Annotated in this window: 46 protein-coding genes; 31 read left to right on the top strand and 15 right to left on the bottom strand. The window is 69.5% G+C overall.

Going from position 1 to position 57,671, the window contains the following annotated elements:
• Positions 1-49: 49 nt before the first annotated feature.
• Entirely contained in the window at positions 50-826 is a 777-nt protein-coding gene (locus AB0M01_RS37345) for an amino acid ABC transporter ATP-binding protein (RefSeq protein ID WP_363677333.1), read from the bottom strand.
• Positions 827-938: 112 nt separating this feature from the next.
• Positions 939-2,462 carry an amidohydrolase family protein gene (locus AB0M01_RS37340; RefSeq protein WP_363677331.1) on the bottom strand — a complete coding sequence of 508 codons (1,524 nt, stop codon included), beginning with the start codon at positions 2,460-2,462 and terminating at the stop codon, positions 939-941.
• A gap of 100 nt (positions 2,463-2,562) precedes the next feature.
• Between AB0M01_RS37340 and miaB the strand changes: the two genes are divergently transcribed.
• Positions 2,563-4,041, top strand: a complete 1,479-nt coding sequence (gene miaB / locus AB0M01_RS37335) for a tRNA (N6-isopentenyl adenosine(37)-C2)-methylthiotransferase MiaB (protein WP_363677329.1) — start codon at positions 2,563-2,565, stop codon at positions 4,039-4,041.
• The gene (locus AB0M01_RS37330) at positions 4,041-4,700 is read left to right on the top strand and encodes an aminoglycoside phosphotransferase family protein (RefSeq protein WP_363677328.1); all 660 of its coding nucleotides are present in this window, start codon (positions 4,041-4,043) and stop codon (positions 4,698-4,700) included. Before miaB ends, AB0M01_RS37330 begins: the two co-directional genes overlap by 1 nt.
• Before the next feature lie 44 nt (positions 4,701-4,744).
• Here AB0M01_RS37330 and AB0M01_RS37325 read toward each other — a convergent pair whose 3' ends face one another.
• The 4 genes from AB0M01_RS37325 to AB0M01_RS37310 all read right to left on the bottom strand — a co-directional run bounded on the left by AB0M01_RS37325 (position 4,745) and on the right by AB0M01_RS37310 (position 7,800).
• Positions 4,745-6,553, bottom strand: a complete 1,809-nt coding sequence (locus tag AB0M01_RS37325) for a LamG-like jellyroll fold domain-containing protein (RefSeq protein ID WP_363677326.1) — start codon at positions 6,551-6,553, stop codon at positions 4,745-4,747.
• A gap of 65 nt (positions 6,554-6,618) precedes the next feature.
• Positions 6,619-7,074 carry an NUDIX domain-containing protein gene (locus AB0M01_RS37320; protein ID WP_363677324.1) on the bottom strand — a complete coding sequence of 152 codons (456 nt, stop codon included), beginning with the start codon at positions 7,072-7,074 and terminating at the stop codon, positions 6,619-6,621.
• 197 nt (positions 7,075-7,271) lie between these two features.
• Positions 7,272-7,514 carry an antitoxin gene (locus AB0M01_RS37315; protein ID WP_363677322.1) on the bottom strand — a complete coding sequence of 81 codons (243 nt, stop codon included), beginning with the start codon at positions 7,512-7,514 and terminating at the stop codon, positions 7,272-7,274.
• 88 nt (positions 7,515-7,602) lie between these two features.
• Positions 7,603-7,800, bottom strand: a complete 198-nt coding sequence (locus tag AB0M01_RS37310) for a hypothetical protein (RefSeq protein ID WP_363677321.1) — start codon at positions 7,798-7,800, stop codon at positions 7,603-7,605.
• Positions 7,801-7,940: 140 nt separating this feature from the next.
• Between AB0M01_RS37310 and miaA the strand changes: the two genes are divergently transcribed.
• The 4 genes from miaA to ggt all read left to right on the top strand — a co-directional run bounded on the left by miaA (position 7,941) and on the right by ggt (position 12,053).
• Entirely contained in the window at positions 7,941-8,915 is a 975-nt protein-coding gene (miaA, locus tag AB0M01_RS37305) for a tRNA (adenosine(37)-N6)-dimethylallyltransferase MiaA (RefSeq protein WP_363677319.1), read from the top strand.
• Positions 8,902-9,423: a SigE family RNA polymerase sigma factor gene (locus AB0M01_RS37300; protein ID WP_363677318.1), complete on the top strand. Its 522-nt coding sequence runs from the start codon at positions 8,902-8,904 to the stop codon at positions 9,421-9,423. Before miaA ends, AB0M01_RS37300 begins: the two co-directional genes overlap by 14 nt.
• 1 nt (position 9,424) lies before the next feature.
• Positions 9,425-10,123: a hypothetical protein gene (locus AB0M01_RS37295; protein WP_363677317.1), complete on the top strand. Its 699-nt coding sequence runs from the start codon at positions 9,425-9,427 to the stop codon at positions 10,121-10,123.
• A 79-nt stretch (positions 10,124-10,202) separates the two neighbouring features.
• Positions 10,203-12,053 carry a gamma-glutamyltransferase gene (gene ggt / locus AB0M01_RS37290; RefSeq protein WP_363677316.1) on the top strand — a complete coding sequence of 617 codons (1,851 nt, stop codon included), beginning with the start codon at positions 10,203-10,205 and terminating at the stop codon, positions 12,051-12,053.
• Here the strand turns inward: ggt and AB0M01_RS37285 are convergent.
• Positions 12,050-12,301, bottom strand: coding sequence for a hypothetical protein (locus AB0M01_RS37285; RefSeq protein WP_363677315.1), 252 nt, complete (start codon positions 12,299-12,301; stop codon positions 12,050-12,052). The two genes, ggt and AB0M01_RS37285, sit on opposite strands and share 4 nt — an antisense overlap.
• Before the next feature lie 22 nt (positions 12,302-12,323).
• On the opposite strand from AB0M01_RS37285, the gene dapF reads away from it, so the two are divergent.
• Both dapF and hflX read left to right on the top strand, forming a co-directional pair.
• The gene (gene dapF, locus AB0M01_RS37280) at positions 12,324-13,163 is read left to right on the top strand and encodes a diaminopimelate epimerase (RefSeq protein WP_363677314.1); all 840 of its coding nucleotides are present in this window, start codon (positions 12,324-12,326) and stop codon (positions 13,161-13,163) included.
• A gap of 83 nt (positions 13,164-13,246) precedes the next feature.
• The gene (gene hflX, locus AB0M01_RS37275; protein ID WP_363677313.1) at positions 13,247-14,737 is read left to right on the top strand and encodes a GTPase HflX; all 1,491 of its coding nucleotides are present in this window, start codon (positions 13,247-13,249) and stop codon (positions 14,735-14,737) included.
• Between the two features lie 59 nt (positions 14,738-14,796).
• Here the strand turns inward: hflX and AB0M01_RS37270 are convergent, their stop codons facing one another.
• Positions 14,797-17,172 carry an immune inhibitor A domain-containing protein gene (locus AB0M01_RS37270; RefSeq protein ID WP_363677312.1) on the bottom strand — a complete coding sequence of 792 codons (2,376 nt, stop codon included), beginning with the start codon at positions 17,170-17,172 and terminating at the stop codon, positions 14,797-14,799.
• Positions 17,173-17,420: 248 nt separating this feature from the next.
• On the opposite strand from AB0M01_RS37270, the gene AB0M01_RS37265 reads away from it, so the two are divergent.
• Together AB0M01_RS37265 and AB0M01_RS37260 are read left to right on the top strand one after the other, a co-directional pair.
• Positions 17,421-18,533, top strand: a complete 1,113-nt coding sequence (locus AB0M01_RS37265) for a DUF5931 domain-containing protein (RefSeq protein WP_363677311.1) — start codon at positions 17,421-17,423, stop codon at positions 18,531-18,533.
• Positions 18,530-19,165, top strand: coding sequence for a response regulator transcription factor (locus AB0M01_RS37260; RefSeq protein WP_363677309.1), 636 nt, complete (start codon positions 18,530-18,532; stop codon positions 19,163-19,165). The genes AB0M01_RS37265 and AB0M01_RS37260 overlap by 4 nt, the downstream gene beginning before the upstream one ends.
• 58 nt (positions 19,166-19,223) lie before the next feature.
• Here AB0M01_RS37260 and AB0M01_RS37255 read toward each other — a convergent pair whose 3' ends face one another.
• Positions 19,224-20,405, bottom strand: coding sequence for a S8 family peptidase (locus AB0M01_RS37255; RefSeq protein WP_363677308.1), 1,182 nt, complete (start codon positions 20,403-20,405; stop codon positions 19,224-19,226).
• A gap of 308 nt (positions 20,406-20,713) precedes the next feature.
• Between AB0M01_RS37255 and secD the strand changes: the two genes are divergently transcribed.
• From secD to ligD, 3 genes are all read left to right on the top strand, one after another.
• Complete coding sequence (gene secD / locus AB0M01_RS37250) at positions 20,714-23,017, top strand: protein translocase subunit SecD (RefSeq protein ID WP_363677306.1); 2,304 nt, start codon at positions 20,714-20,716, stop codon at positions 23,015-23,017.
• A gap of 550 nt (positions 23,018-23,567) precedes the next feature.
• Positions 23,568-25,481, top strand: a complete 1,914-nt coding sequence (locus tag AB0M01_RS37245) for an ATP-dependent DNA helicase (protein ID WP_363677421.1) — start codon at positions 23,568-23,570, stop codon at positions 25,479-25,481.
• Between the two features lie 1,549 nt (positions 25,482-27,030).
• Positions 27,031-28,002 (top strand): non-homologous end-joining DNA ligase, encoded by a 972-nt coding sequence (gene ligD, locus AB0M01_RS37240; protein WP_363677304.1) that lies wholly within the window; start codon positions 27,031-27,033, stop codon positions 28,000-28,002.
• A 555-nt stretch (positions 28,003-28,557) separates the two neighbouring features.
• Here ligD and AB0M01_RS37235 read toward each other — a convergent pair.
• Both AB0M01_RS37235 and lexA read right to left on the bottom strand, forming a co-directional pair.
• Positions 28,558-29,073, bottom strand: coding sequence for a glutathione peroxidase (locus tag AB0M01_RS37235; RefSeq protein WP_363677302.1), 516 nt, complete (start codon positions 29,071-29,073; stop codon positions 28,558-28,560).
• 48 nt (positions 29,074-29,121) lie between these two features.
• Complete coding sequence (lexA, locus tag AB0M01_RS37230) at positions 29,122-29,910, bottom strand: transcriptional repressor LexA (protein ID WP_363677300.1); 789 nt, start codon at positions 29,908-29,910, stop codon at positions 29,122-29,124.
• 358 nt (positions 29,911-30,268) lie between these two features.
• Here lexA and AB0M01_RS37225 point away from each other — a divergent pair, with 358 nt between their 5' ends.
• Positions 30,269-30,850 carry a LysM domain-containing protein gene (locus AB0M01_RS37225; RefSeq protein WP_363677299.1) on the top strand — a complete coding sequence of 194 codons (582 nt, stop codon included), beginning with the start codon at positions 30,269-30,271 and terminating at the stop codon, positions 30,848-30,850.
• A gap of 725 nt (positions 30,851-31,575) precedes the next feature.
• On the opposite strand, the gene AB0M01_RS37220 is transcribed toward AB0M01_RS37225, so the two are convergent.
• Positions 31,576-32,526, bottom strand: coding sequence for a nucleoside hydrolase (locus tag AB0M01_RS37220; protein ID WP_363677298.1), 951 nt, complete (start codon positions 32,524-32,526; stop codon positions 31,576-31,578).
• 98 nt (positions 32,527-32,624) lie between these two features.
• Between AB0M01_RS37220 and AB0M01_RS37215 the strand changes: the two genes are divergently transcribed.
• On the top strand, positions 32,625-34,451 hold the full coding sequence (locus AB0M01_RS37215) for a glycerophosphodiester phosphodiesterase family protein (protein ID WP_363677297.1): 1,827 nt from the start codon (positions 32,625-32,627) through the stop codon (positions 34,449-34,451).
• A 13-nt stretch (positions 34,452-34,464) separates the two neighbouring features.
• Here AB0M01_RS37215 and AB0M01_RS37210 read toward each other — a convergent pair whose 3' ends face one another.
• Complete coding sequence (locus AB0M01_RS37210; RefSeq protein WP_363677296.1) at positions 34,465-35,148, bottom strand: GntR family transcriptional regulator; 684 nt, start codon at positions 35,146-35,148, stop codon at positions 34,465-34,467.
• A gap of 207 nt (positions 35,149-35,355) precedes the next feature.
• Here AB0M01_RS37210 and AB0M01_RS37205 point away from each other — a divergent pair, with 207 nt between their 5' ends.
• The 10 genes from AB0M01_RS37205 to uvrA all read left to right on the top strand — a co-directional run bounded on the left by AB0M01_RS37205 (position 35,356) and on the right by uvrA (position 50,664).
• The gene (locus tag AB0M01_RS37205) at positions 35,356-36,636 is read left to right on the top strand and encodes an ABC transporter substrate-binding protein (protein ID WP_363677294.1); all 1,281 of its coding nucleotides are present in this window, start codon (positions 35,356-35,358) and stop codon (positions 36,634-36,636) included.
• Complete coding sequence (locus AB0M01_RS37200; protein ID WP_363677293.1) at positions 36,633-37,562, top strand: sugar ABC transporter permease; 930 nt, start codon at positions 36,633-36,635, stop codon at positions 37,560-37,562. The genes AB0M01_RS37205 and AB0M01_RS37200 overlap by 4 nt, the downstream gene beginning before the upstream one ends.
• A complete protein-coding gene (locus tag AB0M01_RS37195; protein ID WP_363677291.1) occupies positions 37,555-38,373 on the top strand; it encodes a carbohydrate ABC transporter permease in 819 nt (272 codons plus the stop codon). The genes AB0M01_RS37200 and AB0M01_RS37195 overlap by 8 nt, the downstream gene beginning before the upstream one ends.
• A gap of 1 nt (position 38,374) precedes the next feature.
• A complete protein-coding gene (locus AB0M01_RS37190) occupies positions 38,375-40,108 on the top strand; it encodes a glycoside hydrolase (RefSeq protein ID WP_363677289.1) in 1,734 nt (577 codons plus the stop codon).
• A gap of 2 nt (positions 40,109-40,110) precedes the next feature.
• Complete coding sequence (locus tag AB0M01_RS37185) at positions 40,111-41,547, top strand: NAD-dependent succinate-semialdehyde dehydrogenase (RefSeq protein ID WP_363677287.1); 1,437 nt, start codon at positions 40,111-40,113, stop codon at positions 41,545-41,547.
• On the top strand, positions 41,544-42,452 hold the full coding sequence (locus tag AB0M01_RS37180) for a dihydrodipicolinate synthase family protein (protein ID WP_363677286.1): 909 nt from the start codon (positions 41,544-41,546) through the stop codon (positions 42,450-42,452). The genes AB0M01_RS37185 and AB0M01_RS37180 overlap by 4 nt, the downstream gene beginning before the upstream one ends.
• Positions 42,449-44,146 (top strand): dihydroxy-acid dehydratase, encoded by a 1,698-nt coding sequence (locus tag AB0M01_RS37175; RefSeq protein WP_363677284.1) that lies wholly within the window; start codon positions 42,449-42,451, stop codon positions 44,144-44,146. Before AB0M01_RS37180 ends, AB0M01_RS37175 begins: the two co-directional genes overlap by 4 nt.
• A gap of 298 nt (positions 44,147-44,444) precedes the next feature.
• A complete protein-coding gene (nrdR, locus tag AB0M01_RS37170; RefSeq protein WP_363677283.1) occupies positions 44,445-44,939 on the top strand; it encodes a transcriptional regulator NrdR in 495 nt (164 codons plus the stop codon).
• Between the two features lie 104 nt (positions 44,940-45,043).
• Positions 45,044-47,938, top strand: coding sequence for a vitamin B12-dependent ribonucleotide reductase (locus tag AB0M01_RS37165; protein WP_363677282.1), 2,895 nt, complete (start codon positions 45,044-45,046; stop codon positions 47,936-47,938).
• Positions 47,939-48,180: 242 nt separating this feature from the next.
• A complete protein-coding gene (gene uvrA, locus AB0M01_RS37160) occupies positions 48,181-50,664 on the top strand; it encodes an excinuclease ABC subunit UvrA (RefSeq protein ID WP_363677281.1) in 2,484 nt (827 codons plus the stop codon).
• Between the two features lie 534 nt (positions 50,665-51,198).
• On the opposite strand, the gene AB0M01_RS37155 is transcribed toward uvrA, so the two are convergent.
• Entirely contained in the window at positions 51,199-52,023 is an 825-nt protein-coding gene (locus AB0M01_RS37155; RefSeq protein WP_363677280.1) for an aldo/keto reductase, read from the bottom strand.
• A gap of 130 nt (positions 52,024-52,153) precedes the next feature.
• Here AB0M01_RS37155 and AB0M01_RS37150 point away from each other — a divergent pair, with 130 nt between their 5' ends.
• Both AB0M01_RS37150 and AB0M01_RS37145 read left to right on the top strand, forming a co-directional pair.
• The gene (locus tag AB0M01_RS37150; RefSeq protein WP_363677279.1) at positions 52,154-52,783 is read left to right on the top strand and encodes a hypothetical protein; all 630 of its coding nucleotides are present in this window, start codon (positions 52,154-52,156) and stop codon (positions 52,781-52,783) included.
• A gap of 232 nt (positions 52,784-53,015) precedes the next feature.
• Positions 53,016-53,945, top strand: coding sequence for a hypothetical protein (locus tag AB0M01_RS37145; RefSeq protein WP_363677278.1), 930 nt, complete (start codon positions 53,016-53,018; stop codon positions 53,943-53,945).
• Positions 53,946-54,139: 194 nt separating this feature from the next.
• Here the strand turns inward: AB0M01_RS37145 and AB0M01_RS37140 are convergent, their stop codons facing one another.
• Positions 54,140-54,406 (bottom strand): hypothetical protein, encoded by a 267-nt coding sequence (locus tag AB0M01_RS37140; protein ID WP_363677277.1) that lies wholly within the window; start codon positions 54,404-54,406, stop codon positions 54,140-54,142.
• 139 nt (positions 54,407-54,545) lie between these two features.
• Here AB0M01_RS37140 and AB0M01_RS37135 point away from each other — a divergent pair, with 139 nt between their 5' ends.
• The 4 genes from AB0M01_RS37135 to AB0M01_RS37120 all read left to right on the top strand — a co-directional run bounded on the left by AB0M01_RS37135 (position 54,546) and on the right by AB0M01_RS37120 (position 56,968).
• Complete coding sequence (locus AB0M01_RS37135) at positions 54,546-54,902, top strand: helix-turn-helix transcriptional regulator (RefSeq protein WP_363677275.1); 357 nt, start codon at positions 54,546-54,548, stop codon at positions 54,900-54,902.
• A gap of 24 nt (positions 54,903-54,926) precedes the next feature.
• Positions 54,927-55,130 carry a KTSC domain-containing protein gene (locus AB0M01_RS37130; protein WP_363677273.1) on the top strand — a complete coding sequence of 68 codons (204 nt, stop codon included), beginning with the start codon at positions 54,927-54,929 and terminating at the stop codon, positions 55,128-55,130.
• 100 nt (positions 55,131-55,230) lie between these two features.
• Positions 55,231-55,458, top strand: coding sequence for a hypothetical protein (locus tag AB0M01_RS37125; protein WP_363677271.1), 228 nt, complete (start codon positions 55,231-55,233; stop codon positions 55,456-55,458).
• Between the two features lie 184 nt (positions 55,459-55,642).
• On the top strand, positions 55,643-56,968 hold the full coding sequence (locus AB0M01_RS37120; protein WP_363677269.1) for a serine hydrolase domain-containing protein: 1,326 nt from the start codon (positions 55,643-55,645) through the stop codon (positions 56,966-56,968).
• The last annotated feature ends 703 nt before the right edge of the window (positions 56,969-57,671 follow it).

The raw sequence follows: 57,671 nt of genomic DNA, 5'->3' as shown, positions 1-57,671 counted from the left end.
CCCTTCGTGTTGTGGAGCGGTTGCGACCGGCCGCTGGGCCGGCGGGCGTCTAGTGCTTGAGGATCTTCCCGAGGAAGTCCTGGGCGCGTCGCGACGTCGGGCTGGTGAAGAACGTCTCCGGGTCGGCCTCCTCGACGATCTCGCCGTCGGCCATGAACACCACCCGGTTGGCCGCCGAGCGGGCGAAGCCCATCTCGTGGGTCACCACGACCATCGTCATGTCCTGCCGGGCCAGGTCGACCATCACCTCGAGGACCTCCTGGATCATCTCCGGGTCCAGCGCCGAGGTCGGCTCGTCGAACAGGATCACCTTCGGGTCCATCGCCAGCGCGCGGGCGATCGCCACCCGCTGCTGCTGGCCGCCGGACAGCTGGGCCGGGTACTTCTGGGCCTGGTTGGCCACGCCGACCCGCTCCAGCAGCTCCATCGCGCGCTGCTCGGCGACCTTCTGGTCGAGCTTGCGGACCTTGCACGGACCGAGGGTGACGTTCTGCAGGATCGTCTTGTGGGCGAACAGGTTGAACGACTGGAACACCATGCCGACGTCGGCGCGCAGCCTGGCCAGCGCCTTGCCCTCGCTGGGCAGCGGCTGCCCGTCCAGCGTGATGGTGCCGGTGTCGATCGGCTCCAGCCGGTTGATCGCGCGGCACAGCGTCGACTTGCCGGACCCCGACGGCCCGATCACCACGACGACCTCGCCCTTGCTGATGGACAGGTTGATGTCCTTCAGCACGTGCAGGTCGCCGAAGTGTTTGTTGACGCCCGACAGGGCGACCAGGCCGGTGCTGACCGGAACGGTGTTCGTCGAGGTGACGGAATCGCTCATGGCGTGAACCTAGCCGAGGCGGGGGTTGCCTCGCACGGCCACGGGATTCCGCGGAGGTAACGATCTGCGACGGCTGCTACCAGAAGTGAGAGCGGAACTACCAATTGTAGTTTCAGGCACCGCAACAGCCGCCGGCCGCCAGGGCCGGGCCCGCGGGCGGTCGCGCGACGGCGGCCTCGACATCGGCGAGCATTCGCCGCCGGGCCTGCGGTGAGATCACCCGGCCGCGCGTGACGACCGTGTGGATCCGCCGCGTGTTGCGGATGTCGAGCAGCGGATCGGCGTCCAGTACGACGAGATCGGCGATCTTGCGCGGGGCGACCGAGCCGAGGTCGTCGCTCATCCCGAGGAACCGGGCCGGCTCGACGGTCGCGGCGTGCAGCGCCTGGCGCGGGGTGGCTCCGGCGCCGACCAGCAGCTCCAGCTCGTGGTGCAGCGCGAAGCCGGGCACCATCCACGGCGTACCGGTGTCGGTCCCGGCCAGGATCGGTACGTCGCGGTCGAGCAGCTCGCGCACGAAGCGTTGGCGGTAGGCCCACATCCGGCGCTGCCGGGCGACCTCCTCGGGCGGGCGGTTCGCGGAGTACAGGTTGGCCAGGACGTACTCGTAGGTGCCGATCGAGTCGGCGCTCAGGTATTTGCTGGTCGCGGGGTCGAGGCCGGTGTAGTCGGGCATGTCGAGCACGTTGTGCATCGTCAGGGTCGGCGTGACGCGGGTCCTGTTGCGGCGCAGCAGCCCGAACACGTCGTCGGCGCGGGAACTGCTGAACGAGTTGGCGGCGATCCACTCGATCGGGTGCACCTGGCGGAACCAGCTGTTGTAGTCGCCGGTCTCGATCGTGATCGCGCGCTGCATCCGGCGTACTTCGGTCTCCCGGCTCGACACCGACAGCGCGAGCGCGTGGATGTGCTCGATGCTGCGCTGGCCGCGGGTGCTGACCTCCTGCACCGAGACCTGGTCGGGACCGTGCCCGTGCACGGTCAGGCCCTGCCGGCGCGCCTCGTCGAGGATCGCCCGGTACGCCGTGGGCCCGAGCCGCGAGTACACCTTCACGAAGTCGGCGCCCTCGGCCTTGACCTGCCGTACGGCGGCCCGCGCGGACGCCTCGTCGTTCACCACCAGGACGTGCAGCAGGTTCGGGTCCCACAGCGTCGGGTCGCCGTCGATGATCTGGCTGGCCACGACCATCCGCGGGCCGAGCAGCGTCCCGGCGTCGATCCGGTCGCGCCAGTCGTACAGCATCGGGTCGGGCGCGGCCATCTCGCGGATCGTGGTCAGGCCGTTGGCCAGGTAGAGCGGCGGCGAGACGTGCTCGTCGCCGAGGCTGTGCACGTGCATGTCGGCCAGGCCGGGGATGACGAACTTCCCGGTCAGGTCGAGCTCGGTGGCGCCGCGCGGGACCGGCAGGTCGCGGCCGACGGCGATGATCCGGTCGCCGCTGATCAGCACGGTCTGGCGCTTGGCGCGGTGGCCGGTGGCGACGTCGATCACCGTGACGCCGGTGAGCGCGGTGATCCGGTTGGTCCCGACCGTCGCCAGCGCGGCGACGGGGGAGGAGGCGAAGGTGCCGCCCGCGACGACGGCGGCACCGGCGACGGCGGAACGGGCGAGGAACTGACGGCGAGAACTGTTCATGGCTTCAACTGTGGCGTCGCGGCCGGTTCCGGTCAGGGGTGCGAAGGGCCCGACCCAGGTAGGGAAAACTCCACCTCGCGACGTACTCTTGGTGGCTGTTATGCGTACTTACGAGGTCCGCACCTACGGGTGTCAAATGAACGTCCACGACTCCGAGCGCCTGCGCGGGCTGCTGGAGGACGCGGGCTACGTCCGTGCGCCCGAGGGCGACCAGGCCGACGTCGTCGTCTTCAACACCTGCGCGGTCCGCGAGAACGCCGACAACAAGCTGTACGGCAACCTCGGCCACCTGGCGCCGGTGAAGGCCAAGAAGCCCGGCATGCAGATCGCGGTCGGTGGCTGCCTGGCGCAGAAGGACAAGGCGACCATCACCAAGAAGGCGCCCTGGGTCGACGTCGTGTTCGGTACCCACAACATCGGCTCGCTGCCGGTGCTGCTGGAGCGGGCCCGGATCGCCGAGGAGTCCCAGGTCGAGATCCTGGAGTCGCTCGACGTCTTCCCGTCGACGCTGCCGACGCGGCGCGAGTCGCCGTACTCGGCCTGGGTGTCGGTGAGCGTCGGCTGCAACAACACCTGCACGTTCTGCATCGTGCCGGCGCTGCGCGGCCGCGAGAAGGACCGCCGTCCCGGTGACGTGCTGGCCGAGGTCGAGGCGCTGGTCGCCGAGGGCGTGCTCGAGGTGACGCTGCTCGGCCAGAACGTGAATTCGTACGGCGTGGAGTTCGGCGACCGGTACGCGTTCTCCAAGCTGCTCCGCGCCTGCGGCGCGATCGACGGGCTGGAGCGGGTCCGCTTCACCTCGCCGCACCCGCGGGACTTCACCGCGGACGTGATCGAGGCGATGGCCGAGACGCCGAACGTGATGCACTCGCTGCACATGCCGCTGCAGTCGGGGTCGGACCAGATCCTGAAGACGATGCGGCGCTCGTACCGGCGCGACCGGTACCTCAAGATCATCGAGGACGTCCGCGCGGCGATGCCGGACGCGGCGATCACCACCGACATCATCGTCGGCTTCCCCGGTGAGACCGAGGAGGACTTCCAGGGCACCCTCGACGTAGTCCGGCAGGCGCGCTTCGCCGGCGCGTTCACCTTCCAGTACTCCAAGCGTCCCGGGACGCCGGCGGAGTCGATGGAGGACCAGGTCCCGCGCGAGGTCGTCCAGGAGCGCTACGAGCGCCTGGTCGCGCTGCAGGACGAGATGGCCTGGTCGGAGAACAAGGCGCTGGTCGGCAAGTCGCTCGAGGTCCTGGTCGCGGAGGGCGAGGGCCGCAAGGACGCCACCACGCACCGCTTGTCCGGGCGCGCCCGCGACAACCGGCTCGTCCACTTCGCGCTCCCGGAAGGCGTCGAGGCGCCGCGACCGGGTGACATGGCAACGGTCGAGGTCACCTACGGCGCGCCGCACCACCTGGTCGCCGACGTCTTCGGCTCCGTACGCCGTACGCGGGCTGGTGACGCCTGGGAGAAGTTGCAGGACGCCCCGCCGACCGCAAGCCCGGGCGTGATGCTCGGCCTGCCCACCATCGGCAAGCCGGCCCCGCTGGAGCCGGTGGTCGGCGGCTGCCAGGTCAACTGATGCTCGACCCGGAGGCGGAACCGTTCGCTTCCGGGCGGGACGCCGACGTCTACTTCCTGGACGACCAGTGGGTCCTGCGCAGGTACCGCGACGGGCACCCGGTGCGGGACGAGGCCGACTTCATGCGGTGGGTGGGCAAGCACGGCTACCCGGTCCCCGCGGTCGCGCGGGTCGACGGGGCCGACATGGTGATCGAGCGGCTGGACGGTCCGACGCTGGCTGACGCCGCGCGGGCCGGGCAGCTGGGCCCGGTCGAGTTGGGGGAGCTGCACGCCGAACTGCACCGGCGGCTGCAGGCGATCCCCGCGCCGAGCGGGACCGCCGGGAACGTGGTGATGCACGGCGACCTGCATCCGGAGAACGTGATGCTGACCGCCGACGGACCGGTGGTGATCGACTGGCGTAACGCCACCGAAGGGCCGGCCGAGTTCGACGTGGCGATGACGGCGATCATCTTCGCCCAGGTCGCGCTCGACCCGGCGTACGCCGAGCTCTCGCCGTTGCTGCGGGAGGCGCTGGGCAGCTACCTGGCGAGCTCGATCGACCCGCGGCCGCAGCTGCCGGCCGCGCTCGCGTCGCGAGGGCGGAACGTGACGCTGACCGGGGACGAGCTGGCCCTGCTGCCTGACCAGGACCAGCTCATCCGCTCGATGCTCTGAGCAACTACCTGCTCAGCCGCTCAGTGCCTCGAGCAACCACCCGCTCAGGTGTTCAGGAAGTTCTCCGGCTGCAGCGGGCGGTCGACGATGCGGAGCTCGCCGAGGTGCCCGGCGAAGGCCTGCTCGATCGTGTTGGCGTAGTGGTTGGCGCCGACCAGCCACGGGCGGTTCGCGGTGGCGAGACCGTTCGAGCGGGTCGACGGGTTGCGCAGCAGCTCCGACGAGTCGACGTACAGGGTGGTGTGGCGGCCGTCGTTGACCACCGCGAGGTGGAACCACTCGCCGGCGCGCTGCTCGTGGCCCCAGTTGGTGAAGGTGTCGTTCCGGTCGAGCGGGTAGACCGCCCACTGGGCCTGGCGGCCGCCGGAGAACGCGAGGTTGACGACCGGCTCGGACGGGTCACTGCCGGTCTTGCCCGCGTCCGCGCCGGTGCCCATCCGGCTGAGCAGGCCCATCCAGGAGTGGTCGGCGCCGTCGTCGGTGAGCTTCACGAACGCCTCGATCGTGTAGCCGTCGCGGAAGGTGAGCTTGTTCAGCGGTGCGTCGGCCGCGGTCGTCAGGTACCCGCCGCGGGCCGGCTTCTTGCCGCCGGCAAACACCCAGCTGGCGTGCCCGGGCTGCTCGGGGTGGAACTCGGTCGAGGCGGTCAGCCCGCCACCGCCTTGCAGGTACGCCGTGGTCAGGTGGTTCCCGCGGCCCGAGTGGTCGACGACCCGCGACGCGACCGGCCCGTCGAAGCGCCAGTACGCGACCGTCCCCGGGATCACCAGCTTCGCCGCCGGCCGCGCCGGCCGCACCGGCACCGGCGCGAACCCGCTGAACCGCTCGGCGAAGTCGATCGGCACGCTGAACCGGTTGGTGTCGTCGGTGAGCTCGATCTCGCCCTCGGCGAGCAGGCTCCGCCGGGCCGGGTTCTGGCCGAGGATCCACGGCGAGATCGTCTCGACGTCGATCACGTTCCGGGCCAGGTCGAAGTGGTACAGCCGGATCATGCCGCTGCCGCCGTAGTACCGGTCCTGATAGTTGGTGATGTGCAGGTGCACGTCGTGGCCGGCGGCGTTCTGCTTCACCACCCGGCCGGACGGCCAGTAGTGGCCGTTCAGGGTGAGGAAGATCTGGTCGTTGCCGTCGACAAGCTGTTCCCAGACCCGCTGGCCGTGGTCGGACAGGTGCGCGACCGGGTCGCCCGCGTCGGCGTACACGAGGTCGTGGGTGGTCAGGATGACGGGCAGCCGCGGGTGTGCCGCGATCACTTGCCGGGCCCAGGCGAAGCCGGCGTCGGACGGGCGCCAGTCCATCGCGAGCAGCAGCCACTGCCGACCGGCCGCGCGGAAGACGTGGTACGAGTTGTAGCCGTCGGGCGTCGAGCCGCCGTACGTGCTCATCCGGCGGAAGCGCTGCGGCCCGAAGACGTGCAGGTACGCCGAGTCGCCGCGCTGGTCGTCCTTGGAGGCGTCGATGTCGTGGTTGCCCGCGAGCACGCTGTACGGCACGCGGGCGCGGTCGAGGATCCCGAAGACCGGGTCGGCCTGGGCGAACTCCGAGGCCTGCGCGTTCTCGACCACGTCGCCGAGGTGCGCGGTGAAGGCCAGGTTCTCGGCGCCCCGGTTGTCGATCAGGTACTCGAAGCTCGCGGCCAGCGGTGCGCCGTCGCCCCGGTCGAGATCGAACAGGTACTGCGTGTCCGGTACGACGGCCAGCGTGAACCGCAGGTCCTCGGTGTCGGGCTTGCCGCCGCTGGTGCTCGCGGCCGCGGGAGCAGCCGAAGCCACCCCGGGAATCACCGCGGCGCCGGCGCCGAGCGCCCCCGCCTGCAGCAGCCGCCGCCGGGTCGTGCCGTCCTGCTGTTCCATCGAAGCCTCCACGAACGTCGCTGACAACGCAGGAACTGTAGAGGTGGATCGGTGAACAGCAGGCGTCAGTCGGTGAAGCCCTGGGCGATCACCGGGGGGAGATTGCCCTTGCGGACGCCTTCCAGCACCCGCGCCTCGTGCGGCACGACCGGGTCGGGCAGTTGGTCGAGCGGGTACCACGCGAGCCCGTCGGCCTTGCCCGGCTCCATCGAGCGCGGTTCGCCGGTCCAGCGCGTGGTGGTGAAGAAGAAGTCGACCCGCTCGTCGATCCACTCGCCGTTGCCGCCGGTGCGGTGCATCGCGGTCAGCGGGACGAGGTCCTCGGGCGCGATCTCGACCCCGACCTCCTCCAGTACTTCGCGCCGCGCCGCCGCGAGCACCGATTCGCCCTGCTCGACATGCCCGGCGGGGACTGCCCAGAACCCGTCCATGTAGCCGGTGTTGGCCCGCAGCAACATCAGCACCTCGTCGCCCCGCCGCAGGACCACGTACGCCGCCGGAACCACCCTGAATCGCTCCACGCCCGAAACCCTAGACGCCGCTGGGGACATCGCTCCTGGTGGGAGGAGGAGAGGACAGGTGGGAGAGGAGGAGACGAGGTGGGAGGGGAGGAGAAGAGGTGGGAGGGCAAGAGGGGGTGGGGAGGAGGAGAGGTGGGGACAGGCAAACGAAAGGGCCGCGGGGGAGACCCCGCGGCCCTTCGTCGTACGCCGGAGAATCAGGCCGGGTTCGGCTTGTTCTCGATGTCGTCGTCCTGCCCGTCCAGACCGTCGAGACGGTCCTTGGCGACGTCGACGCCCTGGTCGATCTTGTCGCCGTACTTGCCACCGGTCTTCTCGTCAACGAAGTCGCCGGCCTTGTCGAGTCCGTCGCCGACCTTGTCGCCGTGCTGGTCGACCAGGTCGGTGGCCTTGTCCTTGAGGTCCTCGGCCTTGCCCTTGAACTTGTCGAAGATGCCCATCTTGGGGTTCCCGTTCTTGCGTAGTGAACTGCTTACAGACAGCTAGCGGGATCTTCCCACCTGAACGGCCCAGGATGTGGGAGGTTGTTCAGTTTCCCCCGCCGCTTTCGACGTCGCCACCACTCTCGACGTCCCCACCGCTCTCCACGTCCCCGCCGGACTCGCCCTTCCCGCCGCGCTCGACGTCACCGCCGCTCTTCAGCTCCACGTCGCCCCCGCTCAGCTGCGGGCCCTTCTCGACGGCGTCCTTGGCGGCAGCGGTCTCTTCCTCGAACTGACTGGTCACTGCGGGTTCCTCCCCGGGTCGTGGTGATTGCTCTCCGTTCCTACCTCCAGGCGCGGTTCTCCACAACCCCCACCCGTCGCTCTTGTCCCAACGTTCACGCCTTCCGTCACGGAGGTGGCTCGGACTGTCACACTGGACCGATGCCCGCACCACTCGTCGTCGCCGTCGTCGGTCCCACCGCGGCCGGCAAGTCCGACCTGTCCGTTGCTCTGTGCAAGCACCTGGGCGGTGAGGTGGTGAACGCCGACGCCTACCAGGTCTACCGCGGGATGGACATCGGTACGGCGAAGGTCACCGCGGCCGAGCGGGCCGGCGTACCGCACCACCTGCTCGACATCCTCGACATCACCCAGACCGCGACGGTGGCGGAGTTCCAGCAGCTCGCGCGAGCGGCGATCGACGACTGTCTGCGCCGTCAGGTGCTGCCGGTGCTGGCCGGCGGTTCGGCGCTGTACGTCCGGGCGATCCTCGACGTGTTCGAGTTCCCCGGGACGGATCCGGAGGTGCGCGACCGGCTGGAGCACGAGCTCGCCGAGCACGGCTCCGGCGTACTGCACCAGCGGTTGGCCGAGCTCGACCCGGCGGCGGCCGGGCAGATCCTGCCCAGCAACGGCCGCCGGATCGTGCGCGCCCTGGAGGTCATCCACATCACCGGCAAGCCGTACGCCGCGACGCTGCCCGAGCACACCTCCATCTACCCGGGCTCCGTGCAGCTCGGGCTCGACGTACCGCGCCCGGTCCTCGACGAGCGGATCGGCCGCCGCGTGGACCGGATGTTCGAGCAGGGCTTCGTCGACGAGGTCCGCGGGCTGCTCGACCAAGGACTGCTCGACGGCCGGACGGCGAACCGCGCGCTCGGCTACCCGCAGGTCGTTGCCCTGCTCCGCGGCGAGATCTCCGAGGCCGAGGCCCGCGAGCAGACCGCGCAGCAGACCCGGCGCTTCGCGCGCCGCCAGGACTCCTGGTTCCGCAAGGACCCCCGGATCACCTGGTTGCCGTACGACGCACCCGACCTGGTCGATCGGGCGATTCAGGTCCTCGAAGGCAACCAAAAGGGCAGCGGGAACGTAGGGACAGTGGAAGAAAGCCTGGGGGCTGTCGATGCGAGGGGGTGACCGTGAGGCCGAGTTCCGCGAGTACGTGCTCGCGGACCGCACCAGACTGCTGAGAACGGCGATGCTGCTCACCGCGGGGGACGTGCACACCGCCGAGGACCTGGTCCAGACCGCCTGCACGCGGGTCTACGTGCACTGGCACCGGATCCGGCACGAAGGTGCCGGGCCGTACGCGCACCGGATCCTGGTGAACGCCTTCCTCGACGAGCGGCGCCGCGCCGGCCGGCACCCCGAGCTGGTGACGGCGGACCCGCTGGAACCGCGGGAGCCCGACGTCACCGACCATGCCGACCTGATGGCGGTCCGGAGCGCCCTGCTGGACCTGGCACCGCGGCAGCGCGCGGTCCTGGTGCTGCGCTACTTCCAGGATCTCGACGTGGCGACCTGCGCGAAGATCCTGGACTGCACCGAGGGCACCGTGAAGAGCCAGACCGCGAAAGCACTGAAAAGACTGAAGGACCTGATGGCCGACGACCAGGCCTCGGGCCCTGCGACCGGGAGTAGTTGACGTGGACGACGTGAAGAGGCTGCTGGAGGAGTTCGCCGACCGAGCGGTCGACGGCCTGCCACCGGCGGACGTGGACGCGGACGTACGCCGCGGGCGCCGGGCGCTGTTCCGGATCCGGGCGCGCCGCCGGGTGACCGGTGTCCTCTGCGTGGCGGCGGCGACCACCGCCGTCCTGGCCGTCGGCAACCAGGTGAAGTGGTGGGGCGGTGGCGAGGCGGAGGTCGCCACCGACGCGACGGCCCCGGCGCAGACCCAGCCGCAGCAGCCGGCGACCGCCGGTTCGGCGACGCCCTCGGCCGCGGACAGCGACGAGACGATGTCGACGTACTCCGCGGCCGTCGTCGAGCTGGTCGGCAACGCCAAGCCCTGGAACGCGATCGGCTGCACGCTGACCCCGGCGGGCTGGACGGCCGCACCGCAGGCCGCGGCCAAGCGCGTCGTACTGACCCCGCCGAGCGCGCGGACCGCCGACACCGCGATGCAGCTGGAGCTGTTCGCGGCGGCCGAGCCGCAGCCGCTGAGCGGGATCCGCGCGGTCGAGACCGGCGGCAAGGTCTTCCACGTCGGCAGCACCGGCGGCCGCGAGGTCGGTCAGGTCCGGCTCGGAGAGAGCTGGCTGGTCGCCAAGCTGCCGATCGAGCACCAGGACTGGAACGACGACCTGGTCCGCCGATTCCTGGACTCCTGCACGGTTTCCTGACGCGCCAGAACTGGCGCAGCACTCTGCGTTCGGGTAGGCAGGGCCTGTCCCTGTACGCCGAACCCTGCGGAGGACCCCGGTGACACCGAAGAAACTGGCCGCGTCGCTGACCGCGGGAGCGCTCGTCCTGACCGGCCTCACCGCCGGCGGCGTCCCCGCCCAGGCGAGCCCCACCGCCCAGAACCAGCACCACGCGCCGAAACCGCCTGTGAAGAACGCGACCGCGATCGGCTTCGGCGGCGCCGTCGCCTCGGTCGACCCCGAGGCCACCAACGTCGGCATCGGCGTCCTGCGCCGTGGCGGCAACGCCGTCGACGCGGCCGTCGCGACCGCCGCCGCGCTCGGCGTCACCGAGCCGTACTCGGCCGGGATCGGCGGTGGCGGCTACTTCGTCTACTACAGCGCCAAGCAGCGCAAGGTGTTCACGATCGACGGCCGCGAGACCGCGCCGGCAGCGATGCCCGGGGACGCGTTCGTGGACAAGGCCACCGGCCAGCCGTACCCGTTCGCGCAGCTCGTCACGTCCGGCGTCTCGGTCGGCGTACCGGGAACGCTGGCGACCTGGGACTCGGCGCTGAAGTCGTGGGGCTCGCTGCCGCTGCGGAAGGCGATCAAGCCCGCCGCCGACCTGGCCGACCGTGGCTTCGTGGTCGACGAGACCTTCCGCAGCCAGACGCTGGACAACAAGGCCCGCTTCGCGCAGGTCGTCCCGACGGCGAAGCTGTTCCTGCCCAACGGTGACGCGCCGCAGGTCGGATCGGTGTTCCGCAACCGGGAGCTGGCCAGGACGTACGACCTGATCGGCCGGGAGGGCCCGTCCGCGTTCTACCGCGGCCCGCTCGCGGCCGAGATCTCGAAGGTGGTGAAGACGCCGCCGAAAGCCGCCGGGGCGACGCTGCCGATGTTCCCCGGCCACCTGACCACGGCCGACCTCGCGAAGTACAAGGTGCTCAAGCAGGACCCGACGAGGGTCAGCTACGACGGCCTCGACGTGTACGGCATGGCGCCGTCCTCGTCCGGCGGTACGACGGTCGGCGAGGCGCTGAACATCCTGGCCCCGAAGAAGCTGTCCAAGCTGTCGACACCGGATGCCCTGCACAACTACCTCGAGGCGTCGGCGCTGGCGTTCGCCGACCGCGGCGCGTACGTCGGCGACCCGAAGTTCGTCGACGTCCCGACCAAGCAGCTGCTCTCGAAGGGCTTCGGCGCCGAGCGCTCCTGCCAGATCGACCCGGCGAAGGCGGCCGTGAAGCCGGTCAAGCCGGGATCGCCCGACGGCTCGTACGCCGCCTGCGCGCCCGGTGTCAGCAAGGCCGAGCGCCCCGACACCGAGGGCCTGTCGACCACGCACCTGGTCGCCTCCGACAAGTGGGGCAACGTCGTGTCGTACACGCTGACCATCGAGCAGACCGGTGGCTCCGGCATCACCGTCCCCGGCCGCGGCTTCCTGCTCAACAACGAGCTGACCGACTTCAGCGCCCTCCCGGACCCGGCCGACCCGAACCGGATCGAGGCCAACAAGCGGCCGCGCTCGTCGATGTCGCCGACCATCGTGCTCAAGCACGGCAAGCCGTTCCTGGCGCTCGGTTCGCCGGGTGGTTCGACGATCATCACCACGGTTCTGCAGACGCTGACCAACCGGCTCGACCGCGGCATGACGCTGCCGGAAGCGGTCGCCGCACCGCGGGCCTCGCAGCGCAATACCGCGACCGTGACCGCGGAGCCCGCGTTCATCGACGCCTACGAGGACCAGCTCACGCCGTACGGGCACAAGCTGGTGCTCGCCGGTGACGCGCTCACCTCGGCCGCCGAGATCGGCGCGGTCGCGGCACTGGAGTTCCTCCCCGGCGGCGGCTACCTGGCCGCAGCCGAACCGAAACGCCGCGGCGGCGGATCAGCGGCGACGGTCCACCAGCTCTGGCCCCGCTAACCCTTCTTCAACCGCTTCGGTGCCGTAGGCAACGGCGGTGGCTCCGGAGCCGGCTGCTCGTCGGCCGGCTCCAGCCACCCGTCGTACGCCTCGACGACGGCGAGGTCCGCGGGACCCGGCAGGAGCACCAGCCAGGGGTGGTCCTCGTCGTCGTCCTCGCCGTGGAAGCGCCCGCGCCGCAGCTCCCCACCCAGCTGCGAGGCGACCGCCGCGGCGTCCTCGCGCTCCCAGAAGTACGCGATCTCCATGGGACAACCGTACGATCTGCGTATGAGCACTTTTCCCTGGCTGAAGGGTCACGGCACCGAGAACGACTTCGTGCTGCTGCCGGACCCGGACGGCTCGGTGCACGGGGACCTGGAGCCGGAGCTGGTCCGGTTCCTCTGCGACCGGTACGCCGGGATCGGCGCCGACGGCGTGCTGCGGGTGATCGAGGGCTCCAAGCAGTCGTACGTCGAGGACGGCGGCGAGTGGTTCATGGACTACCGCAACGCTGACGGCTCGACCGCGGAGATGTGCGGCAACGGGATCCGGGTCTTCGTCCGGTATCTGGTCGACGAGGGCCTGACGGCGGGCAAACCGGTCCGGATCGGTACCCGCGCGGGAGTCAAGGAGGTCGTCGTCCACGACGACGGCACGATCACTGCCGACCTGGGTGAGCCGGTCGTCGGACCGGCCGGCGTCGTCGTCGAGGCGAACGGGCACCAGTGGCCGGCCGTCGCCGTCGACATGGGCAACCCGCACGCGGTCGCGTTCGTCGACGACCTGCGCGAGCCGGGGCACCTGGTCGACCAGCCCGCCTGGTCGCCGGAAGAGGCTTTCCCGGCCGGCGTGAACGTCGAGTTCGTGGTCCGCCGGGGCCCGTACGACGTCCAGATGCGTGTCCACGAGCGCGGCGCGGGGGAGACCCGCTCCTGCGGGACCGGGACCTGCGCGGTCACCGTGGCCGCCACGCTGGCGGCAAGGCAGCAGCGGCCGGTCACGTACCGGGTCGGCGTACCGGGTGGTGAGGTGGCGGTGACGTGGCGTGCCGACAACCACCTGGAGCTGCGGGGACCGGCCGTCGTGCACGCCCGCGGTGAGTTCGACCGGGGCTGGCTTCCTGCCTGAACGGGAATTCACCGGGTGACGGGGTCGTTGAGAGTAGTAATCGGGTCGCCCGTACGGGTGAGCCGTGCCACGATGGAAGGTATATGACGACCCATTCGAACGCATACGAAGAGATCAACGACGTCGACCTCGACCTGAGCCAGGACGACGTGCTCGACGACGAGGAGACTTCGTCGACGGGTTACGACGACGAGGGCCCGGGCCTGGACGGCCTGGAGCTCGAGGAACGCCACTCGCTGCGGCGCGTGGTCGGGATGTCGACCGAGCTGACCGACATCAGCGAGGTCGAGTACCGCAAGCTGCTGCTGGAGCGCGTGCTGCTGGTCGGCGTGTGGACCGAGGGCAGCGCCGAGGACGCCGACAACTCGCTGGCCGAGCTGAAGCTGCTCGCCGAGACCGCCGGCTCCGAGGTGCTCGACGGCGTGATCCAGCGCCGCAAGAAGCCCGACCCGGCGACGTTCATCGGCTCCGGCAAGGTGGCCGACCTGCGCAACCTGGTCGCCGCGCTCGGCGCCGACACGGTGATCGCCGACGGTGAGCTGGCTCCCGCGCAGCTGCGCAACCTGGAGGACCGGCTCAAGGTCAAGGTGGTCGACCGGACCGCGCTGATCCTGGACATCTTCGCGCAGCACGCGAAGAGCAAGGAAGGCAAGGCCCAGGTCGAGCTGGCCCAGCTGCAGTACATGAAGCAGCGCCTGCGTGGTTGGGGTGGCAACCTGTCCCGCCAGGCCGGTGGCCGGGTCGGTGCGGCCGGTGGCGGTATTGGTGGTCGTGGTCCGGGTGAGACCAAGATCGAGACCGACCGGCGCCGGATCAACACCAAGATCTCCAAGCTCCGCCGCGAGCTGAAGGAGATGAAGGGCACCCGCTCGACGATGCGTCAGGAGCGCCGCCGGCACTCGGTGCCGTCGGTGGCGATCGCCGGCTACACCAACGCCGGCAAGTCCTCGCTGCTGAACGCGATCACCGGCGCCGGTGTCCTGGTCGAGAACGCGCTGTTCGCGACCCTGGACCCGACCACGCGCCGTACGACGACCTCCGACGGCCGGGTCTACACGTTCACCGACACCGTCGGGTTCGTCCGGCACCTGCCGCACGACATCGTCGAGGCGTTCCGCTCGACGCTGGAGGAGGTCGCCGACGCCGACCTGCTGCTGCACGTGGTCGACGGGTCGCACCCCGACCCGGTGGCCCAGATCCAGGCCGTCCGCGAGGTGCTCGCGGAGATCGGGGCGGTCGACGTCCCGGAGATCATCGTGATCAACAAGGGCGACCTGGCCGACCCGCTGGCGCTGGCCCCGATCCTGCACCGGGAGACCGGTGCGCTCGTGGTCTCGGCCCGGACCGGCGAGGGCATCGACAAGCTGAAGGCGCTGGTCGAGGCGTCGCTGCCGCAGCCGCACATCACCGTCGACGCGCTGCTCCCGTACGACCGGGGCGACCTGGTCTCCCGGGTGCACTCCGAGGGAGCTGTCGACACCCTCGAGCACACCGGCGACGGGACCAGGCTGACCGCGCGGGTGCACCCGCAGCTCGCGGGCGAGCTGGCGCCGTACCAGGTCGCGTCGATCTAAGCAGGGACAAACGGAAGGGCCCCCGGGTTTCCCCGGGGGCCCTTCGTGGTTTCAGCGCATCAGTTGCGCGCCGACACCTTGACCTTCATCGTCGTCCCGGTCCGCGACACCACGGTGATGTTCACCTTGTTGTTCGGCACCTTGACACTGTTCTGCGGCTGCGCCGCGTCCCAGTAGGACTTGCTGTCGTTGAACGTCTTCACGCCGTCCTGGCCGCGGATGTAGCTCGGCGAGCCGTTCACGTGCAGCGTGAACGAGTCCGCCTTCTCCAGCCCGAACGGCGCGTCGTAGCCGCCGATCCGCGGACGCCAGATCTGACCGTCGAGACGGTTGATCGGGGCCGGGTGCGAGTCGATCGGCAGGATCAGGCCCTCGCCCGGGTGCTGGTTGGTGTTGTTGTCGCCCTGCGAGGCGTCCCAGTACGAGATCAGCAGGCCGTCCTGGTACGGGAAGTGCTCCACCTTGTCGGGCAGCGCGGCACCGAACCCGAAGTTGTACGGGCCGGTCTTGAGGTGCGCGTCGTACGACACGTAGTTCAGGTGCGACGCCAGGTAGTAGTTGTCGTACAGCGTCGTGATGGTCGAACCGACCGAGCTGAAGCCGTTCAGCGTCCAGCCCTCCGGCGAGGCCTCGGCACCCGAGTCGAGCACCGTGGTGGCGCCGTTGGTCACCTTGATCTCGTCGGCGAAGAAGCCGTAGCCACCGGTGTTGGCGTCGGTGGTGTAGCGGAACTGCAGGCCGACCGTCTTACCGGCGTAGGCCGACAGGTCGAAGGTGGCCGGAACCCAGCCGCCGCTCTCGCCGTCGATGCCGTTGCCCTCGGCCGCCTTGGTGATGTTGCCGGCGATCGGCTTGTAGCCGGTGCCGTCGTTGACCTCGACGTAGGCGTAGTCGCACGCCGTGGTGTCGCAGTCCTCGATCTGCCAGTTCGCCTTGAAGGTCAGCGAGGTGCTGCCGGCCGGGATCGCGATCTGGCGGTTCATGGTGTGGGTGAACTCGTCGCCCTCACCGCTCCACCACGACTTGCTGCCCGCCGTCGGCGGCTGCAGCGGCGTGGTGACCGACTTCTTCGGCAGCGTGACGACCAGCCCCTGGGCCTTGGCCGAGTTGTACTCGTGCGGGCCGAGGTCGACGGTCTTGTTCTGGCCGGCCTTCACGATCTCGTAGTCCAGCCAGCCCAGCTGCAGCTTCTCCCAGGCGCCGAAGTCGGCCGCCTGCTCGCCGATGCCGCCGTCGCTCGGCTTGCCGACCCGGCTCTGGGCCATGATCGACCACCAGTTGACGCCGTTCTCGACCGCCGCACCGGAGGTGTCGTACAGGTCCGGCAGACCGAGGTCGTGACCGTACTCGTGGGCGAAGACGCTGATCCCGCCGTTCTCCGGCTGGATCGTGTAGTCGCCGACCCACAGGCCGGTGTCGCCGACCTGCGCGCCGCCGGCCGGGTTGTTGGCCGGGCCGCCGTTGACGCCGACGTACCAGCGGTGCGACCAGATCGCGTCCTCACCCTGGTGCGGGTCACCGTCGGCCTGGTCGCCGCCGGAGTGGACGATCTGGAAGTGGTCGATGTAGCCGTCGGGCTCGTTGAAGTTGCCGTCACCGTCGAAGTCGTAACGGTCCCACTGGTCGAACGTCGCCAGGTCGGCCTTGATCTGGGCCGTGGTCCGGCCGGCCGCCTTCTGGTCGACGACCCACTGGTTGACGGCGTCCTGGACCAGCGCCCAGGTGTTGTTGCAGACGTTGCCGGTGCACGGGTAGCCGTTCGAGCGGCCGTAGCGCGCCTCGTTGTACTTGACCTTGACCCAGTCGGTGACCGTGCCGGACACCGAGTAGCGGCCCGAGGACTGCTTCTCGTAGTACTTCTTCACCGAGTTGCCGGAGCCGAAGTACATGTCCTGGAAGTGCTTGCGGTTGTAGTCGGGCTGCCAGACGGTCGAGTTGTCGACCGCGCGGTCCGGCTCCGGGATCGCGTTGTGCAGCGGGCCCTCGAACGTCGTCGGACCGGGCACGTTCGCAGCGGTGTCCTGGTCGGGGTAGTTCGGGTGCCGCTCGTTGCCGAACTCGGCGAGCACGACGAAGATCCGGTCGGTCTTCTCCCGGCTCAGCTCGACGTACTGGTCGACCTTGGCCTTGGAGCCCTTGGCCCGCTGACCCTCGATGCCCTTCGCGGCGGCGGTCTTCTTGCCCAGCTTGACGACGGTGCTGGCACCGCGCTTCTCGATCTTGGCAGAGCCGTTCAGCACCTTGGTCAGTGCTTCCTGGCGCAGCTCGCGGCGCTTGTCCTCGAGCGGGCTGGGCAGTTCGTCGGACGTCGCCTGCTCGTTGGCGGTGACGGCCGGGCCCTCCTGGGGCGATGCGGCGGTCCCGGACTGAGCGAAGCTCAGCCCGATCGTCGCCGCCAGGGCCAGGCTGAACAGCCCGGCAGATACTTTGCGCACGATTCCCCTCCTGCGTGTGAAAGGTCCGCTACGCGTGGTTTGTGACATGACGCAGCGTGACCACGTGCTCCCCCGAGCGTGGAACTTCTGCGCGACAGTACGGGGAAAACGGGCGATGCTGAAGTGGTTCTGATCAAATTTCCGGATTCGTGCGGGGAATCCTGCACCTGGGCACCGGGTAATACCACTCAGATCACTGGAGTACGACGACGCAGCGTCGCGGCCCGGTGCCTTGGCAGACTGTGCCGGTGAACTCCGACCGCGCCGATCTGCTGCAGCCGTTGTGGCGGGCTCTGGTCGTGTTCCGGGTGATCACCTTCGGCTTCGCCTGCTTCGGCGTCTGGGTGCGCTGGACGGGCATCGTGCGACCGTCCGGCGCGCTGCTGCAGCTGGCGGTGATGGGTTTGTGGACGGCGGTCGTCTGCGTGGGCTACAGCCGGTTCCGGACCACCCGGCTCGCGGTCGTCGATCTGGTGGTCACGATCGGGTGCATGTACGCGACGTTGCTCGCGCAACCATTGCTCGACATCCGCGCGGGAGCGTCGGTGCTGACCTCGGTCTGGGCGGCCGGCCCGGTGCTCGCGCTGGCGATCGCGCGCGGTCGCGACGGGGGACTGGTCGGCGCGGTCACGGTGAGTCTCGCTCTGCTTTCGTTGCGTGGCGTGGACAACGTGTCGAAGATCCTCGCCAACGTGCAGCTGCTGCTGGTCGCCGGCCTGGTCGTCGGGTACGCCGCGACGACGATGCGCCGCGCGAACGCACGGTTGCGCGAGGCAATCGCCGCCGAGAGCGCGACCGCGGAGCGGCTGCGGCTCAGCCGGTCGATCCACGACGGCGTCCTGCAGGTGCTCGCCCAGGTCCAGCGGCGCGGTACGGCGATCGGCGGCGAGGCCGTCGAGCTGGCGGCGCTGGCGGCCGAGCAGGAGGTCGCGCTGCGCTCGCTGATGGCGTCCCGGCCGGCGCCGTCCGGGACCGGCCAGATCGACCTGTGCGGGGCGTTGTTGCCGCTGGCCACGACGCGCGTCGACGTCGTCGTACCGGCCGGGCCGGTGGTGCTGCCGGTCGAGGTGGTCGGCGAACTGGTTGCCGCGGTCAAGGAGGCGCTGAGCAACGTCGTGAAGCATGCTGGTCCTGACGCGCGGTCGTGGGTCGTGGTCGAGGACCTGGGCGGCGAGGTGATGGTGTCGGTGCGCGACGACGGCGCCGGGACCACGCCGGACCGGCTGGAGGCGGCGCACGGTGACGGGCGCCTCGGGGTCAGCCAGTCGATCCGCGGCCGGATCACCGATCTGGGCGGCAGCGTCTTCGTGCGGACAGCGCCTGGTGAAGGAACCGAGTGGGAGATGACGGTGTCGAGATGACCCGAGTGATGATCGTGGACGACCACCCGATGTGGCGCGAAGGTGTTGCCCGTGACCTGGGGACCCGGGGGTACGACGTGTGCGCGACCGCGTCCGACGTCGCGTCGGCGGTGAAGATCGCGCTGGCGACCCGGCCCGACGTGGTGGTGATGGACCTGCAGCTCGGCGACGGGTCGGGTGTGGACGCGACCCGGGAGATCACGCAGGCGCTGCCGGACACGCGGGTGCTGGTGCTGTCGGCGAGCGCGGAGCAGAGCGACGTACTGGCTGCTGTGAAGAACGGCGCGTCGGGGTACCTGGTGAAGTCGGCGTCCCTGGAGGAGTTCGACGACGCCGTACGGCGTACTGCTGAGGGGGACGCGGTCTTCTCGGCCGGGCTGGCCGGGCTGCTGCTGGGGGAGTACCGGCGGCTCGGTGCCGGGCCGGAGGTGCCGCAGCTGACCGAGCGGGAGACCGAGGTGCTGCGGCTGGTCGCGCGGGGGCTCACCGCGAAGCAGATCGCGTTGCGGCTGGTCCTGTCGCACCGGACGGTGGAGAACCACGTGCAGAACACGCTGCGCAAGCTGCAGTTGCACAACCGGGCCGAGCTGGTTCGCTACGCGATCGAGAACGGTCTGGACGCTCCCGAGTAACAGCTGCGCCGCCGTACCGGCTGTGGTGGCAGCACGGTACGACGGCTGACTCAGACGACTAGAGCCCGTTGCTGAACAGCAGGCGGTTGACCGTGCCGCCGGTGGCGCCACCGCTGACCACGTTCGGGGTCGCGTTGGCCTCGATGTAGGACTTGACCGTCGCCGGCGTGGCCGACGGGCTGGTCTGCAGGTAGAGCGCCGCGACGCCCGCGACGTGCGGGGTGGCCATCGAGGTGCCGTTGTAGGAGCCGGTGGTGTTGCCCGGCAGCGTGGAGACGATCGCCGAGCCCGGTGCGTACACGTCGACGCAGGACCCCGTGCTCGAGTACGACGCCCGCGCGTCGGTGCTGGTGCTGGCCGCGGTGACCAGCGCGGTCTCGATCTTGCGCGGCAGCAGGTTGCAGGAGTTGGCGCCGGTGTTGCCGGCCGAGGTGGCCAGGAAGACGCCGGAGCTGATCATCCGGCGCAGCGAGTTCTCCAGGGTGGTGTTCGCGCTGAAGTTCCAGGAGGTGTTCGCGACGGCGGGCTTCACCGCGTTGCGGGTCACCCAGTCGACGGCGGCGATCGCGGCCGACGCCGTACCGCCGCCGCTGCAGTTCAGCCACTTCACACCGTGCAGCCGGACGTTCTTGGCGACGCCGTACGACGTGGAGCCGATCGTGCCGGCGACGTGGGTGCCGTGGCCGTTGCAGTCGGTGTTGTTGCTGTCCAGGCCGTTGAAGTCGAAGCTGGCCCGGCCGCCGAAGTTCGGGTGGCTCGGGTCGACGCCGGAGTCGATGATGTAGGCGTGCACGCCGGTGCCGGTCCGGGTGTAGGTGTAGGAGCGCGACAGCGGCAGGTTGCGCTGGTCGATCCGGTCGATGCCCCACGACGGCGGGTTGTTCTGGGTGGTGTCGAGGGCGTTCGCGACGTACACGTCCTCGGAGATGGCGACCACCTCGGGGCTCTTCTGCAGTGTCGCCAGCTGGGTCGGCGTGAGCTTGGCGGTGAAGCCGTTGACCGCGCTGCTGTACGTGCGCTGCGGCGCGATCCCGAGCGAGCTCTTCAGCTTCACACCCTGCTTCAGCTCGACGATGTAGGTGTCCTTGACGGCGCTGGTGCCGGGTTCGGCGGGCGCCTTCTGGACCAGGATGATCCGGCCACCCGGCTCGGGGGCGGGAGCGGCACCGGCGGTGCCGGCGGTGGTCAGGGCGATCGCCGGTACGACGACGGCGGCGAGGGCAAGGCGGATACGACGCACGGTTCCTCCTCGGGGAACTCGGTCACCCACCGGGGCGGAGGGGTGATCACACTCGGTCCTGGAGCGGTTACGGAGCGAGCGATGTGACGAGAAGTTAGGGCGTGCTCACCTGACGCGTCAATCAGTTCTGCTGCCCGCTGATGCCATGGCACGGGTGGGCCGTTTCCCTGCTCTGCAACGTTGAATCGGCCGCGAATGCTTTCTGGCCGGTGACTTGGTCGGCTCCGTACACTGTGCGTTCCACGCACCGTGGTCTGCTCTGCGTCACGACACCCGTACCCAGGGTGCCCATCTCCCGGAGGCTCGTAGTGAACCGGTCGTCCCTGGTCCGCGCGTTGTTCGCGTTCCTTGTCCTCGCGGCGTCGACGTACACCGTCCTGACCGCGAAGCCGGAGCTCGGCCTGGACCTGCGGGGTGGCACCCAGATCGTCCTGGAGACCAGCGACTCCCCGACGGCCAAGGCGAACGCCGAGAACACCGACAAGGCGCTCGAGGTGCTGCGCCGCCGGATCGACGCGCTCGGCGTCGCCGAGCCGAGCGTCACCCGGCAGGGCGACAAGCGGATCATCGTCGAGCTGCCCGGTGTCCAGGACCCGCGCGAGGCCGCGGAGGTGATCGGCAAGACCGCGCAGCTGAGCTTCCACGAGGTGCTGGACCAGGTCGCTTCCAAGCCGCCGAACGCGGCCGCCGGTGACCTCTACCTGCCGAACGAGGGCGGTGGCGGCGGCGTACTGAAGCTGGCCAAGCCGGCGATGACCGGTGACAAGGTCGGTGGCGCCGAGGCCGTGCTCGACCCGCAGCAGGTCGCCGCGGGCTGGATCGTGCAGCTGAACTTCAAGGACGACGGTGGCAAGGTCTGGTCCCAGATCACCGGCAAGGCCGCCTGCCAGCCGGCCGGTACGCCGGGCCGCCTGATCGCCATCGTGCTCGACAACGAGGTGCTCACCGCGCCGCAGGTCGACCCCAACGGCGGCACCACCCTGTGCAACGTCGGCCTGCCCGGCAACGGCTCGACCATCACCGGCAACTTCGCCGAGGCCGAGGCGAAGGACCTGTCCGCGCTGATCTCCGGCGGCGCGCTGCCGCTGCCAGTCGAGGTCATCGACCAGCGCGTGGTCGGCCCGTCGCTCGGCAAGGACGCCATCCAGGCCAGCGCGCTGGCCGGCATCATCGGCGTCGCGCTGACCGCGATCTTCATCGTGATGGTCTACCGCCTGGTCGGCCTGATGGCCGTGATCGGCCTGATCACCTACGCCGGGATGTCGTACGCCGCGCTGACCGCGATCGGGGCGACCCTCACCTTGCCCGGCCTGGCGGGCTTCGTGCTCGCGATCGGCATGGCGGTGGACGCGAACGTCTTGGTCTTCGAGCGAGCCCGGGAAGACTTCATCGGCGGGCGGACCGACGGCTTGCGCCGCTCGCTGCGCAGCGGTTTCCAGAACGCGCTGTCCGCGATCGCCGACTCCAACGTGACGACGCTGCTCGCGGCCGGGTTGCTGTTCTTCCTGGCCGCCGGGCCGGTACGAGGTTTCGGAGTCACGCTGTCGATCGGTGTGATCGCGTCGATGCTGTCGGCGCTGGTCGTCACCCGGGTGTTCGCCGAGTTCGCCGTCTCGCGCAAGTTCGTGCTGAACCGCCCGGGCCTGAGCGGCATCGCCGGCCACGGCCGCGTCCGCACCTGGCTGGAGGCGAAGAGCCCGGCCCTGATGAAGCACAGCCGCCGCTGGCTGGTGATCACGATGATCGCGATCGTGGTCAGCGTCGCCGGCGTCGCGATCCGCGGCCTCAATCTCGGCATCGAGTTCACCGGCGGCCGCCTGCTCGAGGTCAGCACCGCGCAGCCGATCACCCCCGACCAGGCGCGCGCCGCGGTGTCCGAAGCGGGCTACCCGAACGCCGTCGTCCAGTCCTCCGGCACCGACGACATCACCGTCCGCACCACCACGATCAGCAACGACGAGGCGGAGAAGATCCGCGAGTCGATCTCCCGCATCGGCGGCGGCACCGAACTCATCCGCAACGAGAGCATCGGCCCGTCGCTCGGCAACGAGCTCCGCAACAAGGCCCTGATCGCCCTCGGGGTGGCCCTGCTGGCTCAGCTCATCTACCTGGCCATCCGCTTCCGCTGGACCTTCGGCGCCGGCGCCGTCCTGGCCCTGCTCCAGAACGTGGCAGTGGTCGTCGGCGTCTTCGCCTGGACCGGCAAACCGATCGACGGCATCTTCCTGGCCGCCATGCTCACCATCATCGGCTACACGGTCAACGACTCGGTCGTCGTCTTCGACCGAATCCGCGAAACCCGCAACGCCCGCTCCACGGAGGCGCTGGGCCCGGTCATCGACACCGCCATCGTCAACGTCCTCCCGAGAACCATCAACACCGGCATCTCCACCCTCTTCATTCTCACCGCCCTGTTGTTCCTAGGCGGCGACTCCCTGGGCGACTTCGCCCTAGCCCTCCTCCTGGGAATCCTGGTCGGCACCTACTCCTCCAACCTCACAGCAGCCCCTCTCCTCGTTGAACTCGAAAAGCGCTACCCCGCGCCGCCTCCCCGCCCCAAACGAGTCCAACGAGACCGAGACAGCGAACCCGACCGAGGCGCCGTCGTCTGACCCCCGCCCCCGGCGCACTGCGCCGGGGGCGTTTCCATGCGCGGCGTTGGGGGCGTTCCCATGCGACTTCCCGCACGGCCCATGCCACCCCCCAGACCCATGCCACCCACACGGGGCTGAAACAACTGCAAATCTCTTCCGGCCGCGGCGGCCCCCCGCAGACCTCCCCGGCCGCATCCCCGCCATCCTCAGCATCTGGGGCGTTCCCGCGTCACCTTCAGAACCGGCTGAGAACTGTACGTATTTCTCCTGCCGCCGCGAGCTCAGCCCCCGCCGACCTCCCCGGCCGCATCCCCGCCGTCCTCAGGTGGCTCCCCTCACCTGCCAAACGACCAGAGCAACTCGGGCTCGTCTCCGACCGCCTCGACCTGAGCCCCTGCCGCATCCCCACCATCCCCAGCAGGCACCGACCTTCTCCACACCCCCACCACAACTGGCAAAACTTGTCCGCCCGCCCAGCTAGGGTGTTGCGGTGGGTGTTGATGTGCACGAGTTGCTCGAAGCCGCGGTCTCCGGGGTCAACGGACAGACCCGACCAGGCCAGGTCGCGATGGTCGAGGCGGTGGACGCCGCCATGCACGACGGCTCGCACCTCCTCATCCAAGCCGGGACAGGTACCGGTAAGTCCCTCGGCTACCTGGTCCCCGCCCTCGTCCACGCGGCAGAGAACCGCCGCGTCGTCGTCTCGACGGCTACCCTCGCGCTCCAGTCGCAGCTCGTCGACCGCGACGTCCCCGCGCTCCTCGACGCGACCGAGAAGCTGCTCCCGCGCCGCCCGGCGTACGCGATCCAGAAGGGCCGCAACAACTACGCCTGCCTGCACCGCATCCGCGAAGGCGCGCCGGACGACGAGGGCATGCTCGTGGACGTCCCGCCCGCGGGCTCGATCGGTCAGCAGGTCGTCGAGTTGCGCGACTGGGCCGAGCAGCAGCTGCTCGACGGCGAGGCCGGCGACCGCGACCACGCGCCCTCCCACCAGTACCAGGCCTGGCAGCAGGTGGCGATCGCCGCGCGCGAGTGCCTCGGCGCGCAGAAGTGCCCGTACGGCGAGGAGTGCTTCGCCGAGAAGGCCAAGGAGCAGGCCCGCAAGGCCGACATCGTGATCACCAACCATGCCCTGCTCTCCATCGACGCCTTCGAGAACCGCACCGTCCTCCCCGAGCACGATGTCGTGATCGTCGACGAGGCCCATGAGCTCCCCGCCCGCGTGACCGGCGCCGCCGGCGACGAGCTCTCCCCGCAAATGGTCGAGCGCGCCGCGAAGCGCGCCCGCCGGTTCGTCGACGACGACCACGCCGACGACCTGATCGACGCCTCGGACGCCCTGCGCGCCGCCCTCGACCAGACCCGCGAGGGCCGCATCGAGGCCGCGAACGGCGCCGTACTGGAAGCCGCCGCGATGGTCCGCGACACCGCCCGCGCGGTGTACTCCGACCTGAACAAGAAGTCCGACGACAAGGACGACGACCCGGACGGCGCGAAGCGGCAGTCGAAGGGCGCGGTGAAGGAGATCTTCGACGTCGCCGAACGCGTCGCCGCGCTGAACGACCTGGACGTCGTCTGGCTGATCGACCGCGACCGTTTCGGCAAGGAGCTGCGGATCGCGCCGCTGACCGTCGCGGGCCTGCTTCGCGAGCTCGTCCTCAAGGACCGTACGGCGGTGCTGACGTCGGCGACGCTGACCCTCGGCGGCGACTTCGACGCGATCGCGCGCCAGGTCGGGCTGCGCCCGGCCGACAAGCTGGCCGACGACGACGAGATGCCCGAGCTGGACGACGCCGCGGAGACCGGCCCGCTGCCGTGGCGCAGCCTCGACGTCGGTTCGCCGTTCGAGTACGAGAAGCAGGCGATCCTGTACGTCGCCAAGCACCTCCCGCCGCCGCACCGCGATGGCCTCGGCTCGAAGCAGTTCGAGGAGATCGTCGACCTGGTCACCGCGGCGGGCGGCCGTACCCTCGGCCTGTTCTCCTCCCGCCGAGCCGCCGAGGCTGCGACGGCTGCGGTTCGCGACGCCACCGACCTGAAGATCCTCTGCCAAGGCGACGCCCACCTGAACGAACTCTCCAAGGAGTTCATCGAGGACCCCGAAACCTCGCTCTTCGGCACCCTGTCCCTCTGGCAGGGCCTCGACGTCCCCGGCTCCACCTGCAACCTGGTCATCATCGACCGCATCCCGTTCCCGCGCCCCGACGAGCCTTTGATGGCCGCCCGCCAACGCGCCGTCGACGAGGCCGGCGGCAACGGCTTCATGTCCGTAGCCGCCACCCACGCCGCCCTCCTCCTAGCCCAAGGCACCGGCCGCCTCATCCGCCGAACCACCGACCGCGGCGTCGTAGCAGTCCTAGACCCCCGCATCGTGACGGCCCGCTACGGCTCCTTCCTGCGCGCCTCCTTGCCCCCCATGTGGCCCACCGCCGATCGTGAGAAAGTCCTCGGCGCCCTGAAACGACTCCAAGAGGAGTAACCGTGCCCCTCCCGGCAACCCCCCTCGCCCCGCCCGGCGCCCCCACCGCCCCGCGCCCCGGCGAGCCCGAGCTGCCGAGGAGCACCACCCTCACGCCGCCCCAACTTGAGACCAGCCCACCAGGCTGTTCCGACCCCTGCCTCTCAGCTCCCTACGAGCCCACTGGGCCTGGCGCTCTCACCCGCAGCACGCTGCCCCAGAGCGAGATCAACCCACCAGGCCGCGCCGCCCCCTGCCTCCTAGCTCCCCATGAGTTCACCTCACCCGGCGCCCTCACCCGCCGCACGCCGCCTCAAAGCGAGATCAGCCCACCAGGCTGCGCCGACCCCTGCCTCCCAAGTCCCCACGAGCCCGCCCCGCCCGGTGCTCCCACCCGCAGCACACCGGCGGCCGTGCGGCGGGGAAGCCCCGCATTCCTGGCCCCGGCCCCAGGCCGCACAGAGCCAGGGGAGCGCGTTACCTCCAGCTCCCCGCTTCCGTCCACGGCTGCGCCACTGAGGAGCACCACCACTCCCAGCACACCGCCCGAAGTCGAGACCACCTCGCCAGACAGCGCCGACCCCTGCCTCCTGGCTCCCCACGAGCCCGCACCGCCCCGCGCCCGCACCGCACCACACCACCGCGAGACCAGCTCGCTAGGCAACACCGATCGATGCCTCGCAGCGCCCCACGGACTCGCTCCGGCCGCCGCCCCCACCCGTCCCACGCCTGCGCCCGCGCCGCGGGAGAGCACCGGTTCCCGGATCCCCACCCCAGACCGAGCCGAGCCACGCGAGCGCACTGGCTGCAGGACCCCGCGTGCGTGCTCAACGCTGCGGTGCTCCGGCCCAAGCAGGGCGGAGCTGTTGCGGGGCGTTGCCAGCTGCGTTCCACGGCAGCGCGCAGAGCTGGTGGCGAGAGCTGCCGACCGCACCCCGGGGCCGCGCCCGGCCGGCCTCGGCCGTTGCCAGCCGCAACAGCGTGCGCTGGGAGTGCCTCTCTGGGAAGCGGGCCTGGCATCACGCGGGCCCAGGTCGTGTGGGTGTGCCGCCCGCCGGATCCCGCTCCGGCGTGAGGCGGAGCTGCTGGGGAGTACGCCCAGTGGGGGCACGGCTCAGTGCGAGATGGCGCTGCTGCGGGGCGTCGCCTGCTGCGTTCCGCGGCTGCGGACAGGGCTGGTGGCGAGATCTGCCGACGGCACCCCGGGGTTGCGTCCGGCCGGCCCTGGCCGTTGCGAGCCGCAACAGTCTGCGCTGGCCGGGCTGCGCTGGAGTGCGGGCCGCTGGGGCCTGGCGTCACGTGGGGCCAGGGCGTGGGGGAGTACTGCCCGCCGAATACCGCTCTGGCGTGAGGTGGAGCTGCTGGGGAGTAGGTCTGGCGGTGGTACGGCTGGGCGTGGGGCGAGGCTGCTGGGGAGTAGGTCCGGCGGTGGTACGGCTGGGCGTGAGGCGAGGCTGCTGGGGAGTAGGTCCGGCGGTGGTACGGCTGGGCGTGGGGCGGAGCTGCTGGGGAGTAGGCCCAGCGGGGGTACGGCTCGGTGCGAGGCGGAGTTGATGGGGAGCGTCGGCCGGTGAGCCCCTCTGGCGGGCCGCCTGTGCTGCCCATGATGGCGGCGTTGGGGACGATGCCGTCCGGGGGCGAGTGGGCGTACGAGTTGAAGTGGGACGGGATCCGGGTGATCGCGGAGGTCGACTCGGGGGTTTGCCGGCTGTGGTCGCGGAACAGTCGGGATGTGTCTGCGGGGTATCCGGAGCTGCTTGGGCTGGCTGAGGATCCTGGGCTGCAGCTGCCCGCCGTGCTGGACGGTGAGATTGTCACGCTCGACGAGAACGGTGCGCCGTCGTTCGGGTTGTTGCAGCGGCGGATGCATGTGCGGGACCCGCGGCAGCTCAAGCAGCTGATTCTGCAGGTGCCGGTGTCGGTGCGGGTCTTCGACATCCTGCGGTTCGACGGGAAGTCGTTGCTTGAGGCAACGTACGACGATCGCCGGGCGCTGCTGGAGTCGCTGGAGCTGCAGGATCCGTTCTGGGAGGTGCCTGACGCGTTCACCGACGGCGAGGAAGCTCTCGACCTGTCGGCGTCGACCGGGCTCGAAGGCGTGGTCGCGAAGCGCCGCCGTTCCCGCTATCTCCCGGGCAGGCGCAGCTCCGACTGGATCAAGGTGAAGCCGGTCCAGACCCGCGACGTGATCCTCTGCGGCTGGCACCCGGGGGAGGGGAACCGCGAGGGCCGGATCGGTTCCCTGTACTGCGGTGCGTACGACGACGGCGGCACCCTCGTCCTGATCGGCAAGGTCGGCTCGGGGCTCGACTTCGCGATGCTCGACCTGCTCGGCGCTGAGCTCGCCGGTCTGGAGATCGACAGCCCGCCGTTCGACGCGTCCACCATCCCGGCCACCGACCGCCGGGCCGCGCACTGGCTCGACCCGCTGCTGGTCGCCGAGGTCACCTACTCCGGCTGGGCCGCCGACGGTCGCCTCCGGCACCCGGTCTGGCGAGGCCTCCGCCTCGACATCGACCCGGACTCGGTGACCCGCGACTGATCGACCCGTCAACCACAGCAAGTACCGGCCCTCGCCCACGATCCGCCTCGGGCGCTGTCGCCGTCCTCCGCAACGACCCGGCGCGCACCGCGCAGGCTCCATCGCGCCGAAACCCTCGTGCGACCTACCCCGGCGGGGTGCCTGTTAGTCGACTGGCTGGGGCTGAGGTTGCTGGTCGGCTGACCGGCCGGGGCTGGCGCACGCACCCGGCGTACCCCTCAGTGCCCAGCAGATCGCGACCGAGGCCGGCATCGCCCGCTCCAGCTTCTCCGTGCACTTGCGCGACAATCCCACCGAGCGCAGTCGATCGCGGCCGCCTCGTACAGCGCCACCGAGCTGGGCCGGTTCGCCACCCACGGCTGTGTCAGCTCATCAGCCAACAACTACCGGCCCTCATCACCCAGCCACACCGACTCGCCACCGACCGAATTTCGACTCGTCGCTGGGTCCCGCGGCCTCGACCACGCGGGTGCACCAAGCTCCCTCGCACCGAATTCCCTGCGACACTGAGACATTCTCTGTCGTAGGGAATCGATCCCACCGATCAAGCAGTGATCAGTCGCTGGATTCCTGCTGCCGGCTCGGCGCCGGCATCGCCAGCGCCGCCTCGACCTTGTCGGCCAGTTTCTCCGGTGTGGCGGTCGGCGCGTACCGCGCGATCACGGTGCCGTCCCGTCCCACCAGGAACTTGGTGAAGTTCCATTTGATCCGCCCGCCGAGCAGTCCACCGGCCTCGCGCTTCAGCCAGTTGTACAGCGGCAGGGTTTTCGACCCGTTCACGTCGATCTTGGCGAACATCGGGAACGTCACGTGGTAGATCGTCGAGCAGAAGTTCGCGATCTCGTTCTCGTCGCCGGGCTCCTGGTGGCCGAACTGGTCGCAGGGGAAGCCCAGAACCGAAAAGCCTTGTTTCCGGTAACTCTTGTAGAGCTTCTGCAGACCCGTGTACTGCGGGGTCTGGCTGCACTGCGACGCCGTGTTCACCACCAGGAGCACCTGGTCGCGGAAGTCGGCAAGAGACTGTTCATTGCCTTCGATCCGTTTGGCGCTGAAGTCATAGACAGTCGTCATAGCTCAATGCTGACACGACACGCCCGACTTCGCGCGCCGTCTGAGATGTCAGACACGCCGCAGAACTGTTACGACCTTTCCGAGGATCGTCGCGTCGTGTCCGTCGATCGGCTCGAACGCCGGGTTGTGCGGCAGCAGCCAGACCTCGTTCGCGGTCTTCTTGAACGTCTTCACGGTCGCCTCGCCGTCGATCATGGCAGCGACGATGTCGCCGTTCTCCGCGGTCTGCTCCTGACGCACGACCACCCAGTCGCCGTCGCAGATCGCGGCCTCGATCATCGACTCTCCCTTGACCTTCAGCATGAACAAGGTGCCTTCGCCAACCATTGCCTTGGGCAACGGGAAGACCTCCTCGATGTCCTGCTCGGCCAGGATCGGGTTACCGGCGGCGATCTGCCCGACGACCGGGACGTAGACCGCGGCCGGGTGTGCGTCACCGGCGCCGGTCTCGTCGTACGACGTCTGCCGCACCGAGCCCAGCGAGTTGCGACGCGCCGCGTCGGCCACTTCGCCCGGATAGCGGACCTCGATCGCGCGCGGCCGGTTCGGGTCGCGGCGGAGCAGGCCCTTCTGCTCGAGCACGCGGAGCTGGTGGGAGACCGAGGAGGAACTGGTCAGCCCGACCTTCTCGCCGATCTCGCGCATCGACGGCGGGTATCCGCGGCTGTCGACGGAGTCCCGGATGACGTCCAGCACCCGGCGCTGGCGCGGGGTCAGGCCGGTCGCGTCGGCCGGGCCGTCGGGCAGCTCGGAAACGGTCGGCTCGGTGGCACCGCGCGCAGTGCCGCTGTCCTTGCTCGAACCGCTGCCCTTGCTGGAACCGCTCGTCCTGGCCATCGGTGGTCACTCCTCGGGTCGGGGGCCGGCGCCGGAACGTCGCTCGGCTCGGCCTTGCGTGATCGGCGTGAGCACGACGTTAGACCGAATCCTGAGATTCTTCAAACATCTGTTCGAAGGCGTGTCGGTTCGCACGTTTGTTCGTGTGTCGGGTTATAGGGCGGGAATTTCCTCGGCGTGTCCTGGTTGGAACAGTTGCGGATCGGGCGGCTGGCGGTTAATCATTCGTACAGACGTTCGATCGAACAGGTGTTCGGGAGCGGCTTCGAACGAAAACTGTCGGAGCCGCCCGGTAGACAGAGATCGACAGCGAAGAACGACAGCACGGAACGGTCTGGCAAAGGGTCTGGAGGATCCGATGAGCACAGCGGCTCTGGCAGCACAAGCCCAGCAGGCAGCCCCCACGACGGGCGCCCCGCTGCAGCCTCCCGCGGTGCCCGCTCCTGCCCAGCGGTCTGCCGAGGTCTCCGCCCCCACGACCCGGCGTCGCCGCCGGATCGACGGTACGACGACCGACCCGCTCGGCGTCCGCGCCTGCTCCGGCACCGACCTGGATCCCCGCCCGCGCCTGCACCTGGTGCCCGCGCCGACCCGCGTCCACCGCCCGGCCGGCCGCCAACCGGTCGCCGAGATCGAACCCTCGGCCCTGCAGCTCACCCGCCGCGGCCGCGCTGTCCTCACCACCCTCTCGGTCCTGATCTTCGGCGCCGCCATCGCCGTCCTCGGCCTCCGCGTCGCCGGCGCCCTCGACCCCGAGCCCCAGTTCACCCGCACCGTCCAGGTCCAGGTCGGCGCCGGCGACACCCTGTGGTCGATCGCCCAGTCCACCAACCCGTCGGACAACCCCGCGGCCGTCGTCGAACAGATCGCCGACCTCAACAACCTCCGCACCGTTGCCGACGTGGTCCCCGGGCAGACGTTGGACGTCCCCGTCCGCTGACCCGCCGGGCGGATGGGCGAGCTGTTGGCGCGCAGTCGGTCGCGTCGCAGCCGCGTGGCATCCGTCGCGCGAGTTGCCGCCGCGGCGTCCCGTTGACCGCCGCGGCTGTTGCTGCGGGGTATGCCGCAGCGTTTGAGCCGGCGACGGAGTTGGCTGGGTGTTGATGCGTGGAGAAATTGGTGCAGGGAGGGCGTTGCGCTCGCTTCGTCGCGTGCCTCGCGGTTGATCCGCTCGACGGCGGGCGCCCGGATGAACGGACAACGCGCAATAGCCCGCGCCGCAGCCGCGCGCTGCTCCCGGCTCGCGAGTTGCCGATGCGGTAGGCGTCGCTGACAGCTGGGGCTGTTGGCAGAGGCGGATCCCCGCGGCGCCTGAGTAGGTGACGTGGTTCGCAGCACGTGTGCGCCTGGAACGGCGGGCGCTGCACGGAGGTCGCGTTGCGCTCGCTCCGCCGTGTGCCTCGCGCTGTTTGCGAGTTGCCGCCGCGGTTCGCAAGACGTGTGCGCCTGGAGCGGCGGGCGGTGCGTGGAGGTCGCGTTGCGCTCGCCGTGAGCGTCGCGCTCGGTCGCGCCGCCCGCGTTGCTGCGTTCTGTTGGCGTTGCGCGGGCAGTCGCGCGACATGCCGTCCGAGACGTACGCCTGCGGCGGTCGCCGGCGGAAGCGTTGCCGGCCCCGGCCCCGGCGCACCCTGGCGCGCGCAGCGCGACTGATCGGCGTACCAGCTCCTACTTCACCGTCGACAACCACAAGTCGGCGTACCTGCGGGCGTCCACCGCGGTCGCGACGCGAACGACCGTCGGGGAAGCGCCGTGCGGGTCTGAGGTGAGGTCGCCTGTCCAGTCGCGGGTGTCGACGATGGTTCGGCCGCGGGACCAGCTGCCGGAGAGCTCTACGCGGAGTGGGAACTCCTGGGTGGTCAGGCCCTCTGGGTCGATGACTGCGCAGACGGCGCCGCCGTCGCCGATGCTGGCTTGGGGCGCGCGATAGAGCTCGGCGCGGCGTTCGATCAGGCGTTGGGCGAGGTTTCCGGACGTCGAGCCGGCGAGCGCAGCCGCCTCGGGGAGGGTGATCTGGACGTCGTAGAAGACGTCGAGGCCGTACATCGTCACCGGGACGCCGAGCTCCCCGGACGCTGCGAGGACGACCGCGGCGGCCTCGGGGTCGGTCCAGATGTTGAATTCTGCTGAGGCTGTCGCGTTGCCGATGCCTGCCGCGCCGCCCATGAACACGATCTCCCGCAGGCCGCGCGCAGCCTCGGGGTACGTGCGGAGCAGCAGCGCGATGTTCGTCATCGGGGCGAGCGGGATCAGCGTGATCAGCTCGCCCGACGCGGCCGCCTCCAGCAGTACGTCGCGCAGCAGTTCGACGGCGTGCCGGGCGTCCGGCGTACGCGTTGACTTCGGCCAGTCCAGGTCGCCGAGGCCGTCCTTGCCGTGGACGTGCGGTGCGGTGTGCACCGGCTGCAGGAGGGGAAGCGCCGCGCCCCGAGCCACCGGTACGTCGGCGCGCCCGGCCGCGTCGAGCACGGTGAGGGTGTTGATCACGACCTCGTCCAGGCCGACGTTGCCGCCGACGCAGGTGACGGCTTTCAGGTCGAGCCCGGGGTGGCGGGCGGCGAGGAGCAGGGCGCAGGCGTCGTCGAGCCCGGTGTCGACGTCGAGAATGACCGGCTTCATGCCGCCATCCTCACCTATCGCCCGCTCCACCGCGCGTTGGTGGGCAGTTCATCACCGGCTCTGGCCCCGTTCGCGTGAGTTTTCTACGGTCGGGTGGCATGAAGCTCACCTCCCGCCGCCCCCGGGCTGTCCTCGCCGCCCTGGTCACCAGCGCGACCGTGACCGCCGTCCTCACTGCCCCGACCGCCGTCGCCGAGCCGTCCGTGCAACCAACCTCGCCCACCATCGAGCAGCCGACCCCCACGATCGACGAGACCTTCGACGGCGCCACCCTCCCCACCGGCTGGACCGTCGTCGACGGCACCTGGAAGGTCCAGAACGGCCGCCTCACCGGTACGTCGGCCACCGCCAGCCAGCTCAGCCGGATCACCTTCGGCACCCCGCTCACCGACTTCCGCATCGAGAGCCACCTGCGCTTCGAGTCGGCCGTCGACGCCGGCCGCTGGGTCGCCTTCGGCCTCGACCTCGCGCCGACGGGCGCCGTCCCGTGGTCGATCGCGACCCTGCGCAACGGCGCGACCGCCACGAACGGGCTCGAGTTCGCGCAGCGCACCCCGGCGAACACCTGGAACGTCACCGACACCGCGGCCGCGCCGATCACGGTCGGCGTCGGCAAGGAGGTCGCCGTCGCGGTCGAGGTCCGCGGCGCGCGGGCCACCTGGTACGTCGAGGGCCGCGAGGCCCTGCGCACCACGATGGTCGGCCGCAGTGCCACCGGCGTACAGGCGTTGCTGGTGAACGGCGCGACGGTGTCGTTCGACGACCTCAAGGTGACGCCGCTGGCGAAGGAGTCGTTCGTCCGCAAGGCCGGTGATCCGCTGCGGGTCTGGGCGCACCGCGGCGGGTCGAGTGCCGCGCCGGAGAACACGGCCGCGTCCGACGAGATCGCCCGCCGGGCGCGGGCGGAGTGGATCGAGAACGACGTGCAGCCGACGAAGGACGGCGTACCGGTGATCCTGCATGACGACACCGTCGACCGGACGACCGACGGGACCGGCGCCGTACGGAACCTGACCGCGGCGCAGGTCGCCGGGCTCGACGCGGGCTCGTGGTTCGCGCCGGCGTTCGCCGGGCAGCGGGTTCCGACGCTCGGGCAGCAGCTCGACGGGCTCAAGACCCGCGGCGGCAACCTGCTGCTGGAGGTGAAGGGCGCGCACACCCGGGAGTCGGTCGCGCGGATCGTCACCGAGATCCGCAGCCGCTCGATGGCCAGCCGCGTCTTCGTGCAGAGCTTCGAGCCGCAGCACCTGCGCTGGATGCACGAGCTGGCGCCGGAGCTCCCGCTCGGGCTGCTGCGCAGCACGCTCGACCCCGACCCGGTCGCGATCGCGAAGGATCTCGGGCTGTCGGCGTACAACCCGTCGGACGCCGCGTTCCGGGCCCGCCCGGGTATCGTCGCCGAGCTGCACGCGCAGGGTGTCGCGGTGAACGTGTGGACGGTCGACGACGCGACTCGCTGGGACGCGCTGGAGAAAGCCGGCGTCGACGGCGTCATCACGAACCGCCCGGCGGAGCTGTACGGGTGGAACTCCGCGTTCCTGCAGCGCGGCAAGCCGGTCGTGCTCAGCCCCGCCGCCGGTCAGAAGGTCGACCGCGCGCAGCAGCTTCGGATCGCCGTCAGCGGATCCGCGACGATCACCCTCGACGGGAAGCCGATCGAGAACGGCGCCCTGATCGACACCTCGACACTTGCCGCCGGTGAGCACGTCATCAAGGCGGACAGCACCGAGTCCCGTTTCCACATCGTCCCGACCCAGACCGGCCTGGCCAACCTCATCCTGACCTCGGGCGCCAGTCAGTCGGCCGTCTCCACGATGACCACGCTGCTGGGTCAACGCCAGTACGCCGTACTGGCGCTGTACGCCGGTACGGCGAACGTTCCCAGCAAGACGCAGATCATCGCGGAGGCCCGAGCGCTGAGCTGACCTGCTCGACTCGTCAGCTCTCCGGCCGAGCCTCGATCAACCGGTGGTACGACCCCATCAGGTGATCCTCGATCACCGACGACGCTGCCGCCGGATCACCTCCGACCAACACATCCCGAATCGCCTGATGCTCGGAGTACGCGATCTCATGGAAGTCCCGCCGTACGACGTGCCGTGAGTGCAGGAACATCGCGACCTGACTCCGGATCTGCTGCCAGGCGCGGTCCAGCCGCGCATGCCCGGCCGCGTCGTAGAGCACTCCATGGAACGCCAGGTCGAGATCCAGCGCCGTCTGCGGCGCGTAGTCCGGCCCGAGCGCTCGCATCTGCTCGAGCACCTCGTCCATCGCGGCGAGGTGCTCGGCGCTGAGCCGGGGGAGCGCTCGCTCGATCGCCAGCCGTTCCAGGCTGAGCCGCAACGTGTAGATCTCCTCCACGTCCTCCGCGGTCAGCGTGATCACCTGCGCGCCGCGATGCCGCCGCAGCACCACGAGCCCTTCGCGCTCGAGCTCGATCAGCGCCTCGCGGATCGGACCGCGGCTCATCTGCAACGCCTTCGCCAGCTCGCCCTCGGGCAGGTGCTCGCCGGGAGCGAGGGCGCCGGTGACGATCATCTGCCGGATCGCCGGCACGACCGTGGCCCACAGCGCGGGGCTGCGGTCGGTCTGCAGGGCGAGCTGGTCGAGGGGACCGGCCACAACGCTTCCTCCATCGTGAGTACATCGGTGTAAATGGTCGATTGTTAACCATTGACTTTTGACAACGCCGAGATCAGGCTAACTCGTAGAACACGCCACGGGGCGAGGCAGCCGCCGGAGATCCCGGCCCGGTTCCTCACCGCCCGCCGGCCCCGCGCGAGGCCGGCCGATCCGCTCATGACACCGCTCCGTCAGAGGGAGAGCTCCGTGCTGCCCACACTGTCCCGGCGCCGGTTGCTGGCGCTGGCCGCCTCAGGAGCCGCGAGCACAGCGCTCGCGAGCTGCTCCTCACCGTTCGACGACACGACCCGCGGGGGCGGGCGCGTGCTCGAGTTCACCACCTTCTACACCGGCGGCGACGGCGGTCTGATGCAGGCCATCGTCGACCGGTACAACAAGTCGCAGGACGACGTGACGATCCGGTTCAGCTCACCGGCGTACGGCGGTGACTACCTGACCAAGATCCTGACCGCGTCGCTGGCCGGCGCACCTCCGGCGATCGTCGCACTGCACAGCTACGAGATCCCGCCGCTGAAACGCTTCCTGCACGCGATCGACCTCGGCGATCTCGGGCTCAGCACCGACGACTTCATCGACGGCACCTGGCAGCTCGGCCAGATCGACAACCAGCTGTACGGCGTGACGATGAGCACCGGTCCGCAGGCGCTCGGGTACAACCGCCAGCTGTTCGCCAAGGCCGGACTCGACCCGGACAAGCCGCCGACGAACGCAACTGAGTTCCTCGCCGCGGCGCAGGCGCTGAAGAAGCTCGGCCCGTGGGGCTTCGTCCGCGAGACCGGTGTCTGGATGCCGTGGCTCAGCCTCAACTGGCAAGCCGGCGGCGACCTGATCGACGAGCGCAGCCAGGCGCTGTTCGCAAGCGATGCCGGGATCGAGGCGGCGCACTTCGAGCAGGATCTGGTGCACAAGTACAAGATCGAGCCGCAGCAGCTGATCACCGGCGTACAGGTCGGGCAGCTGTTCAGCGACCAGAAGGTGGGGATGACGTTCACCTTTCCATGGGGTCTGGCGCAGCTGCTGAAGACGAACAAGGAGCGCGGGACCGAGCTCGACGTCGCGCCGCTGCCGCAGTTCTTCGACGGGCCGCGCGCGGTCGTCGCGACCTCGCACATCTACTGCATCCCCAAGCAGCGCAACAACGACGACTGGATCCGGACCGAGGCGCAGAAGTTCATCGGCTGGCTGGTCCGCGAGGGCAGTGTCGACTGGGCGGGTGCGCAGGCGCCGGCCTCCAAGGCGGCGATCGCACCGGTTGCCGCGAGCAAGGATCCGTTGCTGCGGAAGATGTCGGTGTTCATCGACCAGGCCAAGCACGCGCGCTTCGCGCCGTACGCGTACCGCTGGAACCAGGCCTACCAGTACCTCAACGACGCCATGGACGACGTGGTCTACCAGGGCGCGAAGGTGGAGGACGAGCTGCGCCGGGCCGCGGCCCGGGCCACCGTGACGATGAAGGAGCCGTCTTGAGTGTCGCGACCACCAGGATCTCGGCCCGGACGCGACCAAAGGTAGAGACCGTCAAAGGCCGCACTCGCGGCCGCGCCGCGATCCTCTTCCTGACCCCGTTCGCCGTCCTCTACCTGCTGCTCTGGGCCGTCCCGATCGTCAGCGGCCTCTTCCTCAGTACGACGGACGTCAACGTTGCCGATGGCACCGGCGGCTTCGTTGGCCTGGACAACTACCTCGGCCTGGCGCGCGACAGCGACTTTCGGGCTGCCTTCGGCCACACGCTGCTGTTCGTCGTCCTGAACGTCCCGATCCTGATCGCCGTCGGGCTGATCCTCGCGCTGGTCCTGAATCGCGACCTGTCCGGCCGCAACATCCTGCGCGCCGCGTTCGTCTCGCCGTACTTGTTGCCCGGGGCAGCGGTCGCGCTGATCTGGAACCTGGTGCTGAACCCGGTCAACGGATCGCTCAACACCGTGCTGGAGAAGTTCGGGCTGCCGGCCCAGCAGTGGCTGACCGAGCCCGGCCAGGCGATGGGTGCCGTGGTGCTGCTGACGCTCTGGTGGCGAGTCGGCTTCCCGCTGCTGATCCTGCTGGCCGCGCTCCAGGACATCCCGAAACCGCTCTACGAGGCGGCCCGGATCGACGGCGCGAGCGCCTGGCAACAGTTCCGGTACGTGACGCTGCCGGGAATCGCGCCGGTGCTCGGCCTGGTGATCCTGCTCCGGCTGATCGACTCGTTCAAGGTCTTCGAGCAGGTCTACCTGCTGACCGCCGGCGGCCCGAGCGGCAGCACCCGCGTGGTGCTCCAGATGCTCTACGAGACCGGCTTCCGCGACTTCCGGACCGGGTACGCCGCCGCGATCGGCTGGGTGCTCGCGCTGGTGATCCTGCTGGTCGCGATCGTCCAGCAGATCCTGACCAGGAGGGCGGCCAGCCATGGCTAAACGATGGATCGTGACCGGAATCTCGATCGTGATGGCGCTGCTCTGGGCGCTGCCGTTGCTCTGGGCTCTCTCCTCGTCGTTCGAGGGTTCGACTGCCAACGGCAACCGGATCTGGCCGACCGAGGCAACGACCGCGAACTGGAGCATGCTCGTCGATCCCGGCGGCCGCGCGGTCAACATCTTCGTTGCCTTCTTCAACAGCATGGTCGTTGCCGTGAGCGCCACTGTGCTCGCACTGATCGTCTGCTCGATGGCCGGCTACGCACTGGCTCGGCTGCCGTTCCGCGGCAACAACGTCGTCCTGGGCCTGCTGCTGGTGACCATGCTGATCCCGAGCGAGGTCGTGCTGGTCCCGCTGTTCCAGCAGTTCAACAAGCTCGGCCTGCTCAACACGTACGGCGCGCTCGCGCTGCCGCACATCGTGTCGCTGCTCGGCGTCGTGCTGATCCGCCAGTTCATCGTCAACCTGCCCGACGACCTCACCGACGCGGCGCGGGTGGACGGCGCGAACGCCTGGCAGACCTACCGGCACGTCGTACTGCCGCTGATCCGGCCGGCACTCGCGACGCTCGGGATCCTGGTCTTCCTCGGCGCCTGGAACGACTTCCTCTGGCCGCTGATCTCGACCAGCTCGCCCGGCATGCAGACGTTGCCGCTGGCCCTGGTCACCTTCCGGTCGGCGTACGGCGACATCGACTACGGCGTCGTGATGGCCTCGACGATCCTCGCCGTGACACCGCCTCTGCTCGTCTTCCTCTTCGCCCAGCGCTTCATCATCCAGGGCATCAGCAGCACCGGACTGAAAGGTTGAGATGACCACCGAGACCGATCTGCCTGACCAGAACAGCTCCCGCAGCGGCGTCCAGGAGGTGCCGTACACGCCGTCCGACCCCGGCGCCGCGCACGTCCGCCGGGCCCGCGTCAGCGTCGACGCGACCGCGGACCTCGGGCTGCTCGACCGGCCGTGGGCCAGCCTCGGGTACGACGAGATCAACTGGACCTACACCCCGCAGGGCCGCCGGACCCTGCAGACGATCGGCGGTTTCGCCGAGACGCCGTACCACGTCCGGCCGCACTACGTGTTCAACAGCGGCACCGGGCTCGGCCTGCCGCACTGGGGCAGCGGCAACGTCTACCACGAAGATGCCGACGGCAACCCGTACTACGACTTCACCATCGCCGACCAGACCTACGACACGATCGTTGCCGCGGGCCATCACCCGTTGGTGGAGCTGGCGTTCACACCGCTTGCCCTGGTCCCCGATCACGCCAAGGCCGAGTTCGCCTTCGAGAGCAGCCCCACGCAGTACAGCGAGTACGAGGCCGGGCTGTGGTCGTACCCGCCGAAGGACTACGACAAATGGGGCGGCCTGGTCGCCGCGCTCGCGCAGCACTGCCTCGACCGGTACGGCGAGGAGGAGGTGTCGAGCTGGCTGTGGGAGCTGTGGAACGAGCCGGACATCTTCTACTGGCGCGGGACGCCCGAGCAGTTCCAGGACCTGTACGCCGTGACCGCCGCGGCGATCCGCAGCGTGCTTCCGTCGGGGCGGGTCGGTGGTCCGACGGTGACCGGTGGAGACAAGGGCGTCGCGTTCATGCGGAGCTTCCTGCAGGCGTGCTCGGACCGCTCGTTGCCGCTCGACTTCGTCTCGTTCCACACCAAGGGCTCGGCGTTCTCGCCGTGGCGCGTCTACGGACCGATCGGCGCGGCCGCGCCGGTCAAGCAGTCCCCGTCGACGACCAAGATGCTGCGCGAGATCGACCGGATGCTGGCGGTGATGGAGGAGTTCCCGGCGTACGCCGGACTGCCGGCGATCGTCGACGAGTGCGACGCGTCGGTGCCGGCGCACTGGGGGATCTACGACAACGCGAACTTCGGCTACCGCAACACCGAGTACTACCCGGTCTTCCAGGCCAAGCTGATGAAGAAGGTGCTCGACCTCAACGAGCGGCACACCGCGAAGGTGGCCGAGGCAACGACCTGGAGCTTCTCGATGGAGGGCGAGCGGTACTTCGAGGGGACCCGAAGTTTCGTCACCGCGTCGGGGCTGGAGAAGCCGCTGATGAACGGGTACCGGGCGTTCGCGAAGCTCGGCGACCGGCGGCTAGCGGCGTCGTCCGACGCTCTCGTCGAGACGGCCGATCTGGGTGCGCTGGGCAACGGGCTCGGTGAGGAGGTCGACGTGATCGCGTCGCGGAGCTCGGCGGACGGGAGCGTCGCCGTACTGGTGTGGCGGCATGCCGACGATCAGTACCTGGAGGACGACGAGCCGACGGCCGTGGAGCTGGAGGTGTCCGGGCTGGCGGCGGGGGAGTGGACGGTCGAACACTGGCGGATCGACCGCAGCCACAGCAACAGCCACACGGTCTGGCAGGACCTGGGCGCGCCGCAGGATCCGTCGCCGGAGCAGCTGGCGACGATCCGGGACCGGCAGGGGTTGGAGCGGTTCGCCGAGGACTCGACGGTGGCGGTCGACGCCGTTTGGAAGGCTGAGGTCGAGCTGCCGTTGCCGTCGTTGAGCGTGATCGTGCTGCGGGAGGCCTGAGCGTGCTGTTCATCGGTGGCGAGTGGCGGCCGGCGTCGGACGGCCGGGTGATCGACGTGCTCAACCCGGCGACCGAGGAGGTGGTCGGCCAGGTAGCCAGCGCCTCCGCTGCCGACCTCGACGACGTCCTGGCCGCTGCCGCGGAAGGGTTCGCGGTCTGGCGTCGTACGGCGCCCGCCGAGCGCGCTGCGGTGCTCGATCACGCTGGCCGGTTGTTGCTCGATCGCGCTGAGGCGATCGCGGCTGTGTTGACCGAGGAGCAGGGCAAGCCGCTGGAGGAGTCGCTCGCCGAGGTCCGGCAGTCGGCGGAGTACTTCAGCTGGTTCGCCGGCGAGGCGGTGCGTTCGTACGGACGGTTGTTGCCGACGGCCCCCGGTCGCCGCTCCTGGGTGGAGCGGCGCCCGGTCGGCCCGGTCGCGGCGTTCACCGCCTGGAACTTCCCGGCGTCGCTGCCCGCCCGCAAACTCGCGCCGGCGGTCGCGTTCGGCTGCAGCATCGTGCTGTGTCCCGCCGTCGAAGCACCGCGTACGGCGGCGGCGCTGGTCCAGGCACTTGACGACGCCGGGGTCCCGCCCGGCGTCGTCAACCTGATCACCGGCGACCCGCCGCAGGTCTCCGAGCATCTGATCAACTCGGACGTCATCGCCAAGATCACGCTCACCGGCTCGGTCCCGGTCGGACAGACCCTGGTCGGCCTCTCGGCCAAGCACCTGCAGTCCCTCACGCTCGAACTCGGTGGCCACGCCCCGGTCCTGATCTTCGACGACCTCACCCCGGAGCAGTTGGGCCGAGCCGCTGACGCCTTGGTCCGCGCCAAGTTCCGCAACGCGGGCCAGGTCTGCATCTCACCGAGCCGGATCTTCGTCCAGGAAGCCGTCTACGACGCGTTCGTCGACGCTGTCGTCGAGCGCGTGGAGCGCCTCGCTCCGGCGGGCGGCGCAGCCGCCACGCCCCCGGGCGCGCCCACCTCCCCCCTTTCCCCCCTCGCCAACGCGCGCCGGCGCGACGCGGTCGCGGCGATGGTCTCTTCCAGCGGCGCCAAGATCCGCACCGGCGGCGTCCAGCCCGACGGCCCCGGCTTCTTCTACCCGCCGACCGTCCTCACCGACATCCCACCCACCGCATCCGTCCTCACCGACGAACCCTTCGGCCCTATCCTCCCGCTGCTCCCGTTCTCCACCCTCGAGGACGGGCTGCGGCAGGCGAACGCCGTCCCGTACGGCCTGGCCGGCTACCTGTTCACCGCGAGCACCGAACGCGCCGACGCCGCGATCGCCGGTCTCGACGTCGGCATGATCGGCCTCAACGAGGTCGCCCTCGCCTCGGCCGCGTCACCGTTCGGCGGCGTCGGCCTGTCCGGCTACGGCCGCGAGGGCGGCACCGAGAGCCTGGAGGCCTACACGGTCGCCACCGCGGTCACGACGAAAGGAGCTCCATGAGTCTGGCCCCCGGAGTGTGGGGTGTCCTGGCCACCCCGTTCACCCCTGACGGTACGGCGGTCGACACCAAGTCCCTGGCCCGCCAGGCCGTCCACTACGAGCACCTCGGCGCCACCGGTCTGACTGTCCTCGGCGTCTTCGGGGAGGCCGTCCGCCTGACGCCCGCCGAACGCCGTACGGTCGTCGACACCGTCGTTGCCGCCTGCAACCTGCCGCTTGTCGTCGGCATCAGTTCCCTTGCCCTCGACGACGTTCTCGCCGAAGCCGCCAACGTCGTACCGGCCGCCTTGGACCGGCTTTCAGGCTTGATGATCCAGGTCAGCACTCCCGACCCCGATGCCCTCGGCAAGCATCTGGCGACCGTCGCCCAGGAGACCGACCGCCCCCTGGTCGTCCAGGACTACCCGGTGATCACCGGCATCCCGATCGCCACCACCGACCTCGTCCACGCGGTCCAGGCGGTGCCTCAGATCGTGGCCGTGAAGTCCGAGTCCTCCCCGAGCCCACCCGCGGTCGCGATCCTCGCCGCCGCCCTCGACATCCCCGTCTTCGGCGGTCTCGGCGGCACCTGCCTGCTCGACGAGCTCGCGGTCGGTGCGGCCGGCGCGATGACCGGCTTCTCCGTGCCCGAAGGCCTGCTCGCCTGCGTCACGGCGTACTCCGAGGGCGGCTTCGACCGGGCCCGCGAGGTCTGGCGCGACTACCTCCCGCTGGTCAACTTCGAGTTCCAGTCCGGGATCGCGCTCGGCCTCCGCAAGCACAGCCTGCTCCTCCGCGGCCTGATCGCCTCCGACGCCGTCCGCACACCAGGCGCCGTCCCGCCGCCGGAGATGCTGCGGGTCCTCCTCCAGCACCTGGCCCGGACACCAGGTGTCGAGCTGCGTGATGATGTGCTGGCCGGATGAGCGACGAGAGCGGCATCTACCGCGGGCTGGTCAGCTACGGCGACCGGGAGTTCTCCAAGTACCTGCGCCGGACCTTCCTGCACGCCAGCGGCCGGTCGCCGGAGTCGCTGGACCGCCCGGTGGTCGGCATCGCCACCTCGACCAGCGACTTCAACCCCTGCCACCGAGCGCAACCGGAGCTGGTCCGCTCGGTCGCCAACGGCATCATCGCGGCCGGTGGTCTGCCGATGGAGTTCCCGACGGTCTCGCTGGGGGAGAGCTTCCTCGAGCCGACCTCGATGGTCTACCGCAACCTGATGGCGATGGACGTCGAGGAGCTGGTCCGCGCCCAGCCCATGGACGCGGTGGTGCTGGTCGGCGGCTGCGACAAGACCGTCCCGGCCCAGCTGATGGGAGCGTTCTCCGCCGGCCGCCCGGCGATCCAGCTGGTCACCGGTCCGATGTCGACCGGCCGCTACCAAGGCGAGCGCCTCGGAGCCTGCACGGACTGCCGCCGCTTCTGGGCCCGCTACCGCGCCGGTGAGGTCGACGAGGCCGAGATCAACCGCGTCGAACGCAACCTGGCCACCACAGCGGGCACCTGCGCAGTCATGGGTACGGCGTCCACGATGGCCTGCATCGTCGAGGCACTGGGGATGGCATTGCCCGACAGCGCGACCGCACCAGCCGTCCACGCCGACCGCCTCCGCATCGGTGAGGCCACCGGGACTGCTGCCGTGGAGATCGCCCAGGCACGCCGTACACCGTCGCAGGTGGTCACCGCTGCATCGGTCCGGAACGCGCTGCGCGTGCTGCTGGCTATCGGCGGCTCCACGAACGCGCTGATCCACCTGACCGCCATGGTGGGGCGCCTGGACTTGCGGATCGACCCGGACGAGTTGAACGAGCTCAGCGCGACCACACCCGTGCTGGTCGAGCTGAAGCCGACCGGCGCGCACTACATGGAGGACCTGCACGCGTCGGGCGGTCTACCCGCCGTACTGCATGAGCTGCGGGACCTGCTCGACCTGTCTGCGCTGACTGTCACCGGCGAGACGCTAGGGGAGCGGCTCGGCGCTGGGCCCGTGTGGGTCGACCGAGAGGTTGTCAGGCCGCTGGACTCGCCGTCGCGGGCTGAGGGCGGCCTGGTCTGGCTGCAGGGCTCGCTGGCGCCGTCCGGTGCGCTGATCAAGCGGTCCGCGGCTGACCCTGCGCTGTTCGAGACGACTGGCCGGGCGGTGGTGTTCAGCTCGCTGGCCGACCTCTCGGAGCGGATCGACGACCCGGAGCTGGACGTGACGGCGTCCGACGTACTGGTGCTGCAGAACGCCGGGCCGCTCGGGGCGGGGATGCCGGAGGCCGGGTACCTGCCGATCCCGGGCAAGCTGGCGCGCGCCGGGGTGAAGGACATGCTGCGGATCTCGGACGCGCGGATGAGCGGTACGGCGTACGGGACGATCGTGCTGCACGTGACACCGGAGTCGGCCGTCGGTGGGCCGCTGGCACTGGTCCGGACCGGTGACCGGATCCGGCTGTCGGTCTCCGAGGGGCGGCTGGACCTGCTGGTCGAGCCTGCGGAGCTGGAGCGGCGCCGTGCTGAACTGCCTCCGCCGCCTCCCGCCCCTGCGACCGGCTACCGGCGGCTGTTCCACGAGCACGTGCTGGGCGCCGACCAGGGCTGCGACTTCGACTTCTGCCGCCCTGCCGCTGGCTAGAACACGCCACCGTCCCGAGGCCCTCCGGAGCGCCGTATTTTGCGCCTCCGGAGGGCCTCTGCTACGGCGCCACGCGGGAGTACACGAGGCCGCGCGGGTGTTGGAACAAAGAGACGCGCGCGGGATTTCAGCGTTCTTGCAAACTGTCGGAGCAGCGACGTAGCATCCCTAGATGTAGTGGTTACACGGGTGTAATTTTCCACAGGTAGTGGTTGGTTACCCACAAGTCGTACACAGGTTGTCCCCAGCTCGATCCACAGCGTCGCGTTCGGCGCCCCCACGGGAGGAGTGATTCGCCGTGCACTGTCCGTACTGCCGACACAGCGATTCCCGGGTCGTCGACAGCCGGGTGGCCGAAGACGGCGGAGCGATCCGCCGCCGGCGACAGTGCCCGGTCTGCGAGAAGCGGTTCACCACCGTCGAGCAGATGCAGCTGACGGTCGTGAAGCGCTCCGGCGCGACCGAGCCGTTCAGCCGCGAGAAGGTCATCCGCGGGGTGAGCAAGGCCTGCAAGGGCCGTCCGGTGGACGCCGACGCGCTGTCGCGACTCGGCCAGAAGGTCGAGGACGCGCTGAAGGGCGGCGGCTCGCCGGAGGTGCCGGCCCACGAGGTCGGCCTGGCCATCCTGGGCCCGCTGCGCGAGCTCGACGAGGTGGCCTACCTGCGGTTCGCGAGCGTCTACCGGCAGTTCGAGTCGGCCGACGACTTCGAGACCGAGATTGCGCTGCTGCGGGCCGAGAAGGAACCGCAGGGCACCGAGCCCGCGCCGCAGGGCGTGGCTCCACAGACGTAACGGGGATTGCAGTAACCAGCAGCACCAGCAGTACGCCGTACAGGCACCGGGAAGTACCAACGGGGCGGTCCCGACAGACCGCAGACACAGGGCGAGGAGCAACCATGACAGAGACGGTGACCGGCCACTCGGGGTCGACCAAGAGGTCGACGGCCGGGTTCCGCGGGCGCAAGAGCGCGCCGGCGGGACTCACCATCGAGCGCATCTTCACGACCGAGGGCGTCCACCCCTACGACGACGTGACGTGGGAGCGCCGCGACGTCGTCCAGCAGAACTGGAAGACCGGTGAGACCGTCTTCGAGCAGCGCGGGGTCGAGTTCCCCGACTACTGGAGCGTGAACGCCTCGACCATCGTCACCACCAAGTACTTCCGCGGCGCGGTCGGGCACGACAACCGCGAGTGGAGCCTCAGGCAGCTGCTCGACCGGGTCGTGAAGACCTACCGCAAGTCCGGCGAGGAGGAGGGCTACTTCGCCACCCCGGCCGACGCGGAGATCTTCGAGCACGAGCTGACCTGGATGCTGCTGCACCAGTACTTCAGCTTCAACTCGCCGGTCTGGTTCAACGTCGGTACGACGTCCCCGCAGCAGGTGTCGGCCTGCTTCATCCTCGCCGTCGACGACTCGATGGACTCGATCCTGAACTGGTACAAGGAGGAGGGCCTGATCTTCAAGGGCGGCTCCGGTGCCGGCCTGAACCTGTCCCGGATCCGCTCGTCCAAGGAGCTGCTGCAGTCCAGCGGCGGGACGGCGTCCGGCCCGGTCTCCTTCATGCGCGGCGCGGACGCGTCCGCGGGCACCATCAAGTCCGGCGGCGCCACCCGGCGCGCGGCCAAGATGGTCGTCCTCGACGTCGACCACCCCGACATCGAGGAGTTCGTCGAGACCAAGATGCGCGAGGAGGACAAGATCCGCGTCCTCCGTGACGCCGGCTACGACATGGACCTCGGCGGCCGCGACATCACCTCGGTGCAGTACCAGAACGCGAACAACTCCGTCCGGGTCACCGACGAGTTCATGCGCGCGGTCGAGGAGAAGGGCGAGTTCGGCCTGCGGGCCCGGATCGACAACTCGATCATCGAGACCGTCGACGCCCGCGAGCTGTTCGACAAGATCAGCCACGCCGCCTGGGCCTGCGCCGACCCGGGTATCCAGTACGACGACACGATCAACGACTGGCACACCACGCCGGAGACCGGCCGGATCACCGCGTCGAACCCGTGCTCGGAGTACATGCACCTGGACAACTCCTCCTGCAACCTCGCGTCGCTGAACCTGCTGAAGTTCCTCAACGACGACGACATGTTCGACTCCGAGAAGTTCGTCAAGGCGATTGAGCTGATCATCACCGCGATGGACATCTCGATCTGCTTCGCCGACTTCCCGACCGAGGCGATCGGCGAGACCACCCGCGCCTACCGCCAGCTCGGCATCGGCTACGCCAACCTCGGCGCCCTGCTGATGGCGACCGGCCACGCCTACGACTCCGACGGCGGCCGCGCGCTGGCCGGCGCCATCACCTCGCTGATGACCGGTACGTCGTACAAGCGGTCGGCCGAGCTGGCCGGCATCGTCGGCGCGTACGACGGTTTCGAGCGCAACAAGGACGCGCACACCCGGGTGATGCGCAAGCACGCCGCGGCCAACGACGCGATCCGCACCGTGCACCCGATCGACAAGGACGTCCAGAAGCACGCCACCGCGGCGTGGGAGGGCGTGCTGAAGATCGGCGCGAAGAACGGCTGGCGCAACGCGCAGGCCTCGGTGCTGGCCCCGACCGGCACCATCGGCTTCATGATGGACTGCGACACCACCGGGATCGAGCCGGACTTCTCGCTGGTCAAGTTCAAGAAGCTGGTCGGCGGCGGCTCGATGCAGATCGTCAACCAGACCGTCCCGCGGGCGCTGCGCCAGTACGGGTACACCGAGGAGACGATCGAGGCGATCGTCGAGTACATCTCCGAGCACGGTCACGTCGTCGACGCCCCGGGCCTGAAGACCGAGCACTACGAGATCTTCGACACCGCGATGGGTGAGCGCGCGATCAAGCCGATGGGCCACGTCCGGATGATGGCGGCCACGCAGCCGTTCCTGTCCGGCGCCATCTCCAAGACGGTGAACCTGCCCGAGACCGCGACGGTCGAGGAGATCGCCGACGTCTACTTCCAGGGCTGGAAGCTCGGCCTGAAGGCGCTCGCGGTCTACCGCGACAACTGCAAGGTCGGCCAGCCGCTGGCCGACGCGAAGGCCAAGAAGGCCGCGGAGTCGACCGAGGCGGCGGCCGAGAAGGTCGTCGAGAAGATCGTCGAGTACCGCCCGACCCGCAAGCGGCTCCCGAAGTCGCGGCCGTCGCGGACCACGTCGTTCTCGGTCGGCGGCGCCGAGGGCTACATGACCGCCGGCTCCTACCCTGACGACGGCCTCGGCGAGGTCTTCCTCAAGATGGGCAAGCAGGGCTCGACCCTGGCCGGGGTGATGGACGCCTTCTCGATCGCGATCTCGATCGCGCTGCAGCACGGCGTACCGCTGGAGACCTACGTCCAGAAGTTCACCAACCTGAAGTTCGAGCCGGCCGGCCTGACCGACGACCCGGACGTCCGGATGGCGCAGTCGATCATGGACTACATCTTCCGCCGCCTGGCCCTGGACTACCTGCCCTTCGACGAGCGCTCGGCCCTCGGCATCTACTCCGCCGACGAGCGCTCCCGCCAGCTCGACACCGGCTCCTACGAACCGGCCCCCGTCGAGATCTCCGAGGCGGAGTCCCTGAAGGCCGTCGAACCGGTCGCCGACAAGCCCACCGTCGTCGAGGACGCCTCGATCGACGCGGCCGCCGCAAAGCCGGTCACCTCCGAGGTCCGCACCACCGCCGAAATGTTCGAACTCATCACCGGTACTTCGGTCGACGCCCCGCTCTGCTTCACCTGCGGCACCAAGATGCGGCCGAGCGGCTCCTGCTACGTCTGCGAGGGTTGCGGCAGCACCTCCGGCTGCAGCTGACCCAACCTGCGGCAGCACTTCCAGCCGCGGCCGACCCGACCTGCGGCAGCACCTCCGGCCGCGGCCGACCCTCAAGCTGCGGCGCCACCCGGCGCCGCAGCCCCGGCGGGGGCTCCGACCCCACCACCCGGCCCTCACCGGCCACCCAGTTGATAGCACCACGGCCCCCGGGAACTTCCCACATCCCCCGGGGGCCGCAGTGCGTTCCGATTCCCGCCGGACCGATCGGGTACTGAAGGTTCGTGACGGACCAGTCGATCGACGCGTTCGTGCGGGTCTGCGGCGCGCGCGAGAACAACCTGCGCTCCGTCGACGTCGACCTTCCCCGCGACGCGATCGTCGCCTTCACCGGCGTCTCCGGCTCCGGCAAGTCGTCGCTTGCCTTCGGCACCTTGTACGCCGAGGCGCAGCGCCGGTACTTCGAGTCGGTCGCGCCGTACGCCCGCCGCCTGCTCCAGCAGGTCGGGGCACCGCACGTCCAGGAGATCACCGGGCTCCCGCCGGCCGTCGCCCTCCAGCAGCGCCGCGGCGCACCGAGCTCGCGATCCAGCGTCGGCACCATCACCACGCTCTCGAACCTGCTCCGGATGCTCTACTCCCGGGCCGGCACCTATCCGCCCGGTGCGGACCGTCTCGACGCGGAGGCGTTCTCACCGAACACCGCGTCCGGCGCGTGCCCGAACTGTCACGGCCTGGGTGTGGTCCACGACGTGACCGAGGAACTCCTCGTCCCGGACCCGTCGCTGACCATTCGCGAAGGGGCGATCGCCGCGTGGCCGGGCGCCTGGCAGGGCGCGAATCTCCGCAGCATCGTGAACGGCCTCGGGATCGACATCGACCGGCCGTGGCGCAAGCTGCGCAAGAAGGACCGGGACTGGTTGCTCTACACCGACGAGCAGCCGTCGGTCCTGATCAAGCCCGAGCGCGACCGCGTCGACTACGGCTACAACGGGAAGTTCTGGAGCGCGCGCAAACACATCATGCACGTCCTGGCCGACTCCAAGAGTCAGCAGATGCGCGACCGGGCGTTGCGGTTCGTCCGGAGTGTGCCGTGCCCGGTGTGCCACGGCAGCGGATTACGGCCGGAGGCACTGGCCGTGACCTTCGCCGGTCACTCGATCTCTGACCTGAACGCGCTTCCGCTCGACGAACTGGTCACGGTGCTCCGTCCGGTGGCGGAACTGGCCGAGGCGGACGCCACGACGTCCACTGCGACGTCGGGCGAGACGACTGAAGCCGCCGTACGGATCTGTGCCGATCTCGTCGCCCGCATCGCGGTGCTGCTCGACCTCGGACTCGGGTACCTCAGCCTCGCGCGCCGTTCGACCACGCTCTCGCCCGGCGAGGCACAGCGTCTGCGGATCGCGTCGCAACTGCGGTCCGGACTGTTCGGTGTCGTCTACGTCCTCGACGAACCGTCCGCGGGGTTGCACCCGGCCGACGCCGAGCCGCTGCTGGACGTGCTGGACCGGCTGAAAGCCGCCGGGAACTCGCTCTTCGTCGTCGAGCACGACCTGGACGTCGTACGGCGTGCCGACTGGGTGGTCGACATCGGCCCTGGCGCGGGGGAAGGCGGAGGCAAGGTTCTGTACTCCGGTCCGGTGGCCGGCCTCGAGACCGTGGCGGAGTCGATCACCAGCCGGCACCTGTTCGGGCGCCCCGAGCCGCTCGACCACAGTCCCCGGACTCCGCACGGCCGGCTTCACCTGAGCGGCGTCACGCGGCACAACCTGCGCGACGTCTCGGTCGAGATTCCGCTCTGCGTCCTCACTGCCGTCACGGGGGTGTCGGGCTCGGGCAAGTCCACGCTCGTGACCCAGGTGCTCGCGGAAGTCGTCCGCCGGCATCTCGGCCAGACACCGGACGAGCCCGATGATTCAGCCGTTGAGCTCGAGATCGACGACGTCTCCGGGCTCGAGGCCTTCGACCGGCTGGTGCTCGTCGACCAGCGCCCGATCGGCCGGACGCCGCGCTCCAACCTCGCGACGTACACAGGTCTGTTCGACGCCGTCCGCAAGCTGTACGCAGGAACAGACACGGCCAAGGCGAGGGGCTACACGGCGGGCCGGTTCTCCTTCAATGTGGCCGAGGGCCGGTGCGAGACGTGCCAGGGCGAGGGGTTCGTCGCTGTCGAGCTGCTGTTCCTGCCGGGGACCTACGCGCCTTGCCCGACCTGCCACGGTGCGCGGTACAACGCCGAAACGCTGGAGGTGACGTACCGCGGCAAGAACATCGCGGAGGTGCTGGCGATGTCGGTCGACACCGCGACGAAGTTTCTCGCCGATGTCCCTTCGGCATCGCGCAGCCTCGAGACGCTGCGCGACGTCGGCCTCGGCTACCTCCGACTGGGCCAACCGGCGACCGAGCTCAGCGGTGGCGAAGCCCAACGGATCAAGCTCGCCACCGAGTTGCAGCGAGCCCGCCGCGGCCATGCTCTCTACCTGCTCGACGAGCCCACCGCCGGTCTCCATCCCGCCGACATCGCCCTGCTGCTCCGCCAACTCCACCGACTCGTCGACGCCGCCAACACCGTCGTCCTGGTCGAGCACGACCTGGACACCATCGCGGCCGCCGACTGGGTGATCGACCTGGGCCCAGGCGGCGGCATAGCCGGCGGCCAGGTCGTGGCGACCGGCACTCCGACCGAACTCGCCAGATCGAAGACCAGCGCCACTGCCCCGTACCTGGCTCGCCGCCTGAAAGCCGCCCCGACCTCCGGCTCGTGAGCGGTCCGGCCCGTCGCCGTCACACCCGGCCAACCGCTCGTACTTCTGGCCGACCGGCGAGGACCCGCCGAAGTCCAGTTGCGTAGGGCCCACCCGCCGGATGCGCCCGCACTACCGGAACCTCCGCGGTCTCCTGGACCCCGCGGACTCCTGGACCCGCGACTTCCTGAGCGCCGCGGTTTCCTGGACCCGCGACCTCCTGGACCCGCGACTTCCTGAGCGCCGCGGACTCCTGGACCCGCGACCTCCTGGACCCCACGACCTCCTGAGCACCGCGGATTCCTGGACCCGCGACTTCCTGAGCGCCACGACCTCCTAGGCACCACGACCTCCTAGGCGGCACAACCTCCTGAGCGCCGCCGCCTCTTGGATCCCGCGACTTCCTGGCCCCGCGACCGACGCGTTCGTCACCCACCGCAACCTGCTCTTCACGATCGCCTAGGCGCCGAGCCGCTCCGCCTCACGCTGGTCAGCCGCGACCTGCGCCAGGTACCGGAGACGCTCGGCTCGGCCGCAGACGCCGAGGACGTGCTGTCAGTGACCGCTGCGGTCCGAGTCCGCAGGCGTCGACCCCGTCCCGTCCATGGCCGACAACGTGGCCAGCTCCTCCTCGGTGAGCTCGAAGTCGAAGACGTCGAGGTTCTGCGCCAGACGCTCCCGGTTCGCAGACTTCGGGATCGGTACAACGTCCAGCTGGATCTCCCACCGCAGCACGACCTGCCCGGGTGTCTTCCCGTGATTCTTCGCGATCTGTACGACGTCCGGCCGTTCCAGCAGGTCGCTGCCCTTGCCGAGCGGACTCCACGCCTCGGTCACGATGCCGTGCTCGGCGTGGAAATCGCGGTTCTCCTCCTTGGTCCAGATCGGGCTCAGCTGGATCTGGTTGACCTCGGGAGCTACGCCGGTCTCGTCGATCAGGCGCTGCAGGTGTGACGGCTTGAAGTTCGACGTACCGATCGCGCGCACCAGGCCGGCCTCCCGGAGCTCGATCAGGCCGCGCCAGGCGTCGACGTACTGGTCCTGGTCCGGGTTCGGCCAGTGGATGAGGAGCAGGTCGAGGTACTCGACTCCGAGCTTCTCCGCGCTCGCTTCGAACGCGGTGCGCGCGCCCTCGACGCTGTGCCAGCGGCGGTTGAACTTCGACGTCACGAACACCTCGTCGCGCGGCGCACCCTTCAGCGCGCGACCGACACCGACCTCGTTGCGGTAGTTCTCGGCCGTGTCGATCAGGCGGTAGCCCAGCTCGAGCGCCGTGGCGACTGCCCGCTCGGCGTCGTCGTCGTTCAGTGGCGAGGTGCCGAGCCCGAGCCGCGGCATCGCGGTTCCGTGACTCAACGTGACGGTCGGGGCAGCACTCATCGGACTTCTCCTTGGCTGGTCGGGTCTCGGCCAACGGTATCCACCGACCCCGCGGCGAAACTGTCGGGATCCTGGGTGATGATGATTCCCGGGCCACCGAGGCAGGCCCCGGGATGCGAGGGGGTTGGGGATGCGGAACCGACTGATCACGCTGGTGGACCTCGGTCTGGACAGCTCCTTCGACGCGTCGATGACGTTCGTCCAGGGCGTCGTCGGTAACGTCAACGCCGGCTGGAACGAACCGGTGATCGACGTCAACTTCGTCCGCACCCGAGATCACGAGACCGCGTTCTCGGCGCTCACCACTCCGTCCACGGTCCTGCACGTGATGGCCCACGGAGACCACAGCGAGGAGCCGTCGTTCCTGTCCACGGACGGTCAGACCCAGGTTTCGTTGAGCGCGCTCGCGGACTGGTTCCTGGACCGGCAGTGGGGGATCTCCAGCGGGGTCGTGATCGCTGACGGCTGCAAGACCGGCATCGGCAAGTGGCAGCGCGCGATCCGCGACTGCCTGCAGGACGACATCACCTACATCGGCACCAGCACAGTCGTCGGCTGGTACGAGGCGACAGTGTTCTGCTCGGCGTTCTACGGCGCCCTGATCCGCAACCGCGGCCTCGGCAAGAGCCCGGCCGAACAGGGCTGGGACGCCGCCACCCGCGCGATCAGCGCGTACGAGACCCTCACCGACGCGCGGTGCCCGTACAAGCCCGTCGTCCTCACCCCGTCCCGCCGAGCCCTCCGCTCCCTGACCGGCTGATCGCCGGCAACATCTTGGCTGAAATCGGTCCAGTTCTGAGCTGTTCAACTGAGCTCCTTCTGTGGTCCGATCCTGTCCAGTTCTCACGGAGTGGAAGCGACACGCGAAGCGGTCGCTACCGTCCGTCGACCGTGTGAGACTTTTCGTGCCTCTGACCGACCGCCCAGGACCTAACAGCGGGGACTCCTCCAGCCGGGTACGCCGGCCGGTACTTGCGTTGAAGGAATCCCTGATGAAGCTCGACAAGAACACCCTCCTGCTCTCCGCCGCGGTGGTTGCTCTCCTGTATCTCCTGGCTCTGGTCGTGGGGCTGCCGGGCTGGGTCGCCGTCATGGTCGCCGTGCTCCTCCTTCTCGCGGTCGCGGTGCTCTACAACGAACCGGTCTCCAAGCCGGCCCCGATCACAGTCCAGGCCCCGGTGACGCCGCCGCAGAGCCTGCACGCGTCGCACGTCGACCACGATCCGGTGTTCTCCCTCCCTCCGACGCGCACGATCGCCGACGTACGCCTCCCGTCTGCATCACCCGACTTCCAGTTCAGCTTCTCCGCGGTCGTGCACTGGACCACCGTCCTGTCCGGCTCCCGTCACGGCGACCTCAGCAGCGTCGCCGTCGACGCCCTGCTCAACCGCGCCAAGGCCCTCACTGCAGGTCAGCAACCGACCGAGGAAAGCCTCAACCAGCACCGCCTGGCGGCCCTGCTCGGCGAACCGGATCTCGACGACCGAGGCCAGGTCCGGACCTGGGCGACTGAGGTCCGCCTCCGCCTCCCCGAGGCCGACAGCAAACACCTCCAGGTCCTCGCCGCCCTCCACCGCCGCGAGCAGCGGACGCTCCTCGAGCGCCGGATGGAACGCGACGAGCGCGCCTACCTCCGCGACGAGGTCCTGTCGAGCCCCGGCTCCGCTGCCGTCTGGTGGCTCGTCAACAACCCGGGCGAAGTCGAGAAGGCCGTCGAGCTCCTGGAAACCCTGGCGCAGTTGTCCTCCGTGGCGAACACCGACGAGCTCCCAACCGAGCACCCCAAGCCCCATCTCACCGTCGCCGACAAGTCCATCGCCGAACTAGCGACCGCCCTCAACCACCATCCCGAGGAAGACCACCCGGCGAACTACCGCGAGCAGTTCTTCGCCGAGAAGCCACCCCACCCCGAGCACGGCTGATCGGACGACCACGGCACGGCTGGTGACGTGCTGCGGTCGACGACGTCGTACAAGACGACGCAAGACAAGCTGGCGTGCGGTCGGTACTACGTCGGGCTTGCGGTGCTCGAGTGGTGAGTGGGTGAGGGCGCGGTACGGCCGGCGAAGGGCGCAGGGGACGGGCCGGCCGCACCGCGGTCAAGGGGCGAACGCCGTCACGGGTCGAGCCAGCGGATCGTGGTGGCGCCGTTGTGGCCGTGGATGGTGAGGAGGGCTGGGATGCCGTCCTGCCAGACGGTGGTGGTGGGATACGGACCGCGCCAGCGGAGGGTGACGGTGTTGTCGGACCACTCGACTCCTTCGGCGACGATGCCGGTGCCGCTCACGCCGGAGACGTCGATGTGGCGGACCAGGTGGAAGCGGCGTGGGGGCTGTGGGGTGAGGCGGTCGAGGTGGCGGCTGAGCGTCGGTGTGCTGTTCATGGATCAAGTGAACGGCGGGGCGGGTGCCCGGACCAGGACCTCAACCGGTATCCACAGGGAACTTTTCGGCCCCTCCGAGGCGGCCGGATCCTCGTACTTTTCTTGCAGACAGTCACCGAGCCTGCGAGGGAGTTGCGTGATGATGGTGATCGAGCAGTGGACCGGCCGGCACGTCGAGGCGTTGCGTCTGGCGCTCCGGATGACCCGTGAGTCGCTCGCCGAGCGGCTGGGCGTCGCGCCGCGGACGGTCACGAAGTGGAAGGACCGCCCGGAGAAGGTGCCGACCCAGCATCTGCAGGGCATCCTCGACGACATGCTCGCCGAGGCTTCGCCCGACGCGTTGACGCGGTTCGCGGCTAACCTCGGCGTGCAGGAGCCACGGATCACGCTGGACCAGACGTCCATCGGCGAGCTGAACGCCGCGGTGAACGACCTGGCCCGGCTGCTGACCCGGATCGAGCTGGGTGCGCTCGGACAACAACCGTCCGCACCTTGAGTACGACGTACGAAAGGGGCCGGGATGCGGCGCAAGCCGGTGAATTCGTCGAGCGTGCGCTCGGTCGGGTGGTCGGACGGGACGCTCGAGGTCGAGTTCGTGAGCGGCGACGTGTACCAGTACTTCGAGGTCTCGGAGTTCACGTACGCGGGGCTGGTGCGGTCCGACAGTGTCGGGCGGTTCATCAACACCCGGATCAAGCCGCACCACGACTTCAAGGAGGTTTGAGGGCGGCGCCGAACAGGTCGGCGGGCATGGGGTTTTCGCTGTGTCACCGGCGGGCACCAGAGGGTGGATCCACGGGGGTGTGCTCAGCCAGGAGGTGGATATGCGCACTCGTAGAGCCTCTACGACCGGGTCCCGCGTCATCACGATCGTTGTTGTGGTCTGGTTGCTGATCGGCCTCGCGGCCGCTGCGCAGCGAAACTACTTCGGAGGTTCCGACGCCACCTGCGCGAAGGTGGGGACCACGCTGGTCACCATCGTCGCCGGACCGTTGAACTACATCGGCGCCAACCCGAAGATCGACTGCGAAGCCCCGCAGCCGTCCAAGTAGTTCTCCGTTCCCCACGAGTTCTGCCGGCCACGAATGCTTGGCATTCGTGGCCGGTGCTCGCGTGTCAGGTCCAGTTTGATCGGCGATCGACTGCCGCCTGTGCAAATGCCGGCTGGCTGCGGGTCGACGTACTGGTTGGCCGCGGGCGTCCTACGCTCCAGGAAGTCGAGCTTGGGGAGTGGTTGTGGGAGATGAGCTGCGCGGGCGGATCGCTCGAGAGTTGGAGCGGTTCGGGGTGCCGGGGGCTGGGTGGGCCGTACTGAGTGGTGGCTCGATCGTGGGGAGTGACGCTGCCGGGGTGGTCGAGGCCGGCCGCTCGGCGGAGGTGACGGCGCGGACGTTGTTTCAGGCTTGTTCGATCAGTAAGCCGGTGGCGGTGTTCGCGATGTTGCGACTGGTGGATCGCGGCGTTCTCACGCTGGACGAGGACGTCAATCGGTGGCTGACGTCCTGGCGGGTGCCGCGGACTGGGAGCTGGCAGCCGGTGGTGACCTTGCGGCAGTTGGCTAGCCACAGCGCCGGGCTGACCATGCAGGGCTTTCCCGGGTACGGCGCTGGAGAGGTGCTCCCGACGACTGTGGAGATCCTCAACGGGGTGGGGCCGACCAACACGTTCGGCGTGCGGGCGGACACGGTACCTGGGGCGCAGTTCCGGTACTCGGGTGGCGGGACGGTCGTTCTGCAGCAGGTGTTGGAGGACGTGACCGGTACGCCGTTCCGCGAGCTGATGCGCGAGCTTGTGCTCGAGCCGTTGGGGATGGGCGACAGCGACTACGCGCAGCCGCTGCCTGATGAGCTTCGCGGGAGGGCCGCGACTGCGCACGACGAACAAGGGCGTGCGATCCCGGGGCGGTGGCACAGCTATCCGGAGTTGGCGGCCGCGGGGTTGTGGACAACGCCGACTGACCTGTGCAAGTTCGCGCTGGCGGTACAGGCGGCGTACGCCGGTGCTGATGGCGCGTTGCTCTCGCTGGAGCTTGGGCGGGAGATGCTGACTCCGCAGATTCGGGCGAGCGCTCGGCTCGGGGGACTGGATCATCTTGGTCTCGGGATGTTCCTCGGCGCCGGCGGCGTGAGGTTCGGGCACAGTGGTGGCAACAGGGGGTTCAAGTGCCATCTGCTGGCTGATCGGGAGTCTGGGTTCGGCGCCGCGGTGATGACGAACGGCGACAACGGCATGTGGGTGGTGGAGCGGGCGTTCGCGGAGCTCGCGGCGGCGTACGGGTGGAGTGGGTACGACGAACCGCTCGACGAGTGGGACCTCCCTGGCGATGAGGTGCTCGACGGGCTGGTCGGGACGTATCGGCTGCGGGAGGGGTTCGGGTTCGCTGTACGCCGGCTGGGTGGTGGCGTCGAGGTGACGTTCGACGGTCAGGAAGGGATGAGGTTCGTCCCGATGGGTGGCGGGATGCTCGGCAGCTCGATGGTGGGTGCTCGGTTCCGGATGGGGGAACGCGGACTGGTGTTCGAGCAGAACGGGGAGCAGTTGGAGTGCGTGCGGACGAACTAAAGGGGAGCCCTGTGGGACGTGGGCAGAGGCGGGAATAGGTCCGGTGGGGGACCGGTTACACTTGATGCCGCCTGGTACATGACCCCCGGGCCTCACACTCAGCCGCTACGAGCGGCCACTCGCCGAGAGGCGTCTGCTGGGCGGTGCGGTACTTGGTGGGTGGGTGACGAGCGATCGTCGCCCACCCATCGCCCGTCCCAGGGATATTCACTTGAACGGGTAGGGCACTATAGAGAGTGGACCTGGCGGTGACGCGAGGGCCGGCCTCGCGGAGACGCGAGTGACAGGTGAGACCAGAGGGACGGCTACGACGTCGCGTCGATGTGGTCGGGGAGTGCTCAGCACAGGTCCGGACAAGGGCCAGACCCCGATTTGCATCTTCACCGTGAATGTCAGTAATGTTCTTCTTGTTGGAGCGAGTGCGGGACGCGAAAGCGGCCGGTCGGTTCGACAAACTCCCTGAAAGTCCTGGCAGCTGAAACACGCGTAAGCGGGTTTCGGTCGCTGAGACACGCAGGGAGACTGGGACGAAAGAGGCCGATTTGACCGGGCTCGGACAGAACAGTAAAGTTACGCAGGTTGCCCCGGAGCTTCGCTCGAAAGTGTGAAGCGCGGTGTGCGTCCGATTCTTGAGAACTCAACAGCGTGCCGAAAGTCAATGCCGAAATTTAGCATTAACCCCCATTCACAGGCCATGGTTCAT

This window comes from Kribbella sp. NPDC051770 (assembly GCF_040681455.1).
Taxonomy (GTDB): domain Bacteria; phylum Actinomycetota; class Actinomycetes; order Propionibacteriales; family Kribbellaceae; genus Kribbella.
This window is presented reverse-complemented; position numbering and strand designations above follow the sequence as displayed.

Coding starts and splice junctions, on each gene's coding strand:
- AB0M01_RS37285 (WP_363677315.1), bottom strand. CDS start 12,301: ATGGAGATCGCGTACTTCTGGGAGCGCGAGGACGCCGCGGCGGTCGCC.
- AB0M01_RS37215 (WP_363677297.1), top strand. CDS start 32,625: ATGAAGCTCACCTCCCGCCGCCCCCGGGCTGTCCTCGCCGCCCTGGTC.
- miaB (WP_363677329.1), top strand. CDS start 2,563: ATGCGTACTTACGAGGTCCGCACCTACGGGTGTCAAATGAACGTCCAC.
- AB0M01_RS37145 (WP_363677278.1), top strand. CDS start 53,016: ATGAAGCTCGACAAGAACACCCTCCTGCTCTCCGCCGCGGTGGTTGCT.
- AB0M01_RS37150 (WP_363677279.1), top strand. CDS start 52,154: ATGCGGAACCGACTGATCACGCTGGTGGACCTCGGTCTGGACAGCTCC.
- AB0M01_RS37345 (WP_363677333.1), bottom strand. CDS start 826: ATGAGCGATTCCGTCACCTCGACGAACACCGTTCCGGTCAGCACCGGC.
- AB0M01_RS37235 (WP_363677302.1), bottom strand. CDS start 29,073: ATGACGACTGTCTATGACTTCAGCGCCAAACGGATCGAAGGCAATGAA.
- AB0M01_RS37125 (WP_363677271.1), top strand. CDS start 55,231: ATGCGCACTCGTAGAGCCTCTACGACCGGGTCCCGCGTCATCACGATC.
- AB0M01_RS37220 (WP_363677298.1), bottom strand. CDS start 32,526: ATGAAGCCGGTCATTCTCGACGTCGACACCGGGCTCGACGACGCCTGC.
- AB0M01_RS37180 (WP_363677286.1), top strand. CDS start 41,544: ATGAGTCTGGCCCCCGGAGTGTGGGGTGTCCTGGCCACCCCGTTCACC.
- AB0M01_RS37315 (WP_363677322.1), bottom strand. CDS start 7,514: ATGGGCATCTTCGACAAGTTCAAGGGCAAGGCCGAGGACCTCAAGGAC.
- AB0M01_RS37225 (WP_363677299.1), top strand. CDS start 30,269: ATGAGCACAGCGGCTCTGGCAGCACAAGCCCAGCAGGCAGCCCCCACG.
- AB0M01_RS37175 (WP_363677284.1), top strand. CDS start 42,449: ATGAGCGACGAGAGCGGCATCTACCGCGGGCTGGTCAGCTACGGCGAC.
- AB0M01_RS37155 (WP_363677280.1), bottom strand. CDS start 52,023: ATGAGTGCTGCCCCGACCGTCACGTTGAGTCACGGAACCGCGATGCCG.
- lexA (WP_363677300.1), bottom strand. CDS start 29,910: ATGGCCAGGACGAGCGGTTCCAGCAAGGGCAGCGGTTCGAGCAAGGAC.
- AB0M01_RS37135 (WP_363677275.1), top strand. CDS start 54,546: ATGATGGTGATCGAGCAGTGGACCGGCCGGCACGTCGAGGCGTTGCGT.
- AB0M01_RS37195 (WP_363677291.1), top strand. CDS start 37,555: ATGGCTAAACGATGGATCGTGACCGGAATCTCGATCGTGATGGCGCTG.
- AB0M01_RS37245 (WP_363677421.1), top strand. CDS start 23,568: ATGGTCGAGGCGGTGGACGCCGCCATGCACGACGGCTCGCACCTCCTC.
- AB0M01_RS37130 (WP_363677273.1), top strand. CDS start 54,927: ATGCGGCGCAAGCCGGTGAATTCGTCGAGCGTGCGCTCGGTCGGGTGG.
- AB0M01_RS37190 (WP_363677289.1), top strand. CDS start 38,375: ATGACCACCGAGACCGATCTGCCTGACCAGAACAGCTCCCGCAGCGGC.
- AB0M01_RS37340 (WP_363677331.1), bottom strand. CDS start 2,462: ATGAACAGTTCTCGCCGTCAGTTCCTCGCCCGTTCCGCCGTCGCCGGT.
- AB0M01_RS37260 (WP_363677309.1), top strand. CDS start 18,530: ATGACCCGAGTGATGATCGTGGACGACCACCCGATGTGGCGCGAAGGT.
- dapF (WP_363677314.1), top strand. CDS start 12,324: ATGAGCACTTTTCCCTGGCTGAAGGGTCACGGCACCGAGAACGACTTC.
- AB0M01_RS37140 (WP_363677277.1), bottom strand. CDS start 54,406: ATGAACAGCACACCGACGCTCAGCCGCCACCTCGACCGCCTCACCCCA.
- miaA (WP_363677319.1), top strand. CDS start 7,941: ATGCCCGCACCACTCGTCGTCGCCGTCGTCGGTCCCACCGCGGCCGGC.
- AB0M01_RS37330 (WP_363677328.1), top strand. CDS start 4,041: ATGCTCGACCCGGAGGCGGAACCGTTCGCTTCCGGGCGGGACGCCGAC.
- AB0M01_RS37300 (WP_363677318.1), top strand. CDS start 8,902: ATGCGAGGGGGTGACCGTGAGGCCGAGTTCCGCGAGTACGTGCTCGCG.
- hflX (WP_363677313.1), top strand. CDS start 13,247: ATGACGACCCATTCGAACGCATACGAAGAGATCAACGACGTCGACCTC.
- AB0M01_RS37165 (WP_363677282.1), top strand. CDS start 45,044: ATGACAGAGACGGTGACCGGCCACTCGGGGTCGACCAAGAGGTCGACG.
- AB0M01_RS37325 (WP_363677326.1), bottom strand. CDS start 6,553: ATGGAACAGCAGGACGGCACGACCCGGCGGCGGCTGCTGCAGGCGGGG.